General features: G+C 60.4%; 46 protein-coding genes and 1 pseudogene. 31 read left to right on the top strand and 16 right to left on the bottom strand.

All coding sequences use genetic code 11. From position 1 onward, the window contains the following. Positions 1 to 122: 122 nt before the first annotated feature. Together PspR84_RS03725 and PspR84_RS03720 are read right to left on the bottom strand one after the other, a co-directional pair. Positions 123 to 1616, bottom strand: a complete 1494-nt coding sequence (locus tag PspR84_RS03725) for a CoA-acylating methylmalonate-semialdehyde dehydrogenase (RefSeq protein WP_038360740.1) — start codon at positions 1614 to 1616, stop codon at positions 123 to 125. A 76-nt stretch (positions 1617 to 1692) separates the two neighbouring features. Next, positions 1693 to 3042, bottom strand: a complete 1350-nt coding sequence (locus PspR84_RS03720; protein WP_034154752.1) for an aspartate aminotransferase family protein — start codon at positions 3040 to 3042, stop codon at positions 1693 to 1695. Positions 3043 to 3180: 138 nt separating this feature from the next. Here PspR84_RS03720 and PspR84_RS03715 point away from each other — a divergent pair, with 138 nt between their 5' ends. The 7 genes from PspR84_RS03715 to PspR84_RS03685 all read left to right on the top strand — a co-directional run bounded on the left by PspR84_RS03715 (position 3181) and on the right by PspR84_RS03685 (position 11187). Continuing rightward, entirely contained in the window at positions 3181 to 4101 is a 921-nt protein-coding gene (locus tag PspR84_RS03715) for a LysR family transcriptional regulator (RefSeq protein ID WP_102901587.1), read from the top strand. 131 nt (positions 4102 to 4232) lie between these two features. Beyond that, positions 4233 to 5621: a nucleobase:cation symporter-2 family protein gene (locus PspR84_RS03710; RefSeq protein ID WP_160055570.1), complete on the top strand. Its 1389-nt coding sequence runs from the start codon at positions 4233 to 4235 to the stop codon at positions 5619 to 5621. Between the two features lie 88 nt (positions 5622 to 5709). Further along, a complete protein-coding gene (locus PspR84_RS03705) occupies positions 5710 to 6360 on the top strand; it encodes a TetR/AcrR family transcriptional regulator (protein WP_064387743.1) in 651 nt (216 codons plus the stop codon). Positions 6361 to 6367: 7 nt separating this feature from the next. After that, a complete protein-coding gene (locus PspR84_RS03700; RefSeq protein WP_160055568.1) occupies positions 6368 to 6949 on the top strand; it encodes a YigZ family protein in 582 nt (193 codons plus the stop codon). Between the two features lie 644 nt (positions 6950 to 7593). Beyond that, entirely contained in the window at positions 7594 to 9141 is a 1548-nt protein-coding gene (locus PspR84_RS03695; RefSeq protein WP_160055566.1) for an ABC transporter ATP-binding protein, read from the top strand. A gap of 13 nt (positions 9142 to 9154) precedes the next feature. Then, positions 9155 to 10261: an ABC transporter permease gene (locus tag PspR84_RS03690; RefSeq protein ID WP_127925727.1), complete on the top strand. Its 1107-nt coding sequence runs from the start codon at positions 9155 to 9157 to the stop codon at positions 10259 to 10261. Then, on the top strand, positions 10261 to 11187 hold the full coding sequence (locus PspR84_RS03685) for an ABC transporter permease (RefSeq protein WP_077570879.1): 927 nt from the start codon (positions 10261 to 10263) through the stop codon (positions 11185 to 11187). The genes PspR84_RS03690 and PspR84_RS03685 overlap by 1 nt, the downstream gene beginning before the upstream one ends. A 40-nt stretch (positions 11188 to 11227) precedes the next feature. On the opposite strand, the gene PspR84_RS03680 is transcribed toward PspR84_RS03685, so the two are convergent. Then, complete coding sequence (locus PspR84_RS03680; RefSeq protein WP_160060047.1) at positions 11228 to 11662, bottom strand: hypothetical protein; 435 nt, start codon at positions 11660 to 11662, stop codon at positions 11228 to 11230. 83 nt (positions 11663 to 11745) lie between these two features. Here PspR84_RS03680 and PspR84_RS03675 point away from each other — a divergent pair, with 83 nt between their 5' ends. The 3 genes from PspR84_RS03675 to PspR84_RS03665 all read left to right on the top strand — a co-directional run bounded on the left by PspR84_RS03675 (position 11746) and on the right by PspR84_RS03665 (position 14417). Beyond that, positions 11746 to 12096 carry a MerR family transcriptional regulator gene (locus PspR84_RS03675; protein WP_160055564.1) on the top strand — a complete coding sequence of 117 codons (351 nt, stop codon included), beginning with the start codon at positions 11746 to 11748 and terminating at the stop codon, positions 12094 to 12096. A gap of 22 nt (positions 12097 to 12118) precedes the next feature. Beyond that, entirely contained in the window at positions 12119 to 12805 is a 687-nt protein-coding gene (locus PspR84_RS03670; RefSeq protein ID WP_160060046.1) for an SDR family oxidoreductase, read from the top strand. A 253-nt stretch (positions 12806 to 13058) separates the two neighbouring features. Further along, positions 13059 to 14417 carry an 8-oxoguanine deaminase gene (locus PspR84_RS03665; RefSeq protein WP_077570872.1) on the top strand — a complete coding sequence of 453 codons (1359 nt, stop codon included), beginning with the start codon at positions 13059 to 13061 and terminating at the stop codon, positions 14415 to 14417. Positions 14418 to 14541: 124 nt separating this feature from the next. On the opposite strand, the gene PspR84_RS03660 is transcribed toward PspR84_RS03665, so the two are convergent. Further along, entirely contained in the window at positions 14542 to 15633 is a 1092-nt protein-coding gene (locus PspR84_RS03660; RefSeq protein ID WP_160055562.1) for a calcium:proton antiporter, read from the bottom strand. Between the two features lie 274 nt (positions 15634 to 15907). Here PspR84_RS03660 and PspR84_RS03655 point away from each other — a divergent pair, with 274 nt between their 5' ends. The 3 genes from PspR84_RS03655 (at position 15908) to PspR84_RS03645 (ending at position 19123) form a co-directional block, all read left to right on the top strand. Continuing rightward, the gene (locus PspR84_RS03655) at positions 15908 to 16981 is read left to right on the top strand and encodes a BMP family ABC transporter substrate-binding protein (RefSeq protein ID WP_160055560.1); all 1074 of its coding nucleotides are present in this window, start codon (positions 15908 to 15910) and stop codon (positions 16979 to 16981) included. Positions 16982 to 17123: 142 nt separating this feature from the next. Next, positions 17124 to 18089 (top strand): 2-oxoglutarate and iron-dependent oxygenase domain-containing protein, encoded by a 966-nt coding sequence (locus PspR84_RS03650; RefSeq protein WP_160055558.1) that lies wholly within the window; start codon positions 17124 to 17126, stop codon positions 18087 to 18089. 80 nt (positions 18090 to 18169) lie between these two features. Continuing rightward, the gene (locus PspR84_RS03645; RefSeq protein ID WP_008082147.1) at positions 18170 to 19123 is read left to right on the top strand and encodes an adenosine deaminase; all 954 of its coding nucleotides are present in this window, start codon (positions 18170 to 18172) and stop codon (positions 19121 to 19123) included. Between the two features lie 121 nt (positions 19124 to 19244). Here the strand turns inward: PspR84_RS03645 and PspR84_RS03640 are convergent, their stop codons facing one another. From PspR84_RS03640 to PspR84_RS03630, 3 genes are all read right to left on the bottom strand, one after another. After that, positions 19245 to 20627, bottom strand: coding sequence for an MFS transporter (locus PspR84_RS03640; RefSeq protein ID WP_160055556.1), 1383 nt, complete (start codon positions 20625 to 20627; stop codon positions 19245 to 19247). A gap of 125 nt (positions 20628 to 20752) precedes the next feature. Continuing rightward, positions 20753 to 21487: a helix-turn-helix transcriptional regulator gene (locus PspR84_RS03635; RefSeq protein WP_160055554.1), complete on the bottom strand. Its 735-nt coding sequence runs from the start codon at positions 21485 to 21487 to the stop codon at positions 20753 to 20755. 317 nt (positions 21488 to 21804) lie between these two features. Further along, entirely contained in the window at positions 21805 to 22734 is a 930-nt protein-coding gene (locus PspR84_RS03630; protein WP_160055552.1) for a LysR family transcriptional regulator, read from the bottom strand. A gap of 119 nt (positions 22735 to 22853) precedes the next feature. On the opposite strand from PspR84_RS03630, the gene PspR84_RS03625 reads away from it, so the two are divergent. From PspR84_RS03625 to PspR84_RS29440, 3 genes are all read left to right on the top strand, one after another. Then, on the top strand, positions 22854 to 23147 hold the full coding sequence (locus PspR84_RS03625; protein WP_160055550.1) for a putative quinol monooxygenase: 294 nt from the start codon (positions 22854 to 22856) through the stop codon (positions 23145 to 23147). Between the two features lie 32 nt (positions 23148 to 23179). After that, positions 23180 to 24193 carry a zinc-binding alcohol dehydrogenase family protein gene (locus PspR84_RS03620; RefSeq protein ID WP_160055548.1) on the top strand — a complete coding sequence of 338 codons (1014 nt, stop codon included), beginning with the start codon at positions 23180 to 23182 and terminating at the stop codon, positions 24191 to 24193. A 153-nt stretch (positions 24194 to 24346) separates the two neighbouring features. Further along, on the top strand, positions 24347 to 24520 hold the full coding sequence (locus PspR84_RS29440) for a hypothetical protein (RefSeq protein WP_007914687.1): 174 nt from the start codon (positions 24347 to 24349) through the stop codon (positions 24518 to 24520). A 6-nt stretch (positions 24521 to 24526) separates the two neighbouring features. Here the strand turns inward: PspR84_RS29440 and PspR84_RS03615 are convergent, their stop codons facing one another. Both PspR84_RS03615 and PspR84_RS03610 read right to left on the bottom strand, forming a co-directional pair. Then, positions 24527 to 25729: a multidrug effflux MFS transporter gene (locus PspR84_RS03615; RefSeq protein WP_007914685.1), complete on the bottom strand. Its 1203-nt coding sequence runs from the start codon at positions 25727 to 25729 to the stop codon at positions 24527 to 24529. 89 nt (positions 25730 to 25818) lie between these two features. Continuing rightward, positions 25819 to 26016 carry a cation transporter gene (locus PspR84_RS03610; RefSeq protein ID WP_160055546.1) on the bottom strand — a complete coding sequence of 66 codons (198 nt, stop codon included), beginning with the start codon at positions 26014 to 26016 and terminating at the stop codon, positions 25819 to 25821. A 147-nt stretch (positions 26017 to 26163) separates the two neighbouring features. Between PspR84_RS03610 and PspR84_RS03605 the strand changes: the two genes are divergently transcribed. Beyond that, positions 26164 to 26547 (top strand): hypothetical protein, encoded by a 384-nt coding sequence (locus tag PspR84_RS03605; RefSeq protein ID WP_160055544.1) that lies wholly within the window; start codon positions 26164 to 26166, stop codon positions 26545 to 26547. A 9-nt stretch (positions 26548 to 26556) separates the two neighbouring features. On the opposite strand, the pseudogene PspR84_RS29555 reads toward PspR84_RS03605, so the two are convergent. Continuing rightward, positions 26557 to 26649: pseudogene (locus tag PspR84_RS29555) on the bottom strand (metal ABC transporter ATP-binding protein); the annotation flags it as partial. Between the two features lie 93 nt (positions 26650 to 26742). Here PspR84_RS29555 and cueA point away from each other — a divergent pair. Further along, positions 26743 to 29136, top strand: a complete 2394-nt coding sequence (gene cueA, locus PspR84_RS03600) for a copper resistance metal-translocating P1-type ATPase CueA (RefSeq protein WP_160055542.1) — start codon at positions 26743 to 26745, stop codon at positions 29134 to 29136. After that, positions 29133 to 29546 carry a Cu(I)-responsive transcriptional regulator gene (gene cueR, locus PspR84_RS03595; RefSeq protein ID WP_160055540.1) on the top strand — a complete coding sequence of 138 codons (414 nt, stop codon included), beginning with the start codon at positions 29133 to 29135 and terminating at the stop codon, positions 29544 to 29546. Before cueA ends, cueR begins: the two co-directional genes overlap by 4 nt. Here the strand turns inward: cueR and PspR84_RS03590 are convergent. The 3 genes from PspR84_RS03590 to PspR84_RS03580 form a co-directional block, all read right to left on the bottom strand. Next, entirely contained in the window at positions 29500 to 30708 is a 1209-nt protein-coding gene (locus PspR84_RS03590; protein ID WP_160055538.1) for an MFS transporter, read from the bottom strand. The genes cueR and PspR84_RS03590 overlap by 47 nt on opposite strands. A gap of 312 nt (positions 30709 to 31020) precedes the next feature. After that, positions 31021 to 31917: a PA4780 family RIO1-like protein kinase gene (locus PspR84_RS03585; protein WP_160055536.1), complete on the bottom strand. Its 897-nt coding sequence runs from the start codon at positions 31915 to 31917 to the stop codon at positions 31021 to 31023. Between the two features lie 439 nt (positions 31918 to 32356). Beyond that, a complete protein-coding gene (locus PspR84_RS03580) occupies positions 32357 to 33634 on the bottom strand; it encodes an acetyl-CoA C-acetyltransferase (protein WP_160055534.1) in 1278 nt (425 codons plus the stop codon). 284 nt (positions 33635 to 33918) lie between these two features. On the opposite strand from PspR84_RS03580, the gene PspR84_RS03575 reads away from it, so the two are divergent. From PspR84_RS03575 to PspR84_RS03560, 4 genes are all read left to right on the top strand, one after another. After that, a complete protein-coding gene (locus tag PspR84_RS03575) occupies positions 33919 to 35271 on the top strand; it encodes a 3-oxoacyl-ACP reductase (protein WP_160055532.1) in 1353 nt (450 codons plus the stop codon). Between the two features lie 2 nt (positions 35272 to 35273). Next, a complete protein-coding gene (locus PspR84_RS03570) occupies positions 35274 to 36128 on the top strand; it encodes a MaoC/PaaZ C-terminal domain-containing protein (protein ID WP_160055530.1) in 855 nt (284 codons plus the stop codon). A gap of 299 nt (positions 36129 to 36427) precedes the next feature. Then, positions 36428 to 38023 carry a collagen-like triple helix repeat-containing protein gene (locus PspR84_RS03565; protein WP_160055528.1) on the top strand — a complete coding sequence of 532 codons (1596 nt, stop codon included), beginning with the start codon at positions 36428 to 36430 and terminating at the stop codon, positions 38021 to 38023. Between the two features lie 134 nt (positions 38024 to 38157). Then, positions 38158 to 39828: a POTRA domain-containing protein gene (locus PspR84_RS03560; protein WP_160055526.1), complete on the top strand. Its 1671-nt coding sequence runs from the start codon at positions 38158 to 38160 to the stop codon at positions 39826 to 39828. A gap of 495 nt (positions 39829 to 40323) precedes the next feature. Here the strand turns inward: PspR84_RS03560 and PspR84_RS03555 are convergent, their stop codons facing one another. The 3 genes from PspR84_RS03555 to PspR84_RS03545 all read right to left on the bottom strand — a co-directional run bounded on the left by PspR84_RS03555 (position 40324) and on the right by PspR84_RS03545 (position 41242). Further along, a complete protein-coding gene (locus PspR84_RS03555) occupies positions 40324 to 40734 on the bottom strand; it encodes a response regulator (RefSeq protein ID WP_160055524.1) in 411 nt (136 codons plus the stop codon). Between the two features lie 73 nt (positions 40735 to 40807). Then, positions 40808 to 41023 (bottom strand): Flp family type IVb pilin, encoded by a 216-nt coding sequence (locus PspR84_RS03550; protein ID WP_160055522.1) that lies wholly within the window; start codon positions 41021 to 41023, stop codon positions 40808 to 40810. An 18-nt stretch (positions 41024 to 41041) separates the two neighbouring features. Then, complete coding sequence (locus tag PspR84_RS03545) at positions 41042 to 41242, bottom strand: Flp family type IVb pilin (RefSeq protein ID WP_238785282.1); 201 nt, start codon at positions 41240 to 41242, stop codon at positions 41042 to 41044. A gap of 340 nt (positions 41243 to 41582) precedes the next feature. On the opposite strand from PspR84_RS03545, the gene cpaB reads away from it, so the two are divergent. The 8 genes from cpaB to PspR84_RS03505 are packed head-to-tail and all read left to right on the top strand — an operon-like array spanning position 41583 to position 49031. After that, entirely contained in the window at positions 41583 to 42524 is a 942-nt protein-coding gene (gene cpaB / locus PspR84_RS03540; RefSeq protein WP_160055518.1) for a Flp pilus assembly protein CpaB, read from the top strand. 20 nt (positions 42525 to 42544) lie between these two features. Then, the gene (locus PspR84_RS03535; RefSeq protein WP_095121996.1) at positions 42545 to 43762 is read left to right on the top strand and encodes a type II and III secretion system protein family protein; all 1218 of its coding nucleotides are present in this window, start codon (positions 42545 to 42547) and stop codon (positions 43760 to 43762) included. Continuing rightward, complete coding sequence (locus PspR84_RS03530) at positions 43759 to 44949, top strand: pilus assembly protein (RefSeq protein ID WP_160055516.1); 1191 nt, start codon at positions 43759 to 43761, stop codon at positions 44947 to 44949. Before PspR84_RS03535 ends, PspR84_RS03530 begins: the two co-directional genes overlap by 4 nt. Then, on the top strand, positions 44946 to 46214 hold the full coding sequence (locus PspR84_RS03525; RefSeq protein WP_160055514.1) for a CpaF family protein: 1269 nt from the start codon (positions 44946 to 44948) through the stop codon (positions 46212 to 46214). The genes PspR84_RS03530 and PspR84_RS03525 overlap by 4 nt, the downstream gene beginning before the upstream one ends. A gap of 18 nt (positions 46215 to 46232) precedes the next feature. Then, positions 46233 to 47117, top strand: a complete 885-nt coding sequence (locus tag PspR84_RS03520; RefSeq protein ID WP_160055512.1) for a type II secretion system F family protein — start codon at positions 46233 to 46235, stop codon at positions 47115 to 47117. Position 47118: 1 nt separating this feature from the next. After that, positions 47119 to 48003 (top strand): type II secretion system F family protein, encoded by an 885-nt coding sequence (locus tag PspR84_RS03515; protein WP_160055510.1) that lies wholly within the window; start codon positions 47119 to 47121, stop codon positions 48001 to 48003. A 22-nt stretch (positions 48004 to 48025) separates the two neighbouring features. Next, positions 48026 to 48748, top strand: a complete 723-nt coding sequence (locus tag PspR84_RS03510) for a tetratricopeptide repeat protein (protein ID WP_160055508.1) — start codon at positions 48026 to 48028, stop codon at positions 48746 to 48748. A 10-nt stretch (positions 48749 to 48758) separates the two neighbouring features. Beyond that, the gene (locus tag PspR84_RS03505) at positions 48759 to 49031 is read left to right on the top strand and encodes a DUF3613 domain-containing protein (protein ID WP_034154790.1); all 273 of its coding nucleotides are present in this window, start codon (positions 48759 to 48761) and stop codon (positions 49029 to 49031) included. Positions 49032 to 49107 lie beyond the last annotated feature (76 nt).

The following is a 49107-nucleotide window of genomic DNA, read 5'->3' as shown; positions in this document are numbered from 1 at the left end:
GGCGAATTATAGACATCTCAAATCTGCCGTCAACACCTATTTTCATAATTCTGTCACATCGGTCAAAAAAACCCGAAAACACGAAGGCCGACCTCGATGAGGTCGGCCTTCTGCCCTTCTACTTACAAGCTAGGGAACGCGAACTGCGACGCCTCGTGGCTCGCACGCTGCGGCCAGCGCTGAGTGATCGCCTTGCGACGGGTATAGAAGCGCACACCATCCGGACCATAAGCGTGCAGGTCGCCGAACAGCGAACGCTTCCAGCCGCCGAAGCTGTGATAAGCCACCGGTACCGGCAGCGGCACGTTGACGCCGACCATGCCGACTTCGATCTCATCGCAGAACAGACGCGCCGCTTCACCGTCACGGGTGAAGATGCAGGTGCCGTTGCCGTATTCGTGATCGTTGATCAGTTGCATTGCCTCTTCCAGGCTGTTCACGCGAACGATGCACAGTACCGGACCGAAGATCTCTTCTTTATAGATGCGCATCTCCGGGGTGACGTTGTCGAACAGGCAGCCACCGAGGAAGAAGCCCTCTTCATGACCCGCCACGCTGAACCCACGACCGTCGACCACCAGGGTCGCGCCCGCTGCCACGCCGTCATCAACGTAACCGCTAACCTTGTCCCGCGCCTGTCCGGTCACCAGTGGGCCCATGTCCAGACCGCACGAAGTGCCGGCGCCGATTTTCAACGCCTGGATCTGTGGAACCAGTTTCGCCACCAGCGCATCCGCCACCTGGTCGCCCACACACACAGCAACCGAGATCGCCATGCAACGCTCGCCGCACGAACCGTACGCGGCGCCCATCAGTGCGCTGACCGCATTATCCAGATCGGCATCCGGCATCAGCACCGCATGGTTCTTCGCGCCACCCAGTGCCTGAACGCGTTTGCCGCGTTTGGTGCCTTCGGCGTAGATGTACTCGGCAATCGGCGTCGAGCCAACGAAGCTCAGCGCTTTGACTTCCGGCGCTTCGATCAGCGCATCCACGGCAGTCTTGTCGCCATGCACCACGCTCATCACGCCTTTCGGAAGACCCGCTTCCAGCAGCAACTGAGCAATCAGCAGTGTAGAGCTTGGATCACGCTCGGACGGCTTGAGGATGAAGCAGTTACCGCAGACGATCGCCAACGGGTACATCCACAGCGGCACCATGGCCGGAAAGTTGAACGGGGTGATGCCGGCAACGATGCCCAGCGGCTGAAAGTCCGACCATGCGTCGATGTTCGGACCGACGTTGCGGCTGTACTCGCCCTTGAGGATTTCTGGCGCTGCGCAAGCGAACTCGACGTTCTCGATACCGCGCTTCAATTCACCGGCAGCGTCTTCCAGAGTCTTGCCATGTTCTTCGCTGATCAATTGCGAGATACGCGCTTCGTTCTGCTCCAGCAGTTGCTTGAAGCGGAACATCACCTGCGCACGTTTGGCCGGTGGCGTGTTGCGCCAGGCCGGGAACGCAGCCTTGGCGGCATCAATGGCTTTCTGGATGGTTGCCTGACTCGCCAGTGGCAACTTGTGGATAGCCTGACCGGTGGACGGGTTGAACACATCTACCGCGCGACCGTTCTCGGTCACCAGTTCGCCATTGATCAAATGCGGGATAACGCTCATCGAAAACTCCTGAATTCTTGTCCACGGGCACACGTTAAGGAGTGCCCGTTTTTGTAGGTATATATAGAAGGAAAAATCAGTCGAGCTTGTTCAGCACTTCGCCGACCGCGTCGAACAGACGATCGAGGTCTTGCGGCTTACTGTTAAAAGTTGGGCCGAACTGCAAAGTGTCGCCGCCGAAGCGTACGTAGAACCCGGCTTTCCACAGGGCCATGCCCGCTTCGAATGGACGCACGATGGCGTCGCCGTCACGCGGGGCAATCTGGATCGCGCCGGCCAGACCGAAGTTACGAATGTCGATAACGTTCTTCGAACCTTTCAAACCATGCAGCGCGTTTTCGAAATGCGGCGCGACTTCAGCGACGCTCTGCACCAGGTTTTCTTTTTGCAGCAGATCGAGTGCCGCCAGACCAGCGGCGCAAGCTACCGGGTGCGCCGAGTAGGTGTAGCCGTGCGGGAATTCCACAGCGTATTCCGGCGTCGGCTGATTCATGAAGGTCTGGTAGATCTCGGAGCTGGCAATCACCGCGCCCATCGGGATCGCGCCGTTGGTGACTTGCTTGGCGATGCACATCAGGTCCGGGGTCACGCCAAAGGTGTCAGCGCCGAACATGTTGCCGGTACGACCGAAACCGGTGATCACTTCGTCGAACACCAGCAGGATGCTGTGCTGATCGCAGATCTCGCGCAGACGCTTCAGATAACCCTGCGGCGGTACCAGTACGCCAGCGGAACCGGCCATAGGTTCTACGAATACGGCGGCGATGTTCGAAGCGTCGTGCAGTTCGATCAGCTTCAGCAGCTCATCGGCCAGCGCGATACCGCCCTGCTCCGGCATGCCACGGGAAAATGCGTTGCTGGCCAGCAGCGTGTGCGGCAGGTGATCGACGTCCATCATCGCCTGACCGAACAGCTTGCGGTTGCCGTTGACGCCACCAAGGCTGGTGCCGGCGATGTTCACGCCGTGGTAGCCACGGGCACGGCCGATCATTTTGGTTTTGGTCGACTGGCCTTTCAGACGCCAGTAGGCACGAACCATTTTCACCGCGGTGTCGGCGCACTCGGAGCCCGAGTCAGTGAAGAACACGTGATTGAGGTTGCCCGGAGTCAGCTCGGTGATTTTTTCGGCCAGCTGGAACGACAACGGGTGGCCGTACTGGAAGCCCGGCGAGTAATCGAGGGTGCCCAACTGTTTCGAGACAGCTTCCTGAATTTCCTTGCGAGTGTGGCCAGCGCCGCAGGTCCACAGACCGGACAGCGAGTCGTATACCCGGCGGCCTTTGTCGTCGATCAGCCAGCTGCCTTCGGCGCCAACGATCAGACGCGGATCGCGCTGGAAGTTACGGTTGGCGGTGTACGGCATCCAGTGCGCGTCCAGCTTCAGTTGGCTGGCCAGTGGCGACGGCGCGTTTTCAGGCATGTTCATCGGGCAAAACCTCGCAGGGCATAAGCGTCAGGGAGATAAAAAGCGTTGTTGCAGCTAAATTGCCACGGCGATAAAGTCGGTGAAATCCAACTCTTCTAACCTTCAGTTAGAACTTTGCTAAACAATGAGAACAATAAGATGAGCAGCCGCCGCCCCGATCCGCTGGCCCAGGTCAGTGACTTTGATATTCGCCTGCTGCGGATTTTTCGCAGCGTGGTGGAATGCGGCGGCTTCTCGGCAGCGGAAACCGTGCTCGGCATTGGGCGCTCGGCAATCAGTCAGCAGATGAGCGATCTGGAGCAGCGTCTCGGTTTGCGTTTGTGTCAGCGTGGGCGCGCGGGTTTTTCGCTAACCGAAGAAGGTCGCGAGGTGTATCAATCGGCGCTGCAACTATTAAGTGCACTGGAAAGTTTCCGCACCGAGGTCAACGGCCTGCACCAGCATTTGCGTGGCGAGCTGATCATCGGCCTGACCGACAACCTCGTCACCCTGCCCCACATGCGCATTACCCACGCCCTCGCCCAGTTGAAGGAGCGCGGACCAGACGTGCAGATCCAGATCCGCATGATTGCGCCGAATGAAGTCGAGCAAGGCGTGCTCGATGGGCGCCTGCATGTTGGCGTGGTACCGCAGGCCAGTGCGTTGTCGGGACTGGAATATCAGCCGCTGTACAGCGAGCGTTCACTGCTTTATTGCGCGGTGGGGCATCCGTTGTTTTATGTCGATGACAAGCAACTGGATGACGAACGCCTTAACAGTCAGGACGCGATTGCGCCGACGTTTCGTTTGCCGGCGGAGATTCAGGCGCATTACCAGGCACTCAATTGCACGGCCAGTGCTTCTGACCGGGAAGGCATGGCGTTTTTGATTTTGACCGGGCGTTACATTGGGTATCTGCCGGATCATTACGCCAGTCTTTGGGTGCAGCAGGGGCGTTTGCGTGCTTTGAAAGCAGGAACGCGGTTTTACGATTTGAGTCTGGCATCGGTCACGCGCAAGGGGCGGCGCCCTCATTTGGTGCTGGAGAGCTTTTTGGAGAGTTTGGCGGCGACGCGTTGAAGGCAAGATCAAAAGATCGCAGCCTGCGGCAGCTCCTGCATTTGCGGGTTATTTGCCGATAAAGCTGAGCAAGTGGACAGGTTTTTGCAGAGGGGAAATTACTTCGTTCCTCTGATAAGAAGCCCTAAGCCATGCAGCCAGATTCCGCACCGTCCAGCGACCTGATCTACGGCCTCGACGACCGCCCCAAACCGCTCGCCGCGACACTCGCGGCGCTGCAACACGTGCTCGCCAGTTTCGTCGGCATCATCACCCCGCCGTTGGTGATCGGCTCGGCCCTCGGGCTGACCGCGCATTTGCCGTACCTGATCAGCATGGCCTTGATGGTTTCCGGCATCGGCACGTTTATTCAGGCGCGGCGGCCATTCGGGATTGGCGCGGGAATGATCTGTCTGCAAGGCACCAGTTTTGCCTTTCTCGGCGCGGTGCTGTCGGCGGGGTTTCTGGTCAAGCAACGTGGCGGCAGCCCGGAAGACATTCTCGCGATGATCTTCGGTGTGTGCTTTTTCGGCGCGCTGGTGCAGATCGTTCTCAGCCGCTTCATTGGTCAATTGCGCCGCGTGGTTACACCGCTGGTGACCGGGATCGTCATTACCCTGATCGGCATCAGCCTGATCAAGGTCGGCATCACTGATCTCGGCGGCGGCTTCAATGCGCCTGACTTCGGTGCGCCGGGCAATCTGGCGCTGGGCGTGTTTGTGTTGCTGACGATCATTCTGCTCAACCGCTCGAACACGCCATGGGTGCGCTTGTCGGCAATCATCATCGGTTTGCTGCTCGGCAGTCTGGCCGCGTGGTTCAGTGGGAAACTGGTGCCGCAGCCTTTACCTGACTTGCCACTGGTGAGTTTTCCTACACCGTTCAAGTTTGGCTTCAGCTTCGACTGGACGGCTTTCCTGCCGGTCGCACTGATTTATCTGATCAGCACCATCGAAACCGTCGGTGACCTCACGGCCAACTGCATGCTTGCCCGCCAGCCAATCAGCGGCCCTTCTTATATAAGCCGCCTGCGCGGTGGCGTACTCGGCGATGGCGTGAGCTGCATGATCGCCGCGACCTTCAGCGCTTTCCCCAACACCACGTTCGCGCAGAACAACGGCGTGATCCAGTTGACCGGCGTGGCCAGTCGCTACGTCGGGTTGTACATCGGCGCGATTCTGTTTTGTCTCGGCCTGTTCCCGATGATAGGCGCGGTGCTGCAACAGATTCCGAAACCGGTACTCGGCGGTGCGACCCTGGTGATGTTCGGCGCGGTGGCCGCTGCCGGCGTGCGCATCCTCGCGCAGTCGCCGCTGGATCGACGCAGCATGTTGATCATCGCCACGTCGTTCGGCGTTGGCCTCGGCATCGCCGCACAACCGAACCTGCTGCACCTGCTGCCGAAACTGGTGCAGAACCTGTTCGACTCGGCGATCACCAGCGGTGGATTGACGGCAATCATCCTGTGCCTTTTGCTGCCGGAGTCGAAAACCGAGGCCGCTGAAGTGCACGCGGCGCTGAACAAGATCGAACAGGCGTAACGGTTTTATCGCGCAAGGACTTGTCGGATGTCTGTGGGTGCGCTATCAACGCAACTGGTTGCACCCACAGACAAACCCGGAAGTGCCTATGACCTTTGAAGTCCCTGCCCATGGCGGCAAACCCGCCAGCCGCATTCGTCAGAAGAACGAAGAGACCATCCTCAAAGCCGCCGAAGACGAGTTCGCCCGTCACGGGTACAAAGGCACCAGCATGAACACCATCGCCCAGAATGCCGGGTTGCCCAAGGCGAACCTGCATTACTACTTCACCAACAAACTCGGTTTGTACGTGGCGGTGCTGAGCAACATCATCGAGCTGTGGGACAGCACCTTTAATACGCTCACCGCCGAAGACGATCCGGCCGAAGCGCTGACCCGCTATATCCGCGCCAAGATGGAATTCTCCCGTCGCCAGCCGCAAGCCTCGCGAATCTTTGCGATGGAAGTGATCAGCGGCGGTGAATGCCTCACCGAATATTTCAATCAGGATTACCGCGCCTGGTTCACTGGCCGTGCGGCGGTGTTTCAGGCGTGGATCGATGCGGGCAAAATGGACGCGGTCGATCCGGTGCACCTGATCTTCCTGTTATGGGGCAGCACTCAGCATTACGCCGACTTCGCCACGCAGATCTGCCGCGTCAGCGGTCGCAGCAAGCTGACCAAGCAGGACATGGAAGACGCCGGCAACAACCTGATCCGCATCATTCTCAAAGGCTGCGGCCTCACTCCTCCTCTATAAGACGTTTATGCCTTTCACCCTCAGCGGTTTTTGCGAGTACCGCGAAGAGATTCGCAAAAGCCGCTTTATCACTTTCGCCACGCCGATCGGCAGCCCTGCCGAGGCGCAGGCTTTTTTCGAACAACACAGCGATTTCAACGCCTCGCACAATTGCTGGGCGTGGAAGCTCGGCGATCAATACCGTAGCAATGATGACGGCGAACCGGGCGGCACGGCCGGGCGACCGATTCTGGCGGCGATTGAAGCGCAGGATTGCGATCAGGTCGCGGTGCTGGTGATTCGTTGGTACGGCGGTATTCAATTGGGCACGGGCGGCTTGGCCCGGGCTTATGGCGGTGGTGCGAACAAATGCCTGCAAACGGCGGCCAAGGTTGAGTTGATAAGCCGGGTGCCATTGAGTTGTGCTTGCGGGTTTGCCGAATTGGCGTTGGTGAAGTTGCGCGTTGCCGATCTGGGTGGATTGGTGGTGGAGGAAAACTTCACGGCAAACGGGGTTGAATTGAAGTTGGCGGTGGGTGAGGCGCAGATCGAGTTGTTACAAAGCCAGTTGGCGGATTTGAGTCGTGGGCGGATTTTGTTGCAGCGGTGAAGCCAAGATCAAAAGATCGCAGCGTTCCGCAGCTCCTACACGGATCCGTGGTTGTCACGAATTTTGGGGGGTGATTCCGGTTTCGGCGTTTCCATGTAGGAGCTGCCGAAGGCTGCGATCTTTTGGGGCACCCCGAAATTTCTTATTCCACAGAGTTGCCCACATCTGCTGTGCACCCGACTGTGGATAACCTGAGTACATTCCGCTGTAACCCTTCTGTCACGTGGCTTTGCGCGGTTTGTTCACTTTTCGTTCAATTCACCCGACGAAACGAATATTTCAAATAGAAACAGATGGTTAGCGCGGTTTATCACCATTAGAAGAAAGCACTGCAGTGCTTATGCCCGGGTTTGCAGCTTGCGCACAATAACTGTGGAGCAACCTGTGGATAACCCGTTCATGACCGCCGCAGTCGCAGGTTCTGCCTAGCTCCCACGGGTTTGCTCGTTTTTTGATCAGTTGCCGGCGGGCAAAACTGGAGCCCGATCAACGGCTTTGCGCTGAAATGGTGCTGCGAATCCCGCCAATTTTCACCGCAATGCTCTGCGCCGAGCGCACGCAGCCGCAGCCCGCTCGGGTTCCTGACTCAATGGCCAGGAAATTGCTTTATCCACAGGCACAACTTCAAGCAAGTCGAGCCTGTCATGCCAATCGCGCCTCCCCTCCCGCGCCTGCAACTGCGCCACATCAGCAAACTTTATCCCGGCTGTCTGGCCAACGACGCCATCGACCTGAGCATTGCGCCCGGAGAAATTCACGCCCTGCTCGGGGAAAACGGTGCGGGCAAAAGTACCTTGATGAAAATTATCTACGGCGTCACCCAGGCCGACGCCGGGGAAATGCTCTGGCAAGGCCAACGCGTCAACATCCGCAATCCGGCGCAGGCACGGCAGTTGGGCATCGGCATGGTGTTCCAGCATTTCTCGCTGTTCGAAACCCTCAGCGTCGCGCAGAACATAGCGCTGGCGATGGGCGCGAAGGCTGGCACGCCGAAACAACTGGAGCCGAAGATTCGTGAAGTCTCGCGCCGTTATGGCATGGCGCTAGAGCCGGAGCGACTTGTCCTCAGCCTGTCGATCGGCGAGCGCCAGCGCGTGGAAATCATCCGTTGCCTGATGCAGGACATTCGTCTGCTGATCCTCGACGAACCGACGTCAGTGCTGACACCGCAGGAGGCGGATGAATTGTTCATCACCTTGCGCCGTCTCGCCGCCGAGGGCTGCAGCATTCTGTTTATCAGCCACAAGCTCGGCGAAGTTCGGGCGCTGTGTCACAGCGCGACGGTTCTGCGCGGCGGGCGCGTGGCCGGGCATTGCGTACCGGCCGAATGTTCCGATCAGCAATTGGCGCAGTTGATGGTTGGCGAAGCGGCGGCGTTGATTGGCGATTATCCAAAGGTCAGCGGCGGCGCGGCGTTTTTGCAGGTGAACGGCTTGAGCTGGCACAACCCGGACCCGTTTGGTTGTTCGCTGACTGACATTGATGTGCAGGTGCGCAGCGGTGAAATCGTCGGTATCGCTGGGGTCGCCGGTAATGGTCAGGATGAATTGCTGGCCCTGCTCAGCGGCGAACAAACCTTGCCTCGGGCGCAAGCCGCGACCATTCGATTCGCCGAACAACATGTCGCTGATTTACGCCCGGATGCACGGCGCAAACTGGGTTTGGCATTCGTGCCTGCCGAGCGTCTCGGCCACGGCGCGGTGCCGGAATTGAGTCTGGCCGATAACGCCCTCCTCACAGCTTTCCAACAAGGTTTGGTCAGCCACGGTTTGATCGAACGCGGCAAAGTCGAAGCCCTCGCCCAACAGATCATTCAGCGCTTCGGCGTGAAAACCCCGGGCACGCAAACCGCCGCGCGCAGTTTGTCCGGCGGCAACCTGCAGAAATTCATCCTCGGCCGGGAAATCCTTCAGCAACCGAAACTGCTGATCGCCGCGCACCCGACCTGGGGCGTGGACGTCGGCGCTGCCGCGACCATCCACCGCGCGTTGATCGCTTTGCGCGATGCCGGCGCGGCGATTCTGGTGATCTCCGAAGACCTCGACGAACTGTTCCAGATCAGCGACCGCCTCGGCGCCTTGTGTGGCGGACGCTTGTCGGCGCTGCACAACACCACCGATACGCAACTCAGCGACGTCGGCGGCTGGATGGCCGGCCAGTTCGACAACCCACCTTCAGCCGCCACGGTTTAACGGAGTTTTCCACATGCTGCTTTCCCTCGAACCCCGTGGCCAGCAATCGCGCTTGATGTTGTGGTGCTCGCCGTTATTGGCGGCGGCGCTGACGCTCGGTTGTGGCTCGCTGTTGTTTATCGCCCTTGGCCATGACCCATTGCAAACCTTGCACACGCTGCTGATCGCGCCGGTCAGCGACTTGTATGGCGTCTCCGAATTACTGGTCAAAGCGCTGCCGATCCTGCTCTGCGCGCTGGGTCTGGCGGTGGCCTATCAGGCGCGAATCTGGAACATCGGCGCCGAAGGCCAATTACTCCTCGGCGCGCTCGCCGGCAGTGCCTTGGCGGTGAACATCATCGGCATGCAAAGCCGTTGGGCGCTGGTATTTATTCTGCTCACCGGCACCGTCGCAGGCGCGGCGTGGGCCGGGCTGACCGCGTGGTTGCGCACGCGCTTCAATGCCAACGAAATCCTCACCAGCATCATGCTCAATTACATCGCCCTGAACCTGCTGCTGTTCTGCGTGCACGGGCCGTTGAAAGATCCCGCCGGCTTCAACTTTCCCGAATCGGCGATGTTCGGCGATGCCAGCCGTTTACCGTTGTTGATGGAGGATGGCCGCGTGCACGCCGGGGTGTATTTCGCCCTGCTCGCACTGGTCGCGGTGTGGGTGTTGTTGCAGAAAAGCTTTGTCGGTTTCCAGATCAAAGTGCTCGGGCTGGACAAGCGTGCGGCGGGGTTTGTCGGCTTTCGCGAGAAGCGGCTGATCTGGCTGGCGCTGTTGATCAGCGGCGGATTGGCCGGGCTTGCGGGAGTCTGCGAAGTCACCGGGCCGATTGGCCAATTGGTGCCGCAGGTGTCACCGGGTTACGGCTATGCGGCGATTACCGTGGCGTTTCTTGGGCGACTCAATCCGATCGGGATTCTGTTTTCCAGCCTGTTGATGGCGCTGCTGTATATCGGTGGCGAAAGCGCACAAATGACGATGAATCTGCCGCAAGCGATCACCCAATTGTTTCAGGGAATGATGCTGTTTTTCCTGCTCGCCTGTGACGTGCTGATCCTCTATCGGCCACGCCTGAACCTGCGCTGGGTAAAGCGCACGTCGACCACCGCCGTAACCGCCGGAGCGCTGTGATGGATATCGATCTGTTGAGCAATATTTTCTACGCCATGGTGCGTTGCGGCACGCCCCTGTTGCTGGTGGCGTTGGGTGAGCTGATCTGCGAGAAGAGCGGCGTGCTCAACCTTGGGCAGGAAGGGATGATGCTGTTTGGCGCGGTGATCGGTTTTATCGTCGCGCTGAACAGCGGCAACCTGTGGCTTGGGGTGTTGTTGGCGATGTTGGCAGGGATGTTGTTGTCGTCACTGTTTGCGCTGGTGGCGCTGGTGTTCAATGCCAATCAAGTGGCGACCGGTTTGGCTCTGACGATTTTTGGTGTCGGACTGTCGACCTTTGTCGGCGCGGCCTGGGTGGGTAAACCGCTGGCGGGTTTTGAGCCGTTGGCGATTCCTTGGCTGAGTGAAATTCCGCTGATCGGGCGGATGCTGTTTGCTCAGGATCTGCTGGTGTATCTGTCGTTCGCGCTGTTTGCGCTAGTGGCGTGGGTGATCATCAAAAGTCGTGTCGGGTTGATTATTCAGGCCGTGGGCGAGAACCCGGATGCAGCGAGTGCGATGGGCTTGCCGGTGTTGACCGTGCGTACCTTGGCGGTGCTGTTTGGCGGGGCAATGGCCGGGTTGGCCGGGGCTTATTTGTCGCTGGCGTATACGCCGATGTGGGCGGAAAACATGACTGCCGGGCGTGGCTGGATCGCCTTGGCGCTGGTGGTGTTTGCCAGTTGGCGAGTGTGGCGGTTGTTGCTCGGGGCGTATCTGTTTGGCCTCGCCAGCATCCTGCATTTGGTCGCGCAGGGGTTGGGGCTGGCGATTCCGTCGAGTTTGCTGGCGATGCTGCCGTATGTGGCGACGATTGTGGTGCTGGTGTTGTTGTCGCGGGATGCGCTGCGGACGCGGTTGTATGCGCCGGTTTCGTTGGGGCAGCCGTGGCAGGCGGGGCATTGATGCGGTGACCTTGTTGGCCCTATCGCGAGCAGGCTCACTCCTACATTGGATCGGATTCACAATTCCCTTGTAGGAGTGAGCCTGCTCGCGATGGCTGTTCAACAGGCAACACCTGAGCAATGCCCCACGCTAACTCGAAGACCAGAAAAACCAGCAAAATCGAACTGGCGCCGTGCAGCAAGGCATACCCCTGCCAAGCCGCAAACAAAAATCTGGCCACCGCGTCATACCTTCCATAACGCGCCTGCGGATCGCGAATCCGCAGCACCGCCCAAACACATACCACCGAACCCAACAGATTCGCCATCAACATGTGCACAGGCTGAAACGCCGGCAATTCGCCGGGTAAATCCAGCGCACTCAACAACTCATGCACAAGCGCAAAACTCCAAGGCGTGGCAAACGCTGCCGTGACGATCAAGTCATACCAGGCACTGCCGCGCACCACGTTGCGATACTGCGTTGAAGTCCACATCATCCATGCTCCAGAAATTCAGGGAGCAAGCACGGTAAAGCCTGGAGTATGCTCCAGGGTCAATACCTCTTTTGAGAGCCAGCATGCGCATCGGTGAATTAGCCCAGGCCAGCGCCGTCAGCCGTGACACCCTGCGTTTCTACGAGCAGCGTGGGTTGATCGCGGCGCAACGCAGTGCCAACGGTTATCGCGAATATCCGCCGGAGATGGTGCAACTGGTGCTCTACATCAAAACCGCGCAGCGCCTGGGATTTACCCTCGGCGAGATCGGCGACAGCGTTGCCGCATTGTGGAACGTGCCCGACCCGGACAACGCCGTGGCGCAGTTGCTGCGCGACAAACTGCAATTGATCGAAACCCGCATGAGCGAACTCGACGCGTTGCGTCAGGAGCTGCAACTTCGGCTCGGTCAGGCCTGTCCATTGAATCCATGATCCTCATTCATCAAGGAAGCCCATCATGTCTGCAAAAAACGCACTGATCATCGGCGCCTCCCGGGGCCTTGGCCTCGGTCTGGTGAAAACCCTGCTGGCCGATGGCTGGGAAGTCACCGCCACCGTGCGCAATCCGCAAAACGCCGAGGCGCTGCAAGTGCTGGGCAAGGTGCGGATCGAGAAGCTCGACATGGACGACCAGCAAGCGGTCATTGCTCTGAGCCAACAGCTCAAGGGCGAAACCTTCGACTTGCTGTTCGTCAACGCCGGGGTCAAAGGCCCGGCCGATCAGACCCCGGGCGGCGCGACACTGGCTGAAGTCGGTCAGTTGTTTTTCACCAACGCGGTGGCGCCGATCAATCTGGCTCAGCGTTTTGCCGGGCAGATTCGTGATGGCAGCGGTGTGCTGGCGTTCATGAGTTCCGGGCTGGGCAGCGTGACGGTGCCAGACGCACCTGAGCTGGCGTTGTACAAGGCGAGCAAGGCTGCGCTGAATTCGATGACCAACAGTTTTATCACGCAATTGGGCGAGCGGAAGATGACGGTGTTGTCGCTGCATCCGGGCTGGGTGAAGACCGATATGGGTGGTGAAGGTGCCGACCTTGACGTGGAAACCAGCACTCGCGGGCTGGTTGATCAGGTGAATGCGTACACCGGCAAGGGCGGGCACCACTTCATCAACTACAAGGGTGAAACCATCCCCTGGTAAGCATACAAATCCCCTGTAGGAGTGAGCCTGCTCGCGATAGCGGTGTGTCATTCAGCAAAAGTGTTGCCTGATACACCGCTATCGCGAGCAGGCTCACTCCTACAAGGGACCGTGGTGAATGGTCGGGTTGGGCTTGCCCGGCAAGCGCTTTTGTTTGAAACTGCGCACCTCGTCCTCGCGGCGACCCTGGATCAGCAGACAGGGCATCACTGAGCTGGCAACCCTGAACCCCATTTTCAGAGGAGCCGGCAACATGCCCGCGACCCGTACCTGGTTAAAAAATCCCCTCGCCATTTTCACTTCCAACGAGCTCGATGCCCGTGGCGGTCTTGTCGTGCAAGACGGTGTCATCGTCGAAGTCCTCGCCGCTGGCCAGCAGCCGTCGGCGCCGTGCAATGCAGTGTTCGATGCCCGCGAGCATGTGATCCTGCCGGGCCTGATCAACACCCACCATCACTTCTATCAAACGCTGACTCGCGCCTGGGCACCGGTGGTCAATCAGCCGTTGTTCCCGTGGTTGAAAACCCTGTACCCGGTGTGGGCGCGCCTGACACCGGAAAAACTCGCACTCGCCACCAAAGTCGCTTTGGCCGAGCTGTTGCTGTCGGGCTGCACCACCGCTGCCGACCACCACTATCTGTTCCCGGACGGCCTGGAAAACGCCATCGACGTGCAAGTCGAAACCGTGCGTGAACTGGGCATGCGCGCCATGCTCACTCGCGGTTCGATGAGCCTCGGCGAGAAGGACGGCGGCCTGCCGCCGCAGCAGACCGTGCAGGAAGGTCAGGTGATTCTCGACGACAGTCAGCGCCTGATTCACGAGTACCACGAGCGTGGCGACGGCGCGCAGATCCAGATCGCACTGGCGCCGTGCTCGCCGTTCTCGGTGACCCCGGAAATCATGTCGGCCAGCGCCGAACTGGCGAACAAGCTCGACGTACGCCTGCACACGCATTTGGCCGAAACCCTCGACGAAGAAGATTTCTGCCTGCAGCGTTTCGGCCTGCGCACCGTTGATTACCTGGACAGCGTCGGCTGGCTCGGTCCGCGCACATGGCTGGCCCACGGCATCCATTTCAACCCGGATGAAATCGCTCGTCTCGGCGAGGCTGGCACCGGTATCTGCCATTGCCCGAGCTCGAACATGCGTCTGGCTTCCGGCATCTGCCCAAGTATCGATCTGACTGACGCGGGCGCGTTGTTTGGTCTGGGAGTCGACGGTTCGGCGTCCAACGATGCGTCGAACATGATTCTCGAAGCGCGTCAGGCGTTGTACATACAGCGTCTGCGTTATGGCGCCGAGAAGATCACTCCGGAACGCGTGCTGGGCTGGGCGACCAAGGGTTCGGCGAGCTTGTTGGGCCGTACCGATATTGGTGAGATTGCCGTGGGCAAGCAGGCGGATCTGGCGTTGTTCAAGCTCGATGAGCTGCGCTTCTCCGGCAGCCATGATCCGATTTCGGCGCTGTTGTTGTGCGGCGCCGATCGTGCGGATCGGGTGATGATTGGTGGTAAGTGGCGTGTGGTGGATGGCCAGGTTGAAGGGCTGGATCTGAAGGGCCTGATCGCCGACCACAGCCAGGCGGCTCGCCAACTGATCGCCGGTACCTGATACACCGCCGTTCAAAACTGTGGGAGCGAGCCTGCTCGCGAAGAGAGAGTGTCAGACAACATGTTTGTTGAATGACACACCGCTTTCGCGAGCAGGCTCGCTCCCACATTGGTTTCTGTCAGCCTCAAAGGCCCAGCAGGGACAACATGATGAACGTCGCGAACAGCACGAAGTGAGTCATGCCTTCGATGGCATTGGTCTCACCGTCATTGAGGTTGATCGCGCTGACGATCAGCGTGATGAAGATCATCACCGTCTGCACCGGCGTCATCGCCATTTGAAACGGCTGGCCGGTGTACAGCGCCATCGCTTCCATCACCGGCACCGTCAGAATCACCGTCGACAGTGACGCGCCCATCGCAATGTTGACCACCGACTGCATGCGGTTGGCCAACGCTGCACGCAACGCGGTCAAAATCTCCGGCGCCGCAGAAATCGCCGCCACCAGAATCGCCGTGATCACCGGTGGTGCCCCGGTGCCTTCCAGACCCAGATCGAGGGTCTTCGACATCACTTCGGCCAGTGCACCGATCACCACAATGCCAAACACCAGAATGCCGATCGACAGGCCGATGCTCGGCGCTTTCGCCTGCGCGCCCAGCGGTTCTTTCTTGCGGCGTTTGTCTGGGTAGCTGTAGCTGAAAAAATAACTGTGCGGGCCGACCTGCATGCGCAGAAACAGCGCGTAAAGCACCACCATTGCACCGATGGTGAACGCCGAATAAATCTTCCAGTTGGCCTCGGGAATGAACTCCGGCACCACCATCGACACGCCCATGGCGGTGAGGATCATCACACTGTAGCTGCGCGCCGAATCGTCGTTGTACGACTGCTCGCCATGTTTGATCCCGCCCATCAGCGCGGCGAGGCCGAGGATGCCGTTGATGTCGAGCATCACGGCCGAATAGATCGTGTCACGCACCAGCGTGGGCGATGCTTCGTTGCTCATCATGATCGCGAGGATCACCACTTCGACCAGAACAGCCGCGAGGGTGAGGATCATCGTGCCGTAAGGGTCGCCGACCTTTTCGGCGAGCAGTTCTGCGTGATGGGCGACGCGCATCGAGGCGGCGACGATGAACGCGATCAGCGCCAGGCCGGCAGTCAGCGCGACGATCTGGCCGCTGTGCAGCATCCAGTGTTCCAACGGATAGGCGACGCACGCGGCGATGACGGCCAGTAGCAGAAAGCTTTCTTGCTTGAGGATTGTAAACATAACGGGCCTTTTGCCGAAGAGTGCGAATGAGCTACTGACTGCGGGGCGGCGCTAACGTTTCGTTACACCTTAGCGCACCAAGCGTTGGCGTGAACTCGCGGACTTGCACTGCGTTGGTTCTGACGCTGAAAAGATCGCAGCCTTCGGCAGCTCCTACAGGTTGCGCATTCCCATGTAGGAGCTGCCGAAGGCTGCGATCTTTTTTGTTTGTTGTCCTGTTGGTCAGCAATTTGCATTGGCCCTGACCACACACAACAAAATGGAGCTCCAATTCATGCAAATACGTCCGCTGCACAAACTGCTGTGCGCCGCCCTCGGTCTGGGGATCAGTCTAAGCGCCAGCGCTGCCGATCCGCTGAAGGTCGGTTTCGTCTACATCGGCCCGATCGGTGACCACGGCTGGACGTATCAGCATGAGCAGGGACGCAAGGCTCTCGCAGAAAAACTCGGTACGCAGATCACCACCAACTACGTCGAGAACGTCGCTGAGGGCGCCGACGCCGAGCGGGTGATTCGCAACATGGCCAAGGACAAGTACGACCTGATCTTCACCACCTCGTTTGGCTACATGAACCCGACGTTGAAAGTCGCCAAGCAATTTCCCAAGGTGACCTTCGAACACGCCACCGGCTACAAACAGGACAAGAACCTCGGCACCTATCTGGCGCGCACTTACGAGGGGCGTTATGTCGGCGGTTTCCTCGCGGCGAAGATGACCAAGACCAAGAAAATCGGTTACGTCGCTTCGTTCCCGATCCCCGAGGTGATCCGCGATATCAACTCGATTCAACTGGCCTTGAACAAGTACAACCCGGGCACCGAGATCAAAGTGGTGTGGGTCAACTCGTGGTTCGATCCGGGCAAGGAAGCCGATGCCGCCAACGCGCTGATCGATCAGGGCGTCGACGTGGTGTTCCAGCACACCGACAGCCCGGCGCCGATTCAAGCCGCCGAACGGCGTGGCGTGTACGCAGTGGGTTACGCCTCGGACATGGCGCACTTCGGGCCGAAAGCAGTACTGACCTCGATCGTCAACGACTGGGCGCCGCACTATATTCAGGCGACGCAAAGCGTGATCGACCACACCTGGAAATCCCAGGATTACTGGGGCGGGTTGAAGGAGGGCACGGTTGAACTGCCAATCAGCGATCTAGTGCCAGCGCCGGTGAAAGCCGAGGCCGAGCAGATCATTGCCGACATCAAGAGCGGCGCATTTCAGCCGTTTACCGGGCCGATCAAGGATCAGGTCGGCGTGGAGAAAATCCCGGCGGGCGTGAGCGCGACGAATGCGGAACTGGCGTCGATGAACTATTACGTTGAAGGCATGAAGGCTGAGATGCCGAAGTAATTTCAGTCATACCACCATCCCTTGTAGGAGTGAGCCTGCTCGCGATAGCGGTGGGTCATTCAGCAAAAGTGTCGCCTGATACACCGCTATCGCGAGCAGGCTCACTCCTACATTTGATCTTCAGCGTATTCAAGGATTGTGTATGGATCAGCTTCCGATCATCGATATCAGCCCGCTCTATTCCGCCGACGAAAACGCCTGGCCCGCCGTGGCCGAGCAAATCGACCACGCCTGCCGCGAATGGGGTTTCTTCTACATCAAGGGTCATCCGATTTCCGCGCAGCGCATCGACGCGATGCTCGATCACACCCAACGTTTTTTCGCCCTGCCCGCAGCGGAAAAACTCAAGATCGACATCACCCAGACGCGCCACCATCGCGGCTACGGCGCCATCGCCACCGAGCAACTCGACCCAAGCAAACCCAGCGATCTGAAAGAAACCTTCGACATGGGTCTGCACCTGCCGGCCAACCATCCTGATGTACTCGCGGAAAAACCGTTGCGCGGGCCGAACCGTCATCCGGCGCAAACCGGATGGGCGGAGTTGATGGAGCAGCACTACCTCGACATGCAGGCCCTCGCGCAAACCTTGTTGCGGGCGATGACCGTCGCGCTGAACATCGAACGCGACTTCTTCGACAGCCGCTTCAACGAACCCGTCAGCGTTCTGCGCATGATCCATTACCCACCGCGCCACACCGCCAGCTCCACCGAGCAGCAAGGCGCCGGCGCGCACACCGATTACGGCTGCATCACCCTGCTCTATCAGGACAGCGCCGGTGGCTTGCAGGTCAAAAATGTGAGGGGTCAATGGATCGACGCGCCGCCGATCGAGGGCACGTTCGTGGTCAACCTCGGCGACATGATGGCGCGCTGGAGCAATGATCGTTATCGCTCAACGCCGCACCGGGTGATCAGCCCGCTCGGGGTCGATCGCTATTCGATGCCGTTCTTCGCCGAGCCGCACCCGGACACGCGCATCGAATGCCTGCCGGGTTGTCAGGACGCACTGCATCCAGCGAAATATCCGACCACCACCTGCGCCGAATTCCTGTTGTCGCGCTTCGCCGATACCTACGCCTATCGCCGCGAGCAAGAAACCGTGTGATGGATCGCTTGGTCAGGTTTTGCCAATTGTTTCGACGCGCATCTGTAGAATGCCGTCATTGCACCTGATGAGAAAAGAATATGTACGACTGGCTCAACGCCTTGCCCAAGGCTGAACTGCACCTGCATCTGGAAGGCTCGCTGGAGCCTGAGTTGCTGTTCGCCCTGGCCGAGCGCAACAAGATCGCCCTGCCGTGGAACGACGTGGAAACCCTGCGCAAGGCTTACGCCTTCAACAATCTGCAGGAATTCCTCGACCTGTATTACCAGGGCGCCGACGTGTTGCGCACCTCGCAGGATTTCTACGACCTGACCTGGGCCTACCTGCTGCGCTGCAAGGCACAGAACGTGATTCACACCGAACCGTTCTTCGACCCGCAGACCCACACCGACCGGGGTATCCCGTTTGAAGTGGTGCTCAACGGCATCGCGGCGGCATTGAAGGATGGCGAGCAACAACTGGGCATCACCAGCGGCTTGATCCTCAGCTTCCTGCGCCACCTGAGCGAAGAAGAAGCGGAGAAAACCCTTGATCAGGCGCTGCCGTTCCGTGACGCGTTTGTCGCGGTCGGTCTGGACAGTTCCGAGATGGGTCACCCGCCGAGCAAGTTCCAGCGGGTATTTGACCGAGCCCGCCACGAAGGCTTCCTGACCGTTGCCCACGCCGGCGAAGAAGGCCCGCCGGAGTACATCTGGGAAGCCATCGACCTGCTGAAAATCCAGCGTATCGACCATGGCGTACGCGCCATCGAAGACGAGCGCCTGATGCAGCGGATCATCGACGAGCAGATCCCGTTGACCGTGTGCCCGCTGTCGAACACCAAGCTTTGCGTGTTCGATCACATGTCGCAGCACAACATTCTCGACATGCTCGAGCGTGGCGTAAAGGTCACGGTGAACTCCGATGACCCGGCGTACTTCGGTGGTTATGTGACCGAGAACTTCTACGCGCTGCATGAGCATTTGGGCATGACCCAGGATCAGGCCAAGCGTTTGGCGCAGAACAGCCTCGATGCGCGTCTGGTAAAACCATAAGCAACACCGAAGTACCCATGTGGGAGCGAGCCTGCTCGCGAAGAGGGAGTGTCAGTTAACATTTTCGTTTAATGACACTCCACTTTCGCGAGCAGGCTCGCTCCCACAATTGGTTCTTTGTTTAGCCCGGAATTTGGCTTTCAGTCAGCTCTTCCAGGGTTTTCCCCCGCGTCTCCATCCCGAACAGCCACACCACCCCCGCCGCTATCGCGAAACACGCCGCCCCCAGCGCGAACACCCCGCCCTGCCCGGTAATCGGGAACACCAGCCCGGTCACCAACGGCCCGAGCAGCGAGCCGACCCGGCCAATTGCCGAGGCAAAGCCCGAGCCTGTCGCCCGTGCCGACGTCGGATACAGCTCCGGCGTGTAGGTGTAAAGCACCGCCCACATGCCGAACAGGAAAAACTGCATCAACAGCCCGGTGCTGATCAGCAGCGCCACGTTGCCGCCAAACACCGCACTCTGCCCGTACAGAAACGCCATCACCCCACCACCGAGCAAGGTGACGATGCACACCGGTTTGCGCCCCCAACGCTCGACCAACCACGCCGCCATGAGAAAGCCGGGAATCCCGCCAAGGGAAATCAGCACCGTGTAATACACCGACTGCGTCACGGCAAAACCCGACTGTTGCAGCAAGGCACTCAGCCACGACGTCAGCCCGTAAAAGCCAAGCAGCGCAAAAAACCACAGACTCCAGATCATCGTCGTGCGCTGGCGATACTGCGGCGACCAGATCTGCTTGAGTGCCGCAAAGAAGTTGCCCGGCGGCGTCACCGTGCGCGGCAAACGAATCGGTTCCGGCAGTGCCGCGCCGCCCAGCGATTTGCGCACCCGCGCCTCGATGCCGTTCAAAACCTTGTCCGCAGCGGCATCGCGCCCTGCCTGCTCCAGCCAGCGCGGTGACTCGGGAATGAAAAAGCGGATCGCCAGCACAAACACCGCCGGCACTGCCAACACCAGAAAGATGTCGCGCCAGCCAATCAAAGGCAGCAGAAAGTAAGACAGTACGCCGGCCGCCACGAAACCGAGCGGCCAGAAACCATCCATCAACGCGATGTAACGCCCGCGTCGTTGCGCCGGAATCAGCTCGGACAGCATCGATTGGGCGATGGGGAACTCCATGCCCATGCCAATTCCCAGCAAGATGCGGAACAGCGTCAGCGTCTCGACCGTTTGCGCCGTCGAGCACAGATAACTGGCCACGCCCCACAGCACGATGCTCCACTGAAACACCGGTTTACGCCCGAAGCGATCGGCGAGCATGCCAGACAGCGACGCCCCCAGCACCATGCCGAAAAAACTCGAACTGGCGAGCAATCCCGCTTGCGCACTGCTCAGGCCGAACTCGGCTTTGATCGAGCCGAGCAAGAACGTCATCATCGCCAGATCCATGGAGTCGAAGAAAAACGCCAGGGCAATGATGATGAAAATGATCCGGTGATAACCGCTGATTGGCAGTCGCTCCAAGCGCTCTGCCGCGCTGTAGCCGTGTGTATCCATGGCGCCTCCCCCTCCGAAATATCCCCGGATCGAGTGTGCGCGATAGCGCCCAGGCGTTGGTGCTGGATGCGACCTGTTCGCAGCCGTGAACGACGCCAGAAGTGCTGACGTCGAATGCGATTGCTCTAGAACGCCATTTCCAGCTCGGTTTCCTTGGCGAAGCGGTGCAATTCGCGCTGGCCGGTGGCCGTCAATTGCAAGGCTCTTGAGTCGTTGGGCAATGTCAGCCAACCGGACTGCATGAACAGCTGCAACAACGCTGCGCCGAGTGAGCCACCCATGTGCGGACGGCGCTCGCTCCAGTCCGGACAAGCGCACGCCACTTGTACGTTGCGATGAGCCAGCGCTTGAATGAACACACCGCGCCCAGCCAACAATTTCGCCCCTTTGTGGGTCACCACGACGCGTTGTTCAAGCTGTTCGATCCAACCGGCATCGAGCATCCGCTGATACAGATCCGCCGCCAGCGTACCGCCCAGATGGTCATCGCAAAAACGCGCGCGCAACAATGAGGACGGCGCGGTCTGCGGTTTGGCCATGGGGGTGGTGCGCTTGAATACCTCGGGAATCTCCCTTGGAGCACTGGCGATGGTAGCGCTGGCCAGCGCTTCTATCGCAGCGCCGACCTCCGGTGCCGAGAGACGGAAAAACCGTTTGCGACCACGGACTTCGACCTTCAACAGACCACCCGTGGAAAGCCGCGCCAAGTGCGCGCTGGCCGACGACGTCGACAGCCCTGCCAGTAGCGCAAGCTCCTCGGTTTGCCGGGCCGAGCCATCCATCAACGCCCACATCATCGCGCTGCGCTTGGGGTCGGCCAGCAACGTGGCGATCTGGCTGATGCAAGGTGCATGTTCCATGTGTTCACTCCCTGTTGAATCGTATCGTCTACTGCTCGGAGACATCTTGGCCGGTAATGAGTCATCGGCCAAGACGCGAAAATCGCCATGAACCGGGGCAAGGCAGGCCACTGACGCAGCCTGCTCCGGCACAGAACCCGCAGCAGTTGCGCGACCATCACTCGAATACTGGCGACGCGGTGCGAGGGTCTCCGGGCCGGGGTGTCGGTGCTGGCATGAGGCGGGCGCTAGTATAAGCGGGTTAGCTCCCGCGTCCCGCGCCGGGGCCTGCGCAGGTGGTGATTGTTCCTGACAGAAATTTCTCTATTTACCTGCGACTAATGATCAACTTTCGGAAAAGCGGGAAATTGACTACTCAAATCAGCGCATCGGCTGGCGAGCATTTCCCTCAGTAGGTTCACCGGCTTACTCAATTGAGCGCGATGGGCGCACAACAAATTCAGCGGTGCGCGCTCACACAGCAACTCCGGCAGCAGCACTTTGAGACGCCCGGCCAGCACATCGGCGCCCACGTCCAGCCACGACTTGTAGGCAATTCCGGCGCCAGCCACCGCCCACAGGCGCACAACGTCGGCGTCATCGCTGAAACGGTCGCCACTGACGGTCAGGCCGACTTCACGTTTACCGTCGTGAAAACTCCAATGGTCATGAACCCGGCTGCCGAGCATGTACAACAGGCAGTTGTGCTGAGCCAATTGCTCGAGCTGACGCGGTTCGCCGTGCCGGGCCAGATACGCCGGCGAGGCGCACAGCACACGACGATTGTTCGGGGCGATGGGCAATGCGACCAGGCTTGAGTCTTCCGGCTCGCCATAACGCAAGGCGACGTCCACCGGTTGCCGAAACAGATCGGCGATGCGGTCGCCAAGCAGCAAACGCACGGTCAGCTTCGGGTGCTCGCGCTGGAACTCATCGAGCCACGGCAGCAACAGGTTGCGGCCGAAGTCCGAAGGCGCCGACAACTGCAACACCCCGCTGACCTGATCCTGCCCGCTGGCCAGCAAGCGCCGGCCTTCATCGAGGTTGCTCAACGCCGCGCGGGCGTATTCGAGAAAGCCCTCACCCTCGGCCGTCAGACGCAAACTGCGGGTCGAACGCGCGAGCAACCGCGCGCCGAGTTGTTGTTCGATTCGCTTTAACGCCGCACTGGCCACGGCCGCAGACATGTCCATTACTCGCGCAGCCGCCGACAGACTGCCCAGATCCGCCGCCCGGACAAACAACTGCAAGTCATCGAAACGCAGCATGCTCAGCCTCGATTATCAAAAAAATATTGAAAGAGACTGCTCTTTTAGCCGGTTTTATCTCGCAGAGAAATAGCCAATCATCTCTCCATCACATTCATCCCGCTTCCCTGGAGCCGAGCATGTCCCAGCCATTCACCGCTATCGCCACCCTGGTTGCCAAACCGGGCCAACAGGATCTCCTCGAACAGGGTCTACGCGCCTTGGTTGAACCGAGCCGCGCCGAGGACGGTTGCAGCCAGTACGACTTGCACCGCGACCTCGCCGACCCGCAGGTGTTTTATGTGATCGAACACTGGGCCAGCGAAGCGATTCTCGAGGCGCACAACAACAGCGCGCACTTTCAGCATTTCCAGGCCAGCGCCGGCCACACCATCGAACACTTCCAGCTCAAGCGCCTCGGCGCGATTGCCTGATTCCTTCTGCTATTACCTGTACGGAGCCATTCATGAAAGCCATCGCCTATTACGCTTCCTTGCCGATCAGCGACGCCCAATCCCTGCAAGACATCGAACTGCCAGAACCGGTCGCCGGCCCGCGCGACGTGCTGGTGGAAGTCAAAGCCATCTCGGTCAACCCGGTCGACACCAAAGTTCGGCAGAACGTGGCGCCGGAAAACGGCGCGGCGAAAGTGCTGGGCTGGGACGTCGCCGGTGTGGTCAAGGCTGTTGGTAGCGAAGTGACATTGTTCAAGACCGGCGACAAGGTCTTTTACGCCGGCTCCATCGCCCGTGCCGGCGGTAACAGCGAACTGCACGTGGTGGATGAACGCATCGTCGGCCATATGCCGAAATCCCTCGGTTTTGCCGACGCTGCCGCACTGCCACTGACCGCGATCACCGCGTGGGAATTGTTGTTCGAACGCCTGCAGATCCGCGAAAGCAAAACCAACGAAGATCAGAGCCTGCTGATCGTCGGTGCCGCCGGCGGGGTTGGCTCGATCCTCACGCAATTGGCCAAACAACTGACAGGCCTGAAGGTGATCGGCACCGCTTCCCGCGAGCAGACCCGCGATTGGGTCAAAGAGCTGGGCGCCGATCTGGTCATTGATCACAGCCAGCCGCTGAGCGAAGAGCTCAAGCGCGCCGGGATCGACAGCGTGACTCACGTCGCCAGCCTGACCCAGACCGATCAGCACCTCGATCAATTGGTCGAAGCCTTGGCGCCGCAGGGCAAACTGGCATTGATCGATGATCCGAAGTCGCTGGACGTAAGCAAACTCAAGCGCAAAAGCCTGTCGCTGCACTGGGAGTTCATGTACACCCGCTCGCTGTTCGAAACGCCGGACATGATCGAGCAGCACAAACTGCTCAATCGCGTGGCGGAGCTGATTGATGCCGGAACCTTGAAGACTACGGTGGGCGAGCATTTCGGCACGATCAATGCGGCGAACCTGCGCCGCGCCCATGAGTTGCTGGAAAGTGGCAAAGCCAAGGGGAAAATTGTTTTAGAAGGTTTCTAAGATCAAAAGATCGCAGCCTTCGGCAGCTCCTACAGGGGCTGCCGGAGGTTTTTTGCCGTCAGTCCGATGCTTGACCGTTGTCACAATTGCGATCGTATTCAGGTCTACAATCGAAGCCTCTGCGATACATCTTTTACGCAAGGGAGGTCAGCAATGAAGATCCTGATAAAAGAAGTGGCAAAGTCTCAATGGCAGGTTCGTCTGGACCAACACGCCGTGACATTCCGCAGTGAAGCCGAAGCACTGGCCTTCACCCGCACCCTCGAAGCGCGACTTTGCGCGCCCCATCAGATTCCCGACCGCAGCCAGCAGCGCGCCGCCGGCTGAGGTTATTTATGCCTCGGCCTGAGCTTGCGCCAGTGCCCGGGCATTCTGCAGACGGCGGGTGAGCAGCGCCACGCACACCACCAGCAAACCGCACAGGCTGATGACTATTGCCATCGGCACGGCGGTGCCGTCGTGCAACACCCCCACTAGCGCCGAAGCACCAGCGGCGACACTGAATTGCATGCAGCCGAGCAGTGCCGAAGCACTGCCGGCCCGTGCGCCCTGACCGTTCATCGCGCAGGCAGCGGCATTCGGGCTGATGCAACCCAGGCTCGATACGCAGATGAACAGGGGAATCAGCAGCGGCCACAAGGATTCGGTGTGCATTGCGCTGACCGCGAGCAACGCTAGCCCGGCAGCGAAATACACCCACACTGCCCGCGACAACAGGAACGCCGGGCCGCGCTTGGCCAACATCCGCGCGTTGACCTGCGCCACCAGAATGAACCCCGCCGCGTTGGTGCCGAACAGCCAGCCGAAATGCTCGGCCGGCACGCCATACAGTTTGATGAAGATAAACGGCGAACCGGCGATGTAGGCAAACATCCCGGCGATGGCGATGCCGCCAGTCAGAGCATGGCCGAGGTAAACCCGGTCCTTGAGCAAGCGACCGTACTGACGCAGCGCGCCGGACAACGGCTGGCGAGGCATGTGCGCCGGCATACTTTCCGGCAGGCCCAGCGCCACGGCCAAACCGGCCAGCGCGCTGAACCCGGTCAGCACCAGGAAAATCGACTGCCAGCCGGTGGTGTTGACCAGCAGACCGCCGAGCATCGGCGCCAGAATCGGCGCCAGGCCCATCACCAGCATCAATTGCGAGAAGACTTTCGCCGAGCCCACCGCGTCGCACTTGTCGCTGACCACCGCCCGGGAAATCACCATCCCTGCACAGCCTCCAAGTGCCTGGACGAAACGCGCGCCGATCAACCATTCCAGATTTGGCGCATAAGCACAGGCCAGGGATGCCAGGGTGAACAGCGTGAGCCCGACCAGTAATGGAATGCGTCGGCCAAAGCGATCCGCCACCGGGCCATAAGCCAGTTGGCCAATCGACAACCCGGCGAAATACGCCGCCAGCGTCATCTGCACGTGTTTCTCATCGGTGCCGAACGCCAGCGCCATCGAGGGAAAGGCAGGTAAATAGAAGTCGATCGCCAAGGGCCCGAAGGCGGTCAAGGCACCGAGAATCAGAATGGTACGGAAGTTCATCAGGCATCCAGGTTGGCAAGTCGGCAGCCCGACAGTCTAGCCGCGCCCGGACGCCTTGAACATTCCGATAGCTCGCTAACTATAAAACTTCAGACGAGTTTCACTGCGTAGCCTTCTTCGCTGATCGCCTCGATGACCTGATCGCTGGTCAACGCACTCTCAACGCCTACCTCTTTCGCCGCCAGATCGACCCGCACACTGGCCGCCGGATCTTTGGCCTGAACTGCGCTGGTGATGGCTTTGACGCAGTGACCGCAGGACATGCCTTGAACGTTGAACACTTGCATGGAATGACTCCTTTGAGTGAGGTTGCCGGCAGTTTCGAGCTTGCCACGATGGCAAGGTCAAGTTCTTCAATAAACTGCCGGGCTGGCAATCGGCGCCGCGCTCGGCCAAGCTGCGTACATCAATGACTCGATTCAGGAGATTCAGCCATGCGCTGGTCAGCTTTCAGCCTGTTTGGCTTTCTCAGTCTCTTTGCCGCCGTTCCTACAGTGCAAGCCGCTGGTGAGGATTACGGCGTTCTGATCATCTCCCGCGAGCGCCTGGAAGTGGCAACCTCCTGCGAAATCGGTGTGTATATCCAGGATCAGCTGTCGGCGCGCCTGTTTCAGGAACAGAGCACGTCTTTCAACCTGCCACCGGGCACTGTATCGCTGCGTCTGAAACTACTGCCGGGGCAGGTACCGGGTTGCAATCCGGGCTTGCTCGCACCGGGTTCGCAGGAAATAAAACTGCAGGCGGGCGATGTGCAGAAGTACCGGATCGCGATGACACAGGAAGGCGTGTACCTGAAGCGCGCCGATCTCGGCTATTAAGCAAATACAAACCTGTGGGAGCGAGCCTGCTCGCGAATACGGTGTGTCATTCAGCGATGATGTTGACTGACCCACCGCTTTCGCCAGCAGGCTCGCTCCCACAGTTGGTTTTGCGGCGCGTCAAAGAATGGCGCTTGACCTTGCCCGCATGGCAAGGTTGATCCTTGTAGGTATCTACTACAGGGAGTACGACCGATGTCCGATTCCATCACTTTCGACCTGCCGATTGCCGGCATGACCTGCGCCAGTTGTGCCGGGCGTGTCGAGCGGGCCTTGAGCAAAGTCAGCGGCGCCAGTGCCGTCAGCGTCAATCTCGCCACCGAGCAGGCCCGTGTGCAAGCGCCGGGCGACAGTCTGCCGGCGTTGATGGACGCGGTCGAACGTGCCGGTTACAGCGTCCCGCAGCAGACTATCGAATTGAATATCGAAGGCATGACCTGCGCGTCCTGCGTCGGTCGCGTCGAACGCGCCCTGAGCAAAGTCCTCGGGGTGAAAAGTGTCAGCGTTAACCTGGCCAACGAACGTGCGCACCTCGAATTGCTCGGTCAGGTCGATTCGCAAACCCTGCTCGACGCCGTGAGCAAGGCCGGCTACTCGGCCAGCGTCTGGCAAGCCGAACACCCACAAACCGATAAACAACAACAGCGCCTGAAACATGAACGCTGGGCACTGATCTGCGCGATCGCCCTCGCCCTGCCGCTGGTGGCGCCGATGTTGCTGCAACCGTTCGGCATCCACTGGATGCTCCCGGCATGGGCGCAATTCGCCCTCGCCACGCCCGTGCAGTTCATTTTCGGTGCACGCTTCTACGTCGCCGCATGGAAAGCCGTTCGCGCTGGCGCCGGCAATATGGACTTGCTGGTCGCCCTCGGCACCAGCGCCGGTTACGGCCTGAGCCTTTACGAATGGGCCACCGCTGCCGGGCGCATGCCGCATCTGTATTTCGAAGCGTCGGCGGTGGTCATTGCCCTGGTACTGCTCGGCAAATACCTGGAGAGCCGCGCCAAACGCCAGACCGCCAGCGCCATCCGCGCGCTGGAAGCGTTGCGTCCGGAGCGGGCGATTCAAGTGATCGACGGCCGCGAGCAGGATGTCGCCATCAGCGCGTTGCGCCTCAACGATCTGGTGCTGGTCAAACCCGGCGAACGTTTCCCGGTCGATGGCGAAGTCATCGAGGGCCAGAGTCATGCCGACGAAGCACTGATCAGCGGCGAGAGTCTGCCGGTGCCGAAACAACCGGGGGACAAGGTCACCGGCGGCGCGATCAATGGCGAGGGTCGCTTGCTGGTGCGCACCCAGGCGCTCGGTGCGGAAACCGTTCTGGCACGGATTATTCGTCTGGTAGAAGACGCCCAAGCCGCCAAAGCGCCGATCCAGAAACTCGTGGATAACGTCAGTCAGGTATTCGTGCCCACCGTGCTGGTTTTAGCGTTGGCGACACTGATCGGCTGGTGGCTCTACGGCGCACCGATGGAGACCGCGTTGATCAACGCCGTCGCGGTGCTGGTCATCGCCTGCCCGTGTGCATTGGGCCTTGCCACGCCGACGGCGATCATGGCCGGCACCGGCGTAGCGGCGCGTCACGGCATTCTGATCAAGGACGCCGAAGCGCTGGAACGCGCCCATGAAGTTAGCAGCGTGGTCTTCGACAAGACCGGCACGCTGACCTCTGGCACACCGCGTATCGCCCATTTCAGTGCAGTGGATGGTGATGAAGACGCGCTGCTGAAACTGGCCGGCGCCCTGCAACGCGGCAGTGAACACCCACTGGCCAAAGCAGTGTTGGATGCGGCTGCTGAACGAGGTCTGAACGTGCCAGATGTCAGCGACAGCCAGTCGCTGACCGGTCGCGGCATTGCCGGCAATCTCGACGGCCGGCGTCTGGCGCTGGGCAATCGGCGCTTGCTGGACGAAAGCGGCTTGAGCGCTGGAGACCTTGCCGAATCCGCCAGCGCCTGGGAAACCGAAGGCCGCACGTTGTCGTGGTTGATCGAGCAAAGTCCTGAGCAAAAAGTACTCGGCTTGTTCGCCTTCGGTGACACCTTGAAACCCGGCGCACTTGAAGCCGTGCAACAACTTGCTGCCCGCAATATTCACAGCCATCTGCTGACTGGCGACAACCGTGGCAGCGCACGTGTGGTCGCCGAAGCGCTGGGCATCAGCAACGTCCACGCCGAAGTGCTGCCGGCGGACAAAGCCGCCACCGTCAGCGAGCTGAAGAAAACCGGCGTGGTCGCCATGGTCGGTGACGGCATCAACGACGCCCCGGCCCTCGCCGCTGCCGACATCGGTATCGCCATGGGCGGCGGCACCGACGTCGCCATGCACGCGGCGGGCATTACCCTGATGCGCGGCGATCCACGGCTGGTGCCGGCGGCACTGGAAATCAGCCGCAAGACTTATGCGAAGATCCGCCAGAACCTGTTCTGGGCCTTCGTCTACAACCTGATCGGCATTCCGCTGGCGGCGTTCGGCTTCCTTAATCCGGTGCTGGCCGGTGCGGCGATGGCGCTGTCGAGCGTCAGCGTGGTGAGCAATGCGCTACTGTTGAAAACCTGGAAACCCAAGGATCTGGAGGAGCACCGATGAACATCGGTCAAGCGGCCAAACACAGTGGCCTCAGCGCGAAAATGATCCGTTACTACGAGTCGATCGGCCTGCTCAAAGCCGCCCATCGCACCGACAGCGGTTATCGGGTCTACCGTGACGATGACCTGCACACGCTGGCATTCATCAAGCGCTCGCGGGATCTCGGCTTTTCCCTGGAAGAGGTCGGCAAACTGTTGACCCTCTGGCAGGATCGCCAACGCGCCAGCGCCGATGTGAAGGCGTTGGCGCGCCAGCACATAGACGAGTTGAATCAGAAGATCCGCGAACTCGGCGAGTTGCGCGACACTCTGCAAGACCTCGTCGAGCACTGTAACGGCGACCACCGCCCCGACTGCCCGATCCTCAAGGAACTGGCGTCGGGCTGCTGCGCACAACCCGCCCGCGCCTGAGTGCCAGGACTTTCACCGCGAGCAATGTGCCGAGGGGAATGCCGTGAAACAGCATGACCACGGCGCCCGGCGTCCACCACCCGTAGAACGGCGCGGCGATGAGCATACCGATGCCGAACCCGGTCATTTGCAGCAAGGTCAGCACGCTGAAAACTGGCAGGCGCAACTGCTCGGGTTCGCGCTGCAGCCGCGACATCAACCCGACTTCGGAAAAGCCGTCACCGAGGCCCGCCGGCAATGAAAACAGCAGCAGACCGTAGAGGCTGTGTTGCTGGAACATCAGGATGAAGCCGCAGGACATCAGCGCCACGCCGAAGAAAAACCGCCGTTCCAGATGGCTGTTGTCCGAGCCCTTGAGACGACTGGCGATTCGCGCGCCCAGCAGTTTGCCGCTGGCCCACACCGCGAGCATCAGCCCCAGTGTGGTGCTCGCAGAATCCGGTGTGAGCAGTTTGGAAATAATCGGAAAGCCGACGTTGTGCGCAGCGCTGCCCAACGTGTCGGCCATCGTCACCGCAAGCATCGCGGCAATCACCGGTGCCGAACGCAGGCCTTGCTTGAGTGCTGTCCATTCGCCCCGTTCGGGTTCATCGTTGACGGTCGTGGGTTCGAAACGCAGCGGCACGATCAATAACGCTGCCAGCAAATAGGTCAGTGCATTCAGTGCGAACACCGTTTCAAAGCCAAAACCCGCCACCAGCAAACCCGACACCAGACTGCCAGCGACCATCGCGCCGGATGAGGCCGAAGTGATCCAGGCGTTGGCCTTGAGCAATTGATCAGCAGGGATCAGACGCGGCAACTGGCTGTTGAGGCCGATGGCGAACATCGAGTTGCCCAGGCCCAGGCCGAAGGCAATCACCGGCAACAGCATGGCTTGCTGGCTGACGGGCACAATCAATAACAGACCCAGCACACTGGCGCGCAGCAGATCGAACGCGATCAGCGGTGCACGTCCACTGCAACGGCGGTAAAACGCGGTGCCGATCAGGCTGGCAAATATCCCCCCGCCCACGCGGCTGGCGAGGAAAATCCCGACGCTCATGGCGCTGTTGCTCAGCAGGTAGACGTAGGTGGCCAGCGCGACCATGTTGAGGAAGGCGCCGAAATCGGAGATCAGTCGGGCAGTGACGATCAGGCGGGTGTTGCGGGGGGTGGTCACATTCAGTCCTTGAGTGTGGTTGGGGCGGTGGACAGTAGACGTGAATTTGCGGGGATCCGAAAGAGGCCCCTCACCCTAACCCTCTCCCAGGGGGAGAGGGAACTGATTGGGGGATATTTGGGGGTACACCGATCTGAACGTTTTTCGTCGAATCCATAATCGACCCGGTGTTTCAGGTCGATGTATGACGCAAGAGACCTCGGTCGGCCCCCTCTCCCTCTGGGCGGTCCGACGTTTCGGGAGGGCTGGGGTGAGGGTGCATTTCGAAACCAAACAAAAAACCCGGCCGAAGCCGGGTTTCTCATCAAGCAATCACTGCATCCACGGTGGTGGCGGTGGTTCTTCGGACTTGCCTTTCGGCTCGTCGTCCGCCGCACGGATGGCCTGCTTGCGTTCCTCGTCGAGGCGCGCCGCTTCGATCTCGCGCAACACCCCGCCAACGTCGGCCAGGTCTTCCGGATCATCGAACTCACCGGTCAGCACACTGTTCGGGTGCAAAGTGCCGGCTTCGTACAACGCCCACATTTCCTTGGCGTACTTGGTCAGCTTCAATTCCGGCGCAAAGCGACCGAAGTACGAAGCCATGTTGCCGACATCCCGCTCCAGCATGCTGAACGCGTGGTTGTTACCGGCAGCGTCGACGGCCTGCGGCAGGTCAATGATGACCGGGCCGGTCGGCGTCAGCAGCACGTTGAACTCCGAGAGGTCACCGTGCACCAGACCGGTACACAACATCAGCACGATCTGCGAAATCAGGAACGCGTGATACTCGCGCGCCTGATCCGGCTCCAGCACCACGTCGTTCAGACGCGGCGCGGCGTCGCCGAATTCGTCGGCCACCAGCTCCATCAACAGCACGCCGTCGAGGAAGTCATACGGCTTGGGTACCCGCACGCCGGCGCCGGCCAGACGGAACAGCGCCGCCACTTCGGCGTTCTGCCAAGCATCTTCGGTCTCTTTGCGACCGAACTTGGAGCCTTTTGCCATTGCGCGAGCCTGTCGGCTGTTGCGCACCTTGCGGCCTTCCTGATACTCGGCCGCCTGGCGGAAACTGCGTTTGTTCGCCTCCTTGTAGACCTTTGCGCAACGTAACTGATTGCCGCAGCGCACCACATAAACAGCTGCTTCTTTACCACTCATCAGTGGGCGCAGCACTTCGTCGACCAGACCGTCCTCGATCAGGGGTTCAATGCGTTTTGGAGTCTTCATCAGCTTTTATTGTGGGTCCTTTATTACCAAACACGCGAATGTCACTCGTTATACGGCAATCCTCGCATCACGGGGAGGGGTTGCCGACCTGTGAACCTGTGAATGCACACACTGTGCCGAAAAATCGACCGCTGCGAATCATAGCCGAGCCTTGCCTGTTTGTTGGTATCGGCCGTTGAGGGCATTTGCGACAGAATCTGACATCTGCGGTTTTAGCCCTTTTACCCTCACCCCAGCCCTCTCCCGGAGGGAGAGGGAGCCGACCGAGGTGTCTGACGTTATACATCGACCTGAAATACCGCGTCGATTATGGATTGGGCTAACCATCTGAGTTAAACACCGTCGATTATGGATTCGGTAAAGCTCGATCACCTCAAACATCCCCCAATCAGTCCCCTCTCCCTCTGGGAGAGGGTTAGGGTGAGGGGCTCTTCTAGCGTTAGCGTTCGATGATAGCGGTGACGCCTTGCCCGCCCGCCGCGCAAATCGAGATCAGACCCCGGCCCTTGCCCGCCGCGTCCAGCAACTTCGCCAGGTTCGCCACGATACGCCCGCCAGTCGCAGCAAACGGATGCCCGGCCGCCAGCGAACTGCCCTTCACATTGAGTCGGCTGCGATCGATCGAGCCCAGCGGCGCGTCGAGTCCCAGGCGGGTTTTACAGTATTCGGGATCTTCCCAAGCCTTCAGTGTGCACAGCACCTGCGCCGCAAACGCTTCGTGAATTTCGTAGTAGTCGAAGTCCTGCAAGGTCAGGCCGTTGCGTGCGAGCAATCGCGGCACGGCGTACACCGGCGCCATCAGCAGCCCTTCCGCACCGTTGACGAAATCCACCGCCGCCGCTTCGCCATCGCGCAAATACGCGAGGATCGGCAAGCCGCGCTCCTTGGCCCACTCTTCACTGCCGAGCAGCACCACAGACGCGCCATCGGTCAGCGGGGTGGAGTTGCCCGCCGTCAGCGTACCTTTGGCGCTTTTTTCAAACGCCGGTTTCAGCGTCGCGAGTTTTTCCAGGGTCAGGTCCGGACGCAAATTGTTGTCGCGGGTCAGACCAAGGAACGGCGTCATCAAGTCGTTGTGCCAGCCTTCGCTGTAAGACGCAGCCAGTTTTTGGTGGCTTTCGAGGGTCAGTTGATCCTGCTCTTCACGCGGGATCTGCCAGGTCTGCGCCATCAATTCACAGTGCTGGCCCATCGAAAGCCCAGTGCGTGGTTCACCGATGCGTGGAAAATCCGGAATCAGATGTTTGGGCCGCAGTTGCAGAAAGGTTTTCAGCTTGTCGCCGGTGGTCTTGGCGCGGTTGGCTTGCAGGAGAATTTTGCGCAGGCCTTCGCTGACACTGATCGGCGCGTCCGAGGTGGTGTCGACGCCGCCAGCAATGCCGCTCTCGATCTGACCGAGGGCGATTTTGTTCGCCACCAGGATCGCCGCTTCCAGGCCGGTGCCGCAGGCTTGCTGAATGTCGTAGGCGGGAGTCGCCGGTGACAGACGCGAGCCGAGCACGCATTCACGGGTCAGGCTCATATCTCGTGACAATTTCAGCACCGCGCCCGCCACCACTTCGCCGATGCGCTGGCCGTGCAGGTTGTAGCGTTCGATCAGGCCTTCGAGGGCGGCGGTGAGCATTGCCTGATTGCTGGCCGTGGCGTACGGCCCGTTGGAGCGGGCGAAGGGGATACGGTTACCACCAATGATCGCGACGCGGCGCAGCTGACTCATGAATAACTCCTTGTCCAAAGGTCTGAATTCACGCCAATCCCTTGTAGGAGTGAGCCTGCTCGCGATAGCGGTGGGTCAGATAAACATTTCTTGACTGATACACCGCTATCGCGAGCAGGCTCACTCCTACAGGGGGTCAGCTGTGTTTATGAATGTGCGTTCGGCAACACAAACGCCGGGGGCAAACTACTCTGCTGTTCAAGCGTAGGCCTTATTGCGTTAATCGAACGATTGATTGCCATCGACAGTCCACACTTTGAACCCCAACTTCTGGAGAGCGTTCCATGTCTGACCGCTATATCGACTTCGCCAACTCGTCCATCGGCCATCGTCTGGTCGGGGCGCTGGGCCTGCCGTCGCCGGTGCGACTGGAACGCTGGCAGGCCGGGCGCCTGCGGCCGGTGGAAGGTGCGCTGCTGATCGGCGGCGGCCCGCTGGCCGAACGCGTCGGCGCTTTCGCCAACCGTTTGACCGAGAGTATTTACCGCTACGGCGAGCAACCGACGACCGCGACTGAATGGATTCCCGGCCACGGCCCGAAACTCAAAGCCGTGGTGTTCGACGCCAGCGAATTGCTGCACACCGACCAGCTCAAACAGCTGCGCGAATTCTTCCAGCCGCTGATGAAAAACCTCGACCACAGCGCCCATCTGGTGATTCTCGGTCGCGCGCCGGAAACCCTAAGTGATCCGTTTGCCGCCAGCGCACAGCGCGCGCTGGAAGGGTTTTCACGTTCGCTGGCCAAAGAACTGCGCAGCGGCGGCACGCTGCAACTGATCTATGTCGGCGAAGGCGCGGAAGATCAGCTGGAAGGCCCGCTGCGGTTTTTCCTCTCGCCGAAAAGTGCGTTTGTGTCCGGACAGGTGATTCGCCTGACCGCTTGTGCGACGCCAGTGACTGACTGGACGCGCCCGCTGGCCGGGCGCAAGGCATTGGTCACCGGCGCGGCGCGCGGCATCGGTGCGTCCATCGCTGAAACCCTGGCGCGCGATGGCGCCGACGTGATCCTGCTCGATGTCCCGCCGGCCAAGACCGATCTGGAAGCCCTCGCCGCCCGCCTCGGTGGCCGAGCGATCACCCTGGATATCTGCGCTACCGACGCCGCCACACAGTTGATTGAACAACTGCCTGATGGCCTCGATATTCTGGTGCACAACGCCGGCATCACCCGTGACAAAACCCTGGCCAACATGACCCCGGAATTCTGGGACGCGGTGCTGGCCGTCAACCTCAACGCGCCGCAAGTGCTGACCAAAGCGCTGCTCGACAGCGGCACGCTGCACGACAACGCGCGGGTGATTTTGCTGGCCTCGATCAGCGGCATTGCCGGTAACCGTGGGCAAACCAACTACGCCGCGAGCAAGGCCGGGCTGATCGGTCTGGCGCAAGCCTGGGCGCCGACGCTGCTGGAACGTGGTATCAGCATCAACGCCGTCGCCCCTGGTTTTATCGAAACGCAGATGACCGCACACATTCCGTTCGGCCTGCGTGAGGCCGGGCGGCGCATGAGTTCGCTCGGTCAGGGCGGCCTGCCGCAAGACGTCGCCGAAGCGGTCGCGTGGCTGGCGCAGCCGGGCACCGGCGCGTTTACCGGGCAAGCGCTGCGGGTCTGTGGACAAAGTGTTCTGGGGGCTTAGGCATGAGCATCGAATGGCATACGCTGGATCGCGAGCCGAGTCTGCCCGGGCTGTATGCACGGGCGGCGACGCGACGGAAAATCACCGGTACCCGGTTGCCCGACAGTGGTTTGCGCTGTTGGGTCGATGTCGATGGCAAACGCTTGGCGGCCTATCGCAAGGTCTGCGGATTCACCGATGACGGTCTGTTGCCGCCGACGTATCCGCATGTCCTCGCCTTTGCCTTGCAGATGCAATTGCTCACCGCCAGGGAGTTTCCGTTTCCTCTGTTGGGGTTGATTCATCTGAGCAACCGCATTCGCGTGTTGCGACCGATGGGCGGAATCGGTCGGGCGCAAGTGAGCGTGCGCGTGACAAATCTGCAAGCGCATCCCAAAGGTGCAACGTTCGATCTGCTGACCACGCTGGATGACCAGCTCGGGCCGTTGTGGGAAGCCGAAAGCCAGATGCTCTGTCGGGGGGTGAAGCTTGAGGGCGAGGCTGTCGAGCAGACCTGGGAGCCCTCGCAATCATTGGTGGAGGTGGCGCGCTGGAAAGCCCCGGCCGATATCGGTCGGCAATACGCCAAAGTCTCCGGAGACTACAACCCGATTCACCTGAGTGCAGCCAGCGCCAAGCTGTTCGGTTTTCCAACAGCCATCGCCCATGGTTTGTGGAACAAGGCGCGAACGCTCGCGGCGCTGGGCGATCATTTGCCCAAGGCCAACCTCGAGATCGCCGTGCACTTTCGTAAACCGGTGCGCCTGCCCAGTGAAGTGACCTTGCTGGCGAGTGCGGCGGGGTCCAGTGGTGAGTTGCGGCTGATCGGTGCACAAGACCTCGAACACATGGTCGGGCAGTGGCAACCCATTGCCTGAGCTCGCGGGACACCGTTAATTGTGTGTATATAACTTAAGTTTCCGCCGTCCTTGCCCCTTCCACTGAAAAAACCCGGGCCTTGATTATCAAGGCCTTTTTTTGTGCGGCTATATCGTGGGTATTAGTCCTTAGGCGCTGAATTTCGCCCTCTATATAAAGGCGTTAATACCAACTTGAGAATGGCCTGAAACCCGCCCCTGGACTGAGATTGAGCACAACGGTCGAAGGCATCACCGACGACAGATCGGCGAGCCATCGAAGTCAACGAACGTTGTGACAGGTGCAAGGAATTACGATCATGAAAACTCAAGGCGTATGGTGCAAATCGGCAATCGCTCTGGCATTGATTCTCTCCCTTGGCCTCACCGGGTGCAGCAGCGGTGGTGGCGGTCATAAAAGCAGTTCCGGCAGTTCCGCGGCGGACGGCACCGCCGGCACTGGCGGCACCTCGGGTACTGGCGGTACGGGGGGCACCGGTGATACTGCGGGCACTGGCGGCACTGGCGGAACCGGTAACACAGGTGGTACTGGCGGAACCGGTGGTACAGGTGGCACCGATCCGACCAATCCAACCAACCCGACAGATCCGACCGATCCCACCAACCCGACCAATCCAACCACCACACCGTTGGTGACCACCACACTGGTGCAGGATGTCGGTAATACCGTCGCTGGCGTCGGCGATGGCGTTGGCCAGATCGGTGACTCGCTGAGCAGCGTTCCTGTTGTCGGTGGCGTTGTACAAAGTGCGGCCAACACCGCCGGCAATGTCGTCAGCACCTTGGGTGACGGTGTCGCCAATGGCGTAGGCAAGCTGGCGACCGACCCTAAAGGCCTGACCACCACCGTCGCTTCGGTCGGCGGTGTGGTGACCGATGTGGGCAACGGTGTCTCTGATCTCAGCGGCAAACTGGCAACCGCGACCGGCAGCGTTCCGGTGGTGGGCGGTGTTGTGACCAAAGTCGCGCCGCTGCTTGACGGTGTCGGCGAGAAAGTCACCATGCTCGGCAATACCCTCGACACCACGCTGACCAACGGCCCGACCAGCCAACTGACGAACAAAGTCGGCGGTAGTCTGGTTCCCGTGATCGCAATGGTCGAAAGCACCACCGACAAACTCGGCACTGCCACCGGGCTCGGCGATCCACTCAAAGGCGCGATCTCGCAAGTCGGCGGCGCGGTGAACACCCTGGGCGGCAAGGTCACCGATGCGGGTAACGGCAATGCCTTGACCAACACCCTCGGCGGCGCGTTGAGCGATACCGGCACCGCGGTCGGCAAGGCTGGTGGTCTGGTGTCCAACGGCACCGGCTCGGGTACTGGCGGTGTGGGTGGTGGTCTGGGCGGCGGCCTCGGTGGTACTGGCCTGCTGCAAACCGTCGGCGGTGCCGTGGTCAACGTCGGCGCAGGCCTGAATGCCGGCAATACCAATGGCGTGGTCAGCGCAGGCGGCGTTACCGCTGTCGGCCTGGGTAATACCGTGGCTTCGCTCAACACCGTACTTGGCGGTTCGGGCACCCCGATCACCGCAACCACCTCACCTCTGGCCACGGTTGGCGCCACCTTGGGCACGGGTCTGAATCCGGTCACCAGCGCTGTGACCAACGTGACCCAACAAGTCGGCGCAGCGACCGGTATCGGATCACCCGTCGCCGGTCTCACCGGCCAGGTTGGCGGTGCGGTCAGCAGTATCGGCAACACCATTGCCGCGACCAACAATCCGGTCACCACAGCGGTCGGAGGTCTGGTCAGCAACGTGGGCGGCACCGTTGCCGCCGTCGGTGGACTGGTCAACGGGGGTACCAGCGGGGGTACCAGCGGAGCTGCCACCGGTGGCGGTCTGGGCGGCGTACTCGGTGGTCTGACTAATACCCTGGGGGGCAACAAACGCTAAATTGCACCTGGCCGATTCGACGGCCTCACCTACAGCGCCTACGCTTGGTTGAGGGCGGAAGATTCCCACGAGTCTTCCGCCTTTTTTCTTAGGAGAATTCAGCCCAGTGCTGTGATCTGACCATGGAGTGTCCTATGCGCGTAATGGCATCCCTGCTGTTCCTCAGTCTCAGTTCCGCCGCCCTCGCCGACACCCTGCCCAGTTTTCTCAACAGCAACGAAACCATCCGCAACCTGCCGGTGCCGAACCTGCCCGCCGACGCCTATCGCCCGAGCGCCACGCCCGTGCAAGTGCCGGACGCCGGTGCCGCCGCTGCGCAACCACTGTTGATGGAGACCAAGATCAATTTGCAAACCGTGCAGATCGAAGGCGGAACCCTTTACCCGCTCAACGAACTCGCCGAAATCTACAAACCCCTGATCGGCCGCCAAGCCACGCTCGCCGAACTGATCGAGGCCACGCGCAGCATCACTCGACGCTATCAGCAGGACGGCTACCTGCTGTCCTACGCGTTCTTGCCGCAGCAAAATTTCAATGACGGCGTAGCGCGCGTGGTGCTGGTGGAAGGCTACGTGCGCGATATCCAGATCGAGGGCGATGTCGGTCGGGTCAAAGCCCTGCTCGACAAACTGGCGGCGAAGATCCAGGCCGAACGGCCGCTGACCCGCAAGACGTTCGAGCGCTACACCACGCTGATGACGCGCATCCCCGGCGTAACGATCCAGGCCCAGGTACCACCGCCCGGTACCACAGACGGCGCGACAACGCTGGTCGCCCAGGCCAGTCGCAAACCCTTCACCAGTACGCTGAGCACCACCGAAGACAACCGCAACGGCACCCAGGCTTTGCTCGGCGTCAGTAGCAATTCGCAAACCTCGATGGGCGAACAACTGACCCTCAGCGGTCTGTTTCCACCGGGTGATGATCACGAACATTACTACCGCCTCGACTACAACCAGTTCCTCAATGACGAGGGCGCGCAACTTGCCTTATCCGCTTCACGCTACCGCGCCGATCCCAGTACCGAAGTCCTCATCAACGGCGGTGGTCGACTCAGCACCCATCGCGAAAACGACCGCTACTCCATCGGTTTCACCCTGCCGTTGATTGCCGCCTCCAACGAACTGCTGACCGCCGGCTCGCGTCTGTACGCAGTCGATGACAAGACCCGCTACAACGGCATCAACTTCCCGTTCAGCACCGAGTTCCGCACCGACGTACGCGCTCTGGCCTTCGAAGGCGACTGGCGCAAGGCCGATGCCCGGCAACTGCGGATTCTCAGTGGCGGCGTGTACCAGGGTTTCGACAGCCTGGGCGCGCATACCAACTACGACGACATCGACCTCGATTTCTTCCGCGTTCGCCTGTCCGGGGTGCAGAGCAACAAGTTCCTCGACAACTGGCAAGGCGTGCTGTCGGCCGCGCTGTACTGGAGCGACGACACCCTGCCAGACAGCGAACGCGCGGTGTTCGGCGGGCAGAACTTCGGTCGCGGTTATCCCGACGATCAAGCGTCCGGCGACAAGGGCTGGGGCGTAGCGTACGAGGTCAACTACAGCTTCAACCGCGACGGCAACTGGGTGCGCGTCCTGCAACCGTATGTCGTGCTTGATCGCTCGCGCAGCTGGTTCAATGAACTGCCGGTAAAGGCCAACAATCTGTCATCGGCCGCGATCGGGCTACGGTTTGGCGATGCCAAGTACTACAACATTGCGCTGGAGGCGGCGAAGGCGATGTCGGATGAAGCCCTGGACACGTTCAATCGCAAGCCCCGGTACAGCATCAGTTTCAGCTACCAGTTGTAAGCTGAAACACCAAGGAGGCTTCAGCAGCGGCGGGTGGAATGTACAACCGGCAGAAATGGGTCGGCTTGCAGGCCGCCTTCGCGAGCAAGCTCGCTCCCACAGTTGAACTGGGTGCATACAGAGAGAAATTTGGTCGGTGAGCCCACCTCGCACCGCGTCGCTCCTCACCACTCAACAGGATGAGCGTTAGCTCGGCTGCAGCTCTTGATCTTGATCCACGGGCGACGTCGGAAGGCTGAGTGGAGGGATTGATCCGGGCGTGGGAGCGTAGCGACCGTTTGGCGAAGCCAAACACAGCGAGAGGAGGTGCAGCGAAGCAAACCGTAGGCGCTGCCCCCGGATCGATCCCGCAGCGAAGGAACCCCGAGCCCCAGCGAGCGGGCCGCACGTAGGAGCAAGCCTTTTTGGTTACTTTTTCGGCGTCTGGAAAAAGTGACCCGCCGTAAGGGCGGAACCCTAATCAGCCACACCCGCAGCAACGGATATGCCCCCCAATCACCCAGCCACATTACTCCGAGGCTTGGGAAACAAATTATCCAGAGTCTCCAACAACCTGACGTAATAAATCGGCTTGCGAAACAGATCTACCACCTGCAACCGCAACAGATCACTGACGTCTTCCATATCCGCATGCCCCGACATCACAATCACCGGCAAATGCTGGCGCGAAGTATGCTCACGCAAGCGCTTGATCAACGACATCCCGGACTCCTCCGGCATACGCAAATCAGTAATCACCAACGCGATATCGGGATGGCGAGTCAAATGATGCAACGCCAGCTTCACCGACGTCGCCGTATGACAACTAAAACCCTCACCCTCCAGCAACTCCGCCAGCTCCAGCAACGCGTCCTCTTCATCGTCAACCAGAAGCAACTGTTGGCGCTGCAGCGAAGGAGCATTCATGGGCAATCCCTGAAAACTGAAAGTGAACCCGAGTGTAGCCCGACATTCGCCGGGCATTGAGCTTCGTTTCAACTCAGGAGGACGGTGCAGGCGTGGTCGACACAGCCGTTCCGCCCAGCGCTACCAGCAAGTTATTGAACATGACCAGCACACGGCCACCCACCGGCGTGACGAACACGATGACCACCACTGCCACCATCGCCACCACAATCGCATACTCGATGGCCGATGCTGCATCCTCATTGGCCAGGAAACTGCGGGCACGAATCATCAGGTACTCAAAGAGCATCGCAGTTCTCCTCGGTCGTCAGGGTCTGGTCACGGCAGTGCCGCCCAGTCCGGTCAAGATGTTGTTGAAGTAGAACAGCACCCGATTACCAAGTGGGGTCACAAATGCCACAACCACCACGGCAACCATCGCCACCACAATCGCGTACTCGATCGCCGATGCTGCTTCCTCGTTTCTAATTAACAGACGAACTCTGGCCGTCAAATAATCAACAATCATCTGGAACATACATCCACTCCTTCGCGCCTCTGGCGCCGATGTCGCACTACAGCGGCAAGGTTCCACCGTGCCATTTGAGCATTGTCAACAAAGCCTCAGCCAACAACTGTAAGAACGGATTAATCACAAAGGATTAATCACATCGCGAAGTTGCCGATTGCTGCTGTTAATTGGCCAAGACTCATACTTTAGTGGGTTATTTTCCTGTCACTAATGGCGTTTTGGCTTGGATCAGCTAGCGTGGAAATAGCGAAATAGTTGCATGTTCATAGCTGCCGGATTGGGAACTTCTCTCGTAAGCAAGTGCGGTGGGTAGTGCAGCAGGAAAGGGAGAGCCGTCATGAACAGTCGCGTCACCATGGGCCTTGCAGCCATCCTTATGCTTGGAGCGATCTTTGTCGGTTACTGGGGACTGGTGCTCAGTCGTCAACCGGCACCCGTCGCCGAAGCCCCCGTTGCCCCAGCGGTCACCGTTGAAAAAACTGTCGCGATCGCCGAAGACCAGGCCCGCCAACCGGTGGTGGTACTGCTGCACGACGTGCCACCCTTTACCGCGCTGACCGCTGCCGATGTAGCGGTGGAAAAACTGCGCAGTGCACCGGCTGGCAGCTTGAGCAATGTCGATCAGGCCATCGGCCGCACACCCTGGCGGCACCTCAGCGCCGGCACCTGGCTGAACGATGAAAGCTTCACCGCCGGCGGCTCACTGGCACGCATGATTCACAGCGATGAACGCGCGCTCACCGTAGCGGTCGACGAAGTGATCGGCGCGGCCGGGCAACTGATCCCCGGGGATTACGTCGATGTCTTGCTCTACCTGCGCCAGGATTCCAGCAACCTCGAACAGTCGGCACAGATCGTTTTACCGGCCATGCGCGTGCTGGGTGTCGGCGATCAATACGGCCTGACCAACGACGGCCAACCCGCCTCGCCAGCTCTGAGCGCCGAGGAAAAACTCAAACAGGATCAACGCCGCATCGCCGCGCGCACCGTGGTGCTGGCGGTGCCGGAACAACTGCTCAGCCGACTGATGCTGGCAACGCAAGTCGGCACCTTGCGTCTGGCCGTACGCAGCAGTGAAGAACAACGCCTGGCCAAATACTGGGCCGGTGAAGATCAGTCCACGGCCCATCTCGACAGCGCCAACCGACAACTTGTCCAGTTCACCCAACTGGCCTTGAGCGGCGCCCCGAAAACGCCTGCCAGTGCCGGCTCCGGAAGCACGCCACGGCCGGCGGTGGAAATCATTCGCGGCAATCAGATCACCCAACAAAACCCATGACTGCGCAAGGATCCAAGGGCATGCAGAGTCGTTCCAGGCCGACATTCAAACCCATGCTGCGCGCCCTGCTACTGATGGGCCTGTCGATGGACGCCGCGTTGGCGGCGGTCGGCAACTGTTCGGCACTGGGGCGCATGCCGCCGGTGATCGAAATCGGCGAAGGCTTTCAACAGGACGTACAGTCGCCGGTAGCGATCACCCGTCTGGCGATTGGCGATCCGAAAATCGCCGACGTGCACGCCAACGGCAGTTCGTCCTTTCTGCTCACCGGCGTTGCGCCCGGGGCCACCAGCCTGATGGTCTGGACGTCGTGCTCAAGCGAGCCGCGCCAAAGCATGGTCTTTGTTCAGGGCGCCGCCACTGCCGCCATGACCGCCACCCTACCCTCGGATGACCCGAGCCTACCGTCGCAAGTGCAGACCGATATTCGCTTCGTCGAAGTCAGCCGGACCAAACTCAAAGAAGCCACCGCCTCACTGATCGGCACGCGCGGCAACTTTCTGTTTGGTTCGCCCGGCACCCTGCCACCGATTGATGGTGTGCCGCAGCCCCGCCTGCCGGTGGACAATTCGCTGTTCAACTTCTCGTGGGTCGGCGGCAAGACCATGGCGATCATCAATGCGCTGGAAACCAGCGGCTTCGCCTATACCCTCGCGCGGCCAAGTCTGGTGGCGCTGAACGGGCAGAGCGCAAGCTTTCTGGCCGGCGGTGAAATTCCGATTCCGGTGCCCAGTTCCGGTAGCGACAGCGTGTCGATCGAATACAAGGAGTTCGGTATCCGCCTGACCCTGACGCCAACCATCATCGGCCGCGATCGCATCGCGTTGAAGGTCGCCCCGGAAGTCAGCGAACTGGACTTCAGCAACGCCGTACAGATTGCCGGCACCACTGTGCCGGCCCTGACCATCCGCCGCACCGACACCAGCGTGTCACTCGGCGATGGCGAAAGCTTCGTCATCAGCGGCTTGATCAGCACCACCAACAGCTCACAAGTGAACAAGTTTCCCGGCCTCGGCGACATCCCGGTGCTCGGTGCGTTTTTCAAAGGCTCGCAGATCAAGCGCGAAGAACGCGAACTGCTGATGATCGTCACCCCGCATCTGGTCCAGCCACTGGCCGCCGATGCGCAACTGCCGTCGCTACCGGGTGAAAAACTGCGTAACTACGATCCGAATTTCTACCGCATGTTCTTCCTTGAAAACGGCAACTTCGACAAGCGCAGCGGGTTATCGCAATGAGCCAGAGCCTGAGCCAGACCTTTCTCGCCATCACCCGCAACAGCACCGATCTGGAGTGGCTGCAAGGCGCGCTCGCACCGTTGGGCCAAGTGGTCAGCGCCGGTGGCGGCAGCCTTGATGAACTGCTGGCGCTGGTGGACGTGACCTTTGCCAATCTGGTGTTCGTCGGCCTTGATCGCGAGCACGTGGTCGCCCAGAGCGCGTTGATCGAAGGCGCGCTGGAGGCCAAACCGATGCTGGCAATCGTGGCCCTTGGTGACGGCATGGACAATCAGTTGGTGCTCAACGCGATGCGCGCCGGCGCCCGGGATTTTGTCGCCTACGGTTCACGCTCCAGTGAAGTCGCCGGGCTGGTGCGGCGCTTGAGCAAACGCCTGCCGCCCGTGGCACCGAACACGCAACTGGGTGGCCTCACGGTGATGTATGGCGTGCAGAGCAGTTCCGACGGCGCACTGCTGGCCAATCACATGGCGTTGGTGGTGCAAAAAAGCGGTCAGCAAACCTTGTTGCTTGATCTCGGTTTGCCGCGCGGTGACAGCCTCGCCCTGCTCGGGCTTGAGAGTTCGTTTCACTTCGGCGATGCCTTGCGCCACTTGCGAAGGCTCGACGCCACGCTGATCGACAGCGCCTTCACCAGCGCCGAGGCCGGCCTGCGAATTCTCGCCTACGCCAGCAACGACGAGCCGCTGGAAAACACCAGCGCCGCCGAGCTGTACATGTTGCTCAGCGCCTTGCGCCAGCACTTCCAGCACATCGTCGTGAACCTCACCGGGCAGACCGACAGCGAAGCCTTGCGCACCTTTGTCAGCCACTGCGACAAGTTGCTCTGGTACACCGATCAGAACGTGCTCAACTGCCGACGCAACCTCGCCGTGCTCAATCTGTGGCGGGAAAAAGGCATGAAGCTCGACCACGGGCGTCTGCTGATCGACCGCTACCTGAGCAATGTCGCGCCCAACTCGGAAACCCTCGGCAAGACCTTCAATCTGGAAGTGATCGCCACACTGGCCCTCACCCCGGAAGTGCGCCTGAACGCGAAAAACCAGGGCGTGAGCCTGTTCGAACTGGCCCCGCGCGAAAAACTCACCCAGAGCCTGCGCGCTCTCGGCGAACGCCTGGCGAAACGTTCCGAAGGCCTGGCCAAGCCCAAAGTGACCTGGTTCGACCGCTTGCGAGGCACCTCATGAGCGCAGAAAAACTCTTCGGTGCGGCGCCCCGCAGTGGCGTCGGCAACAGCGATCACGAAGGCCTGAAACTGGTCCTGCATCGCTACATCATTGACGCCCTCGAAGAGTCCGGGAAAAACCTGCTGGAAGGTTCTCGCCAGCAGCTCGCGCAATTCGTCACCGACAAAGTCGCCGAATACATCGCCCGTTTGCACCTGGCGATTTCCCGCTACGAAATGGAACGGCTGGCCGAAGAGATCGTCGACGAACTCACCGGTTTCGGCCCGCTGGAAGTGTTGCTGCGCGATCAGTCGGTGACCGAGATTCTGGTCAACGGCCCGCACCGGGTGTTCATCGAACGCGACGGTGTGCTGCACCAGAGTGACCTGCGGTTTATCGACGCGCATCACGTCGAACGCGTGATGCAGCGCATCCTCGCGCCGCTCGGTCGGCGCCTCGACGAGTCTTCGCCGATGGTCGATGCACGCCTGCCGGATGGCAGCCGGGTCAACGCAATCATTCCGCCGATCGCCCTCGACGGTCCATGCCTGTCGATCCGTAAATTTCGCAAGGACATGCTCAAGAGCAGCGACCTGATGGCGATGCAAACCATCGACCTGTCGATCTTCGAGTTTTTCCAGGACGCCGTAGGCAAGCGCTGCAACATCCTGATCAGCGGCGGCACGGGCACCGGCAAGACCACGCTGTTGAACATTCTCAGCCAGTTGATCAACCCGCACGAGCGTCTGGTGACCATCGAAGACGTCGCCGAATTGCAGCTCGGTCACCCGCACGTGGTGCGCCTGGAAACGCGGCCGCCGAATGCCGAAGGCCACGGTGAAGTGAAGGCCAGCGACCTGATTCGCAACGCCCTGCGGATGCGCCCTGACCGGATCATCCTCGGCGAGATTCGTGGCGTCGAAGTGGTCGACGTCCTCACCGCGATGAACACCGGTCACGACGGTTCGATGAGCACCGTGCACGCCAACAACGCCCAGGATGCGCTGTTGCGCTTGGAAACACTGGTCGGCCTGACCGGACGCTCCATCGCCGAACGCACCCTGCGCCAGATGATCTGCGCCGCCCTCGACGTGATCATCCAGTTGACGCGCATGCCTGACGGGCGCCGCTGCGTCAGTGAAGTCGTGGAGGTGGTCGGCATTCGCGAGGACGTTTACGTCACCAATACCTTGTTCCGCCTCGACCGCCGCAGCGGTTTCGGCTTCCTGCGCGAAGCCGTCAATCCGGCCGGCGACAAGCTGCGCCACGAGGCTCATCTGGGCTGACGGCAAGGAGCACCGAGCATGTTGGGACCGATCATTCTCATTGTTATCTGCCTGACGCTGCTGGGGCTGTCGATCCGTCTGTTCCTGCAAGGCCTGCGCAAGACCGCCACGGAAAAAGTCCTCAACCGACTCGCCGCGGGGCAGCCGCAACTGGCGCCGGAAAAACCTGTGTGGGTCGGGCTGGAGCGGATGTTTCTGCGTGCAGGACTGGGCCGCCCGACCGAGCGTTTCGGTCTGTGGCTAAGTCTGTGGGCGCTGGCGATGGCGCTGGGTTTTTTTCTCGCCGACTGGGTCGGGCTGCTGCTGATGATCGTCATACCGCCACTGCTGTTGCGGCTGTACATCGGCATTCTTTACCAGCGCCGGGTCAAACGGATGATCGAGCAACTGCCGCAGTTGCTTGACCACACCGTGCGCAGCCTGAAGTCCGGGCGCACCTTGAGCGACGCAGTCATGGGCGGCATTGAAGCCAGTGAAGATCCGCTGAAAAAAGCCATGGGCCGGGTCCAGCGCAACGTGCAACTAGGCGTGAACTTGCCGGACGCCGTCAGCGATTTCGCCGAACTGTATGAACAGGACGAACTGCGCATGTTCGCCCTCGGCCTCAAAGTCAATCATCGCTACGGCGGCAACGCCAGCGAGCTGCTGGAGAACCTGATCAAACTGATCCGCGAACGCGACCAAGGCGCGCGGCAACTGCGTGCGCTCACCGGCGAAACGCGCATGACCGCGTGGGTGCTCGGCTCGTTACCGTTGCTGCTGGTGAGTTACTTCATGCTGACCAACCCCGGTTACATGCTCGGGATGTGGAACGACGCGAGCGGGCAGCACATGCTGATCAGCGCTGCCGTGTTGCAAGTGTTCGGAAGCCTGGCGCTGTGGCGCATGTTACGGAGCGTCTGACATGGTCTACCTCGCCGCTCTCATGTTGCTGCTCGGCGCCCTGCTACTCGTGGTCAATCACTTGCTCACCGAACGGCGCCGGGTGCGTCAGGTCAATCAGCGCTTGCAAGGGCATCTGGTGCGTGAAAACCGCTTCGGCAGTTGGCTGCGCGCACTGGGCGGCAGTAAGTTCGGACAACGCTCGGTGAGCATCGACAGCGAAACCCAGACTCTGCTCAACCGCATCGGCTGGCGCCGCTCTAGCGAACGGGCGCTGTACGCCGCCTGCCAGATCGGCACGCCGTTGCTGACGTTGGGTTTGGCGATTTTTCTGCAAGAGGTGTTTTTCCCGCAGGCTGACAACCGCTGGATCGTGCCGATGCTCGCCACCGGCGCCGGCTATCTGCTGCCCAAACGCTTGCTGGCCTACGCGGCGGCACGTCGGCAAAGAACCATCGCCGTGGAGGTGTCGACGTTCATTCCGCTGCTGCGCATCCTCTTCGAATCCGGCATGGCCGTCGAACAGGCCCTGCGCGTGCTCAGCATCGAAGCGCAAAAACTGCTGCCGGAACTGACCAGCGAACTGCGCCTGATCCTGACCCGTGTCGACTCTGGCCTGGAACTCGGCCAAGAGTTAAACAAAACCGCAGTAATGCTCGCCGTCGACGAATTCACTGACACCTGCGTGATCCTCCAGCAACTGATTCAACAGGGCGGTGGCGCGATGAAATCGCTGCTGGCGCTCAAGCAATTGCTGGATGACCGCCGCCTGACGCGCTTGCAGGAATACATCTCGAAAATGTCGGCGAAGATGTCGGTGGTGATGATGCTGTTTCTGTTTCCCGCACTGCTGATCGTCCTCGCCGGCCCGGGCTTCACCGCCATTGCCCGGGCGTTTGCAAACTGACCTTGCTCATGGAGAGCGTTTGATGAAAGTACTGATAGTCATCGCAAGTCTGTTGCTGCTCGGCGGTTGCGCCACCGACGGCCAGGCACCTTGGACGGCACTGCTGTCACCGAGCAGTTGCAGCAAAATGCCCCAGGAGCAGGAGCTGGCCCTGAACCTCGCAGACGACCTGGCCAACGACGGCAAACTGCATGCCAGCCTCGCCAACCTGCAAAGCCTGCCGGACAACATCAGCGAAGTGCGCCTGCGCAAAGCCAAGGTCTATCGCCTGCTCGGCCGCAGCGAAGCCGAGCCGCTGTACCGCAGCCTGCTCGGCGGCTGCCTGACCGCCGAAGCCGAACACGGCCTCGGCCAGCTCTACGCCGCTCGCGGCGACAACGGCCAGGCCCAGGCCCACCTGCAACGCGCCGCCCGACTGGCCCCCACCGACGAAAAAATCCGCAACGACCTCGGCGTGGTCTACCTCAACCAGCTGCGCCTGAACGACGCACGTTTCGAGTTTCTCACCGCCATCGAACTCAAGCAGAACAACCAACTGGCAACACTGAACATGGTCACCCTGCTGCTGTACCAGAACGACTGGCCACAAGCCGCCGAAATCGTCAGCCGCGCGAAACTGACCCCGCAACAATTCACCGAAGCCCAGCAACGCGCAGAAAAACTCAAAGCCCCGATCAAGACCAAACCGGCCACCAGCAACCAAGTGGCCGCCGTCGTCGACCCGTTGCCGTCACCGATCAAATAAGGAGACAGCCATGCATCCCTTTAAAGGCCTGTGCTACCTGACCCTGCTCAGCCTGCCCCTCAGCGCCGCTGCCATCGACGCCGGCCCCGCCTCGGCGCAACAACAGGAAACCGAAGGCTGGCTGGTCCTGCAAAGCCGCAACAAAGCCGCCTCGCCCAAACCACAAACGGCGACCGCAACCGAACGGGATCTGGCGATGCAGCGCTGGTTGAAGAAGTACAAATATGAGATTCCGGATTTTTATGATCCCGATGCGGGTGGCAAGATCGAGAGCAAGAATTGAGTTTGAGGCTCACTGCTCCACCGCTTTCGCGAGCAAGCTCGCTCCCACATTTTGAAATGCATTTCACCTGTGGGAG

Source organism: Pseudomonas sp. R84 (assembly GCF_009834515.1).
Lineage (GTDB): Bacteria > Pseudomonadota > Gammaproteobacteria > Pseudomonadales > Pseudomonadaceae > Aquipseudomonas.
The sequence above is the reverse complement of the archived record's forward strand: the minus strand, read 5'-3'. Positions and strand labels throughout refer to the sequence as shown.

Coding starts and splice junctions, on each gene's coding strand:
- PspR84_RS03690 (WP_127925727.1), top strand. CDS start 9,155: ATGCTGCTTTCCCTCGAACCCCGTGGCCAGCAATCGCGCTTGATGTTG.
- PspR84_RS03645 (WP_008082147.1), top strand. CDS start 18,170: ATGTACGACTGGCTCAACGCCTTGCCCAAGGCTGAACTGCACCTGCAT.
- PspR84_RS03665 (WP_077570872.1), top strand. CDS start 13,059: ATGCCCGCGACCCGTACCTGGTTAAAAAATCCCCTCGCCATTTTCACT.
- PspR84_RS03635 (WP_160055554.1), bottom strand. CDS start 21,487: ATGGAACATGCACCTTGCATCAGCCAGATCGCCACGTTGCTGGCCGAC.
- PspR84_RS03570 (WP_160055530.1), top strand. CDS start 35,274: ATGAGCATCGAATGGCATACGCTGGATCGCGAGCCGAGTCTGCCCGGG.
- cueR (WP_160055540.1), top strand. CDS start 29,133: ATGAACATCGGTCAAGCGGCCAAACACAGTGGCCTCAGCGCGAAAATG.
- PspR84_RS03715 (WP_102901587.1), top strand. CDS start 3,181: ATGAGCAGCCGCCGCCCCGATCCGCTGGCCCAGGTCAGTGACTTTGAT.
- PspR84_RS03705 (WP_064387743.1), top strand. CDS start 5,710: ATGACCTTTGAAGTCCCTGCCCATGGCGGCAAACCCGCCAGCCGCATT.
- PspR84_RS03530 (WP_160055516.1), top strand. CDS start 43,759: ATGAGCCAGAGCCTGAGCCAGACCTTTCTCGCCATCACCCGCAACAGC.
- PspR84_RS03580 (WP_160055534.1), bottom strand. CDS start 33,634: ATGAGTCAGCTGCGCCGCGTCGCGATCATTGGTGGTAACCGTATCCCC.
- PspR84_RS03640 (WP_160055556.1), bottom strand. CDS start 20,627: ATGGATACACACGGCTACAGCGCGGCAGAGCGCTTGGAGCGACTGCCA.
- PspR84_RS03605 (WP_160055544.1), top strand. CDS start 26,164: ATGCGCTGGTCAGCTTTCAGCCTGTTTGGCTTTCTCAGTCTCTTTGCC.
- PspR84_RS03575 (WP_160055532.1), top strand. CDS start 33,919: ATGTCTGACCGCTATATCGACTTCGCCAACTCGTCCATCGGCCATCGT.
- PspR84_RS29440 (WP_007914687.1), top strand. CDS start 24,347: ATGAAGATCCTGATAAAAGAAGTGGCAAAGTCTCAATGGCAGGTTCGT.
- PspR84_RS03560 (WP_160055526.1), top strand. CDS start 38,158: ATGCGCGTAATGGCATCCCTGCTGTTCCTCAGTCTCAGTTCCGCCGCC.
- PspR84_RS03625 (WP_160055550.1), top strand. CDS start 22,854: ATGTCCCAGCCATTCACCGCTATCGCCACCCTGGTTGCCAAACCGGGC.
- PspR84_RS03685 (WP_077570879.1), top strand. CDS start 10,261: ATGGATATCGATCTGTTGAGCAATATTTTCTACGCCATGGTGCGTTGC.
- PspR84_RS03510 (WP_160055508.1), top strand. CDS start 48,026: ATGAAAGTACTGATAGTCATCGCAAGTCTGTTGCTGCTCGGCGGTTGC.
- PspR84_RS03550 (WP_160055522.1), bottom strand. CDS start 41,023: ATGCTCTTTGAGTACCTGATGATTCGTGCCCGCAGTTTCCTGGCCAAT.
- PspR84_RS03565 (WP_160055528.1), top strand. CDS start 36,428: ATGAAAACTCAAGGCGTATGGTGCAAATCGGCAATCGCTCTGGCATTG.
- PspR84_RS03520 (WP_160055512.1), top strand. CDS start 46,233: ATGTTGGGACCGATCATTCTCATTGTTATCTGCCTGACGCTGCTGGGG.
- PspR84_RS03610 (WP_160055546.1), bottom strand. CDS start 26,016: ATGCAAGTGTTCAACGTTCAAGGCATGTCCTGCGGTCACTGCGTCAAA.
- PspR84_RS03535 (WP_095121996.1), top strand. CDS start 42,545: ATGCAGAGTCGTTCCAGGCCGACATTCAAACCCATGCTGCGCGCCCTG.
- PspR84_RS03650 (WP_160055558.1), top strand. CDS start 17,124: ATGGATCAGCTTCCGATCATCGATATCAGCCCGCTCTATTCCGCCGAC.
- PspR84_RS03555 (WP_160055524.1), bottom strand. CDS start 40,734: ATGAATGCTCCTTCGCTGCAGCGCCAACAGTTGCTTCTGGTTGACGAT.
- PspR84_RS03700 (WP_160055568.1), top strand. CDS start 6,368: ATGCCTTTCACCCTCAGCGGTTTTTGCGAGTACCGCGAAGAGATTCGC.
- PspR84_RS03655 (WP_160055560.1), top strand. CDS start 15,908: ATGCAAATACGTCCGCTGCACAAACTGCTGTGCGCCGCCCTCGGTCTG.
- PspR84_RS03620 (WP_160055548.1), top strand. CDS start 23,180: ATGAAAGCCATCGCCTATTACGCTTCCTTGCCGATCAGCGACGCCCAA.
- PspR84_RS03505 (WP_034154790.1), top strand. CDS start 48,759: ATGCATCCCTTTAAAGGCCTGTGCTACCTGACCCTGCTCAGCCTGCCC.
- PspR84_RS03675 (WP_160055564.1), top strand. CDS start 11,746: ATGCGCATCGGTGAATTAGCCCAGGCCAGCGCCGTCAGCCGTGACACC.
- PspR84_RS03630 (WP_160055552.1), bottom strand. CDS start 22,734: ATGCTGCGTTTCGATGACTTGCAGTTGTTTGTCCGGGCGGCGGATCTG.
- PspR84_RS03680 (WP_160060047.1), bottom strand. CDS start 11,662: ATGTGGACTTCAACGCAGTATCGCAACGTGGTGCGCGGCAGTGCCTGG.
- PspR84_RS03615 (WP_007914685.1), bottom strand. CDS start 25,729: ATGAACTTCCGTACCATTCTGATTCTCGGTGCCTTGACCGCCTTCGGG.
- cpaB (WP_160055518.1), top strand. CDS start 41,583: ATGAACAGTCGCGTCACCATGGGCCTTGCAGCCATCCTTATGCTTGGA.
- PspR84_RS03695 (WP_160055566.1), top strand. CDS start 7,594: ATGCCAATCGCGCCTCCCCTCCCGCGCCTGCAACTGCGCCACATCAGC.
- PspR84_RS03710 (WP_160055570.1), top strand. CDS start 4,233: ATGCAGCCAGATTCCGCACCGTCCAGCGACCTGATCTACGGCCTCGAC.
- PspR84_RS03725 (WP_038360740.1), bottom strand. CDS start 1,616: ATGAGCGTTATCCCGCATTTGATCAATGGCGAACTGGTGACCGAGAAC.
- PspR84_RS03585 (WP_160055536.1), bottom strand. CDS start 31,917: ATGAAGACTCCAAAACGCATTGAACCCCTGATCGAGGACGGTCTGGTC.
- PspR84_RS03525 (WP_160055514.1), top strand. CDS start 44,946: ATGAGCGCAGAAAAACTCTTCGGTGCGGCGCCCCGCAGTGGCGTCGGC.
- PspR84_RS03720 (WP_034154752.1), bottom strand. CDS start 3,042: ATGAACATGCCTGAAAACGCGCCGTCGCCACTGGCCAGCCAACTGAAG.
- PspR84_RS03515 (WP_160055510.1), top strand. CDS start 47,119: ATGGTCTACCTCGCCGCTCTCATGTTGCTGCTCGGCGCCCTGCTACTC.
- PspR84_RS03545 (WP_238785282.1), bottom strand. CDS start 41,242: ATGATTGTTGATTATTTGACGGCCAGAGTTCGTCTGTTAATTAGAAAC.
- cueA (WP_160055542.1), top strand. CDS start 26,743: ATGTCCGATTCCATCACTTTCGACCTGCCGATTGCCGGCATGACCTGC.
- PspR84_RS03660 (WP_160055562.1), bottom strand. CDS start 15,633: ATGTTTACAATCCTCAAGCAAGAAAGCTTTCTGCTACTGGCCGTCATC.